Source organism: Streptomyces sp. YIM S03343 (assembly GCF_054729195.1).
The window spans coordinates 6,067,854-6,124,267 of sequence record NZ_JBPUKX010000001.1 but is presented as its reverse complement, the minus strand read 5'-3'; the positions used below and the strand labels follow the sequence as shown (position 1 = coordinate 6,124,267).

55 protein-coding genes, 2 tRNA genes and 1 pseudogene (2 of these 58 cut by a window edge) are annotated in these 56,414 nt (G+C 70.1%); 26 read left to right on the top strand and 32 right to left on the bottom strand.

Annotation, left to right across the window (positions count from 1 at the left end; translation table 11 throughout):
• The 3 genes from ACSYGN_RS26750 to ACSYGN_RS26740 all read right to left on the bottom strand — a co-directional run.
• Window positions 1-582 carry the 5' portion of an ATP-dependent Clp protease proteolytic subunit gene (locus ACSYGN_RS26750; protein ID WP_460403767.1) on the bottom strand. It extends 27 nt beyond the left edge of the window, so only the first 582 of its 609 coding nucleotides appear in the window; its start codon is at window positions 580-582; its stop codon lies off the left edge, out of view.
• Between the two features lie 451 nt (window positions 583-1,033).
• Entirely contained in the window at window positions 1,034-2,434 is a 1,401-nt protein-coding gene (tig, locus tag ACSYGN_RS26745) for a trigger factor (RefSeq protein ID WP_460399889.1), read from the bottom strand.
• Window positions 2,435-2,618: 184 nt separating this feature from the next.
• A tRNA-Pro gene (locus tag ACSYGN_RS26740) sits at window positions 2,619-2,695 on the bottom strand.
• Window positions 2,696-2,980: 285 nt separating this feature from the next.
• Between ACSYGN_RS26740 and ACSYGN_RS26735 the strand changes: the two genes are divergently transcribed.
• Window positions 2,981-3,051: transfer RNA gene (locus tag ACSYGN_RS26735), tRNA-Gly, on the top strand.
• A 91-nt stretch (window positions 3,052-3,142) separates the two neighbouring features.
• Here ACSYGN_RS26735 and ACSYGN_RS26730 read toward each other — a convergent pair.
• Window positions 3,143-3,337, bottom strand: a complete 195-nt coding sequence (locus tag ACSYGN_RS26730) for a hypothetical protein (protein WP_404177807.1) — start codon at window positions 3,335-3,337, stop codon at window positions 3,143-3,145.
• 361 nt (window positions 3,338-3,698) lie between these two features.
• Between ACSYGN_RS26730 and ACSYGN_RS26725 the strand changes: the two are divergent.
• Window positions 3,699-3,872: pseudogene (locus ACSYGN_RS26725) on the top strand (acyltransferase family protein); the annotation flags it as partial.
• Between the two features lie 102 nt (window positions 3,873-3,974).
• On the opposite strand, the gene ACSYGN_RS26720 reads toward ACSYGN_RS26725, so the two are convergent.
• Together ACSYGN_RS26720 and ACSYGN_RS26715 are read right to left on the bottom strand one after the other, a co-directional pair.
• Window positions 3,975-4,436 carry an HD domain-containing protein gene (locus tag ACSYGN_RS26720; RefSeq protein WP_460399887.1) on the bottom strand — a complete coding sequence of 154 codons (462 nt, stop codon included), beginning with the start codon at window positions 4,434-4,436 and terminating at the stop codon, window positions 3,975-3,977.
• A gap of 89 nt (window positions 4,437-4,525) precedes the next feature.
• Window positions 4,526-5,701 carry a SpoIIE family protein phosphatase gene (locus tag ACSYGN_RS26715; protein ID WP_460399885.1) on the bottom strand — a complete coding sequence of 392 codons (1,176 nt, stop codon included), beginning with the start codon at window positions 5,699-5,701 and terminating at the stop codon, window positions 4,526-4,528.
• A gap of 220 nt (window positions 5,702-5,921) precedes the next feature.
• Here ACSYGN_RS26715 and ACSYGN_RS26710 point away from each other — a divergent pair, with 220 nt between their 5' ends.
• Window positions 5,922-7,199, top strand: a complete 1,278-nt coding sequence (locus ACSYGN_RS26710; protein ID WP_460399883.1) for a GNAT family N-acetyltransferase — start codon at window positions 5,922-5,924, stop codon at window positions 7,197-7,199.
• Window positions 7,200-7,424: 225 nt separating this feature from the next.
• On the opposite strand, the gene ACSYGN_RS26705 is transcribed toward ACSYGN_RS26710, so the two are convergent.
• The 3 genes from ACSYGN_RS26705 to ACSYGN_RS26695 form a co-directional block, all read right to left on the bottom strand.
• Window positions 7,425-8,252 (bottom strand): Fpg/Nei family DNA glycosylase, encoded by an 828-nt coding sequence (locus tag ACSYGN_RS26705; RefSeq protein WP_460399881.1) that lies wholly within the window; start codon window positions 8,250-8,252, stop codon window positions 7,425-7,427.
• A 239-nt stretch (window positions 8,253-8,491) separates the two neighbouring features.
• Window positions 8,492-8,977 (bottom strand): ribose-5-phosphate isomerase, encoded by a 486-nt coding sequence (locus ACSYGN_RS26700; protein ID WP_460399879.1) that lies wholly within the window; start codon window positions 8,975-8,977, stop codon window positions 8,492-8,494.
• A gap of 52 nt (window positions 8,978-9,029) precedes the next feature.
• Window positions 9,030-10,586, bottom strand: a complete 1,557-nt coding sequence (locus tag ACSYGN_RS26695) for a serine/threonine-protein kinase (protein WP_460403765.1) — start codon at window positions 10,584-10,586, stop codon at window positions 9,030-9,032.
• A 290-nt stretch (window positions 10,587-10,876) separates the two neighbouring features.
• Between ACSYGN_RS26695 and ACSYGN_RS26690 the strand changes: the two genes are divergently transcribed.
• On the top strand, window positions 10,877-11,617 hold the full coding sequence (locus ACSYGN_RS26690; RefSeq protein ID WP_460399877.1) for a hypothetical protein: 741 nt from the start codon (window positions 10,877-10,879) through the stop codon (window positions 11,615-11,617).
• A gap of 220 nt (window positions 11,618-11,837) precedes the next feature.
• Here ACSYGN_RS26690 and ACSYGN_RS26685 read toward each other — a convergent pair whose 3' ends face one another.
• On the bottom strand, window positions 11,838-12,431 hold the full coding sequence (locus tag ACSYGN_RS26685) for a biotin transporter BioY (RefSeq protein ID WP_460399875.1): 594 nt from the start codon (window positions 12,429-12,431) through the stop codon (window positions 11,838-11,840).
• A gap of 334 nt (window positions 12,432-12,765) precedes the next feature.
• Window positions 12,766-13,443, bottom strand: a complete 678-nt coding sequence (locus tag ACSYGN_RS26680; RefSeq protein ID WP_460399873.1) for a mycothiol-dependent nitroreductase Rv2466c family protein — start codon at window positions 13,441-13,443, stop codon at window positions 12,766-12,768.
• Window positions 13,444-13,661: 218 nt separating this feature from the next.
• On the opposite strand from ACSYGN_RS26680, the gene pepN (ACSYGN_RS26675) reads away from it, so the two are divergent.
• Both pepN (ACSYGN_RS26675) and ACSYGN_RS26670 read left to right on the top strand, forming a co-directional pair.
• Complete coding sequence (pepN, locus tag ACSYGN_RS26675) at window positions 13,662-16,256, top strand: aminopeptidase N (protein ID WP_460399871.1); 2,595 nt, start codon at window positions 13,662-13,664, stop codon at window positions 16,254-16,256.
• A 387-nt stretch (window positions 16,257-16,643) separates the two neighbouring features.
• A complete protein-coding gene (locus ACSYGN_RS26670; protein ID WP_460399869.1) occupies window positions 16,644-17,690 on the top strand; it encodes a hypothetical protein in 1,047 nt (348 codons plus the stop codon).
• Window positions 17,691-17,779: 89 nt separating this feature from the next.
• Here the strand turns inward: ACSYGN_RS26670 and ACSYGN_RS26665 are convergent, their stop codons facing one another.
• The 5 genes from ACSYGN_RS26665 to ACSYGN_RS26645 form a co-directional block, all read right to left on the bottom strand.
• The gene (locus tag ACSYGN_RS26665) at window positions 17,780-18,970 is read right to left on the bottom strand and encodes a glycosyltransferase (protein ID WP_460403763.1); all 1,191 of its coding nucleotides are present in this window, start codon (window positions 18,968-18,970) and stop codon (window positions 17,780-17,782) included.
• Window positions 18,971-19,153: 183 nt separating this feature from the next.
• Entirely contained in the window at window positions 19,154-20,920 is a 1,767-nt protein-coding gene (locus tag ACSYGN_RS26660; protein ID WP_460399867.1) for a TIGR03767 family metallophosphoesterase, read from the bottom strand.
• Between the two features lie 443 nt (window positions 20,921-21,363).
• Window positions 21,364-21,549 (bottom strand): hypothetical protein, encoded by a 186-nt coding sequence (locus ACSYGN_RS26655; RefSeq protein WP_460399865.1) that lies wholly within the window; start codon window positions 21,547-21,549, stop codon window positions 21,364-21,366.
• Window positions 21,546-21,923, bottom strand: a complete 378-nt coding sequence (locus ACSYGN_RS26650; RefSeq protein ID WP_460399863.1) for a DUF6415 family natural product biosynthesis protein — start codon at window positions 21,921-21,923, stop codon at window positions 21,546-21,548. The genes ACSYGN_RS26655 and ACSYGN_RS26650 overlap by 4 nt, the downstream gene beginning before the upstream one ends.
• A complete protein-coding gene (locus ACSYGN_RS26645; protein WP_460399861.1) occupies window positions 21,920-22,123 on the bottom strand; it encodes a hypothetical protein in 204 nt (67 codons plus the stop codon). Before ACSYGN_RS26645 ends, ACSYGN_RS26650 begins: the two co-directional genes overlap by 4 nt.
• Window positions 22,124-22,431: 308 nt before the next feature.
• On the opposite strand from ACSYGN_RS26645, the gene ACSYGN_RS26640 reads away from it, so the two are divergent.
• Window positions 22,432-23,910 carry an XRE family transcriptional regulator gene (locus tag ACSYGN_RS26640; protein ID WP_460399859.1) on the top strand — a complete coding sequence of 493 codons (1,479 nt, stop codon included), beginning with the start codon at window positions 22,432-22,434 and terminating at the stop codon, window positions 23,908-23,910.
• A gap of 14 nt (window positions 23,911-23,924) precedes the next feature.
• Window positions 23,925-24,548 (top strand): 2'-5' RNA ligase family protein, encoded by a 624-nt coding sequence (locus ACSYGN_RS26635; RefSeq protein ID WP_460399857.1) that lies wholly within the window; start codon window positions 23,925-23,927, stop codon window positions 24,546-24,548.
• A 247-nt stretch (window positions 24,549-24,795) separates the two neighbouring features.
• Here ACSYGN_RS26635 and ACSYGN_RS26630 read toward each other — a convergent pair whose 3' ends face one another.
• The 3 genes from ACSYGN_RS26630 to ACSYGN_RS26620 form a co-directional block, all read right to left on the bottom strand.
• Window positions 24,796-25,374, bottom strand: coding sequence for a hypothetical protein (locus ACSYGN_RS26630; protein WP_460399855.1), 579 nt, complete (start codon window positions 25,372-25,374; stop codon window positions 24,796-24,798).
• A gap of 19 nt (window positions 25,375-25,393) precedes the next feature.
• Entirely contained in the window at window positions 25,394-25,813 is a 420-nt protein-coding gene (locus ACSYGN_RS26625; protein ID WP_460399853.1) for a hypothetical protein, read from the bottom strand.
• A gap of 121 nt (window positions 25,814-25,934) precedes the next feature.
• Window positions 25,935-26,414 (bottom strand): hypothetical protein, encoded by a 480-nt coding sequence (locus ACSYGN_RS26620; protein ID WP_460399851.1) that lies wholly within the window; start codon window positions 26,412-26,414, stop codon window positions 25,935-25,937.
• A 717-nt stretch (window positions 26,415-27,131) separates the two neighbouring features.
• Between ACSYGN_RS26620 and ACSYGN_RS26615 the strand changes: the two genes are divergently transcribed.
• Entirely contained in the window at window positions 27,132-27,545 is a 414-nt protein-coding gene (locus tag ACSYGN_RS26615; protein WP_460399850.1) for a hypothetical protein, read from the top strand.
• Window positions 27,546-28,142: 597 nt separating this feature from the next.
• On the opposite strand, the gene ACSYGN_RS26610 is transcribed toward ACSYGN_RS26615, so the two are convergent.
• The 3 genes from ACSYGN_RS26610 to ACSYGN_RS26600 all read right to left on the bottom strand — a co-directional run bounded on the left by ACSYGN_RS26610 (window position 28,143) and on the right by ACSYGN_RS26600 (window position 29,775).
• A complete protein-coding gene (locus tag ACSYGN_RS26610) occupies window positions 28,143-28,613 on the bottom strand; it encodes a transposase family protein (RefSeq protein WP_460399848.1) in 471 nt (156 codons plus the stop codon).
• A 9-nt stretch (window positions 28,614-28,622) separates the two neighbouring features.
• Entirely contained in the window at window positions 28,623-29,108 is a 486-nt protein-coding gene (locus ACSYGN_RS26605) for a hypothetical protein (RefSeq protein ID WP_460399846.1), read from the bottom strand.
• 148 nt (window positions 29,109-29,256) lie between these two features.
• Entirely contained in the window at window positions 29,257-29,775 is a 519-nt protein-coding gene (locus ACSYGN_RS26600; protein ID WP_460399844.1) for an NUDIX hydrolase, read from the bottom strand.
• Between the two features lie 225 nt (window positions 29,776-30,000).
• On the opposite strand from ACSYGN_RS26600, the gene ACSYGN_RS26595 reads away from it, so the two are divergent.
• On the top strand, window positions 30,001-33,309 hold the full coding sequence (locus tag ACSYGN_RS26595) for a S8 family serine peptidase (RefSeq protein WP_460399842.1): 3,309 nt from the start codon (window positions 30,001-30,003) through the stop codon (window positions 33,307-33,309).
• Window positions 33,310-33,411: 102 nt separating this feature from the next.
• Here ACSYGN_RS26595 and ACSYGN_RS26590 read toward each other — a convergent pair whose 3' ends face one another.
• Window positions 33,412-34,227, bottom strand: coding sequence for a hypothetical protein (locus ACSYGN_RS26590; RefSeq protein WP_460399840.1), 816 nt, complete (start codon window positions 34,225-34,227; stop codon window positions 33,412-33,414).
• A gap of 1 nt (window position 34,228) precedes the next feature.
• Entirely contained in the window at window positions 34,229-34,768 is a 540-nt protein-coding gene (locus tag ACSYGN_RS26585; protein ID WP_460399838.1) for a sigma-70 family RNA polymerase sigma factor, read from the bottom strand.
• Between the two features lie 258 nt (window positions 34,769-35,026).
• On the opposite strand from ACSYGN_RS26585, the gene ACSYGN_RS26580 reads away from it, so the two are divergent.
• Both ACSYGN_RS26580 and pepN (ACSYGN_RS26575) read left to right on the top strand, forming a co-directional pair.
• Complete coding sequence (locus tag ACSYGN_RS26580) at window positions 35,027-36,043, top strand: aspartate-semialdehyde dehydrogenase (RefSeq protein WP_460399836.1); 1,017 nt, start codon at window positions 35,027-35,029, stop codon at window positions 36,041-36,043.
• A 208-nt stretch (window positions 36,044-36,251) separates the two neighbouring features.
• The gene (gene pepN, locus ACSYGN_RS26575; protein WP_460399834.1) at window positions 36,252-38,876 is read left to right on the top strand and encodes an aminopeptidase N; all 2,625 of its coding nucleotides are present in this window, start codon (window positions 36,252-36,254) and stop codon (window positions 38,874-38,876) included.
• Window positions 38,877-39,119: 243 nt separating this feature from the next.
• On the opposite strand, the gene ACSYGN_RS26570 is transcribed toward pepN (ACSYGN_RS26575), so the two are convergent.
• From ACSYGN_RS26570 to ACSYGN_RS26545, 6 genes are all read right to left on the bottom strand, one after another.
• Window positions 39,120-39,362 (bottom strand): hypothetical protein, encoded by a 243-nt coding sequence (locus ACSYGN_RS26570; protein ID WP_460399832.1) that lies wholly within the window; start codon window positions 39,360-39,362, stop codon window positions 39,120-39,122.
• A gap of 68 nt (window positions 39,363-39,430) precedes the next feature.
• Entirely contained in the window at window positions 39,431-41,509 is a 2,079-nt protein-coding gene (gene malQ / locus ACSYGN_RS26565; RefSeq protein ID WP_460399830.1) for a 4-alpha-glucanotransferase, read from the bottom strand.
• Entirely contained in the window at window positions 41,510-41,713 is a 204-nt protein-coding gene (locus ACSYGN_RS26560; RefSeq protein ID WP_460403961.1) for a hypothetical protein, read from the bottom strand.
• Between the two features lie 127 nt (window positions 41,714-41,840).
• Window positions 41,841-42,011, bottom strand: a complete 171-nt coding sequence (locus ACSYGN_RS26555; RefSeq protein WP_460399828.1) for a DUF397 domain-containing protein — start codon at window positions 42,009-42,011, stop codon at window positions 41,841-41,843.
• Between the two features lie 73 nt (window positions 42,012-42,084).
• Complete coding sequence (locus ACSYGN_RS26550; protein WP_460399826.1) at window positions 42,085-42,258, bottom strand: DUF397 domain-containing protein; 174 nt, start codon at window positions 42,256-42,258, stop codon at window positions 42,085-42,087.
• A 3-nt stretch (window positions 42,259-42,261) separates the two neighbouring features.
• Window positions 42,262-42,498 (bottom strand): Scr1 family TA system antitoxin-like transcriptional regulator, encoded by a 237-nt coding sequence (locus tag ACSYGN_RS26545; RefSeq protein ID WP_460399824.1) that lies wholly within the window; start codon window positions 42,496-42,498, stop codon window positions 42,262-42,264.
• Window positions 42,499-42,578: 80 nt separating this feature from the next.
• Here ACSYGN_RS26545 and ACSYGN_RS26540 point away from each other — a divergent pair, with 80 nt between their 5' ends.
• The 8 genes from ACSYGN_RS26540 to ACSYGN_RS26505 are packed head-to-tail and all read left to right on the top strand — an operon-like array spanning window position 42,579 to window position 47,942.
• Window positions 42,579-42,887 carry an ATP-binding protein gene (locus tag ACSYGN_RS26540; protein ID WP_460399822.1) on the top strand — a complete coding sequence of 103 codons (309 nt, stop codon included), beginning with the start codon at window positions 42,579-42,581 and terminating at the stop codon, window positions 42,885-42,887.
• Window positions 42,888-42,934: 47 nt separating this feature from the next.
• Window positions 42,935-43,288 (top strand): hypothetical protein, encoded by a 354-nt coding sequence (locus ACSYGN_RS26535; RefSeq protein ID WP_460399820.1) that lies wholly within the window; start codon window positions 42,935-42,937, stop codon window positions 43,286-43,288.
• The gene (locus tag ACSYGN_RS26530) at window positions 43,281-43,532 is read left to right on the top strand and encodes a hypothetical protein (RefSeq protein ID WP_460399818.1); all 252 of its coding nucleotides are present in this window, start codon (window positions 43,281-43,283) and stop codon (window positions 43,530-43,532) included. The genes ACSYGN_RS26535 and ACSYGN_RS26530 overlap by 8 nt, the downstream gene beginning before the upstream one ends.
• 49 nt (window positions 43,533-43,581) lie before the next feature.
• The gene (locus ACSYGN_RS26525; protein WP_460399816.1) at window positions 43,582-44,214 is read left to right on the top strand and encodes an RNA polymerase sigma factor; all 633 of its coding nucleotides are present in this window, start codon (window positions 43,582-43,584) and stop codon (window positions 44,212-44,214) included.
• The gene (locus ACSYGN_RS26520) at window positions 44,211-45,113 is read left to right on the top strand and encodes a zf-HC2 domain-containing protein (RefSeq protein WP_460399814.1); all 903 of its coding nucleotides are present in this window, start codon (window positions 44,211-44,213) and stop codon (window positions 45,111-45,113) included. The genes ACSYGN_RS26525 and ACSYGN_RS26520 overlap by 4 nt, the downstream gene beginning before the upstream one ends.
• 44 nt (window positions 45,114-45,157) lie before the next feature.
• Window positions 45,158-45,958, top strand: a complete 801-nt coding sequence (locus tag ACSYGN_RS26515) for an ABC transporter ATP-binding protein (RefSeq protein ID WP_460399812.1) — start codon at window positions 45,158-45,160, stop codon at window positions 45,956-45,958.
• Complete coding sequence (locus ACSYGN_RS26510) at window positions 45,955-47,334, top strand: hypothetical protein (RefSeq protein WP_460399810.1); 1,380 nt, start codon at window positions 45,955-45,957, stop codon at window positions 47,332-47,334. The genes ACSYGN_RS26515 and ACSYGN_RS26510 overlap by 4 nt, the downstream gene beginning before the upstream one ends.
• Window positions 47,331-47,942, top strand: a complete 612-nt coding sequence (locus ACSYGN_RS26505) for a hypothetical protein (RefSeq protein ID WP_460399808.1) — start codon at window positions 47,331-47,333, stop codon at window positions 47,940-47,942. The genes ACSYGN_RS26510 and ACSYGN_RS26505 overlap by 4 nt, the downstream gene beginning before the upstream one ends.
• A gap of 117 nt (window positions 47,943-48,059) precedes the next feature.
• Here the strand turns inward: ACSYGN_RS26505 and ACSYGN_RS26500 are convergent, their stop codons facing one another.
• Window positions 48,060-48,596, bottom strand: coding sequence for an HNH endonuclease (locus tag ACSYGN_RS26500; RefSeq protein ID WP_460399806.1), 537 nt, complete (start codon window positions 48,594-48,596; stop codon window positions 48,060-48,062).
• A gap of 310 nt (window positions 48,597-48,906) precedes the next feature.
• Here ACSYGN_RS26500 and ACSYGN_RS26495 point away from each other — a divergent pair, with 310 nt between their 5' ends.
• Window positions 48,907-50,013 (top strand): mechanosensitive ion channel family protein, encoded by a 1,107-nt coding sequence (locus ACSYGN_RS26495; RefSeq protein WP_460403761.1) that lies wholly within the window; start codon window positions 48,907-48,909, stop codon window positions 50,011-50,013.
• 233 nt (window positions 50,014-50,246) lie between these two features.
• A complete protein-coding gene (locus tag ACSYGN_RS26490; protein WP_460399804.1) occupies window positions 50,247-50,870 on the top strand; it encodes a Uma2 family endonuclease in 624 nt (207 codons plus the stop codon).
• 36 nt (window positions 50,871-50,906) lie between these two features.
• On the opposite strand, the gene ACSYGN_RS26485 is transcribed toward ACSYGN_RS26490, so the two are convergent.
• Entirely contained in the window at window positions 50,907-51,476 is a 570-nt protein-coding gene (locus ACSYGN_RS26485) for a hypothetical protein (protein ID WP_460399802.1), read from the bottom strand.
• A gap of 320 nt (window positions 51,477-51,796) precedes the next feature.
• Between ACSYGN_RS26485 and ACSYGN_RS26480 the strand changes: the two genes are divergently transcribed.
• The 4 genes from ACSYGN_RS26480 to ACSYGN_RS26465 all read left to right on the top strand — a co-directional run.
• Window positions 51,797-52,627: a hypothetical protein gene (locus tag ACSYGN_RS26480; RefSeq protein WP_460399800.1), complete on the top strand. Its 831-nt coding sequence runs from the start codon at window positions 51,797-51,799 to the stop codon at window positions 52,625-52,627.
• A 259-nt stretch (window positions 52,628-52,886) separates the two neighbouring features.
• Window positions 52,887-54,107 carry an ROK family transcriptional regulator gene (locus tag ACSYGN_RS26475; RefSeq protein WP_460399798.1) on the top strand — a complete coding sequence of 407 codons (1,221 nt, stop codon included), beginning with the start codon at window positions 52,887-52,889 and terminating at the stop codon, window positions 54,105-54,107.
• A gap of 72 nt (window positions 54,108-54,179) precedes the next feature.
• A complete protein-coding gene (locus tag ACSYGN_RS26470; protein ID WP_460399796.1) occupies window positions 54,180-55,526 on the top strand; it encodes an ABC transporter substrate-binding protein in 1,347 nt (448 codons plus the stop codon).
• A 2-nt stretch (window positions 55,527-55,528) separates the two neighbouring features.
• Window positions 55,529-56,414 carry the 5' portion of a carbohydrate ABC transporter permease gene (locus ACSYGN_RS26465; protein ID WP_460399794.1) on the top strand. The gene runs 56 nt beyond the window's last position, so the window shows 886 of its 942 coding nt (coding positions 1-886); the start codon lies at window positions 55,529-55,531; its stop codon lies beyond the right edge, outside the window.

Below are 56,414 nucleotides of genomic sequence, written 5' to 3'. Positions count from 1 at the left end.
CGGCATGCCCGCCGCCGTGGGAATGACGTCGTCGATGAGGCCGTACTCCTTGGCCTCGAACGCGTCGAACCAGCGGTCGCGGTCCGAGTCGTGGGTGACCTGCTCCACCGTCTGGCCGGTGTGCTGGGCGGTGAGCTCGGCCATGCGCTTCTTGGTGTGCAGCAGCCGCTCGGCGTGGATCTTGATGTCCGAGGCCGAGCCCGCGAGGCCCGCGGAGGGCTGGTGGATCAGGATCTCGGCGTTCGGCAGGGCGAAACGCTTGCCCGGGGTGCCGGCGCTGAGCAGGAACTGGCCCATGGAGGCGGCCAGGCCCATGGCGATGGTCACCACGTCGTTCTTGATGAACTGCATGGTGTCGTAGATCGCCATACCGGCCGTGATGGAGCCGCCGGGGCTGTTGATGTAGAGGTAGATGTCCTTGTCCGGGTCCGCGGCAAGGAGCAGCAGCTGTGCGGTGATCTTGTTGGCGATGTCGTCGTCCACCGGCTGGCCGAGGAAGATGATCCGCTCGTTGAGCAGCCGGTTGTAGACCTGGTCGCCGAGGCCGCCACCGATGGAAGGCTCGCCGGCGGCGGAGGGCATCAGATTCGTCACGTATCCACCTGCTCGTCTTACGACGGCGCCGGGCCGTCTCACGTGTTCTGCCTGGGCGTGGGGACGTCCGGCGATTTCAGCGACTCCCCTGCCCTCGTATTCATGGACCCTAACGCGCGGGTCCCTTCGGGGAATCCCGCGGGCGGGGGTGTTCGCCCGGGGCGTAGCCGCTCCGCTGGGGTTCGGCCGGATACGGTGCGTGGAGGGGCGGTACCTGTCCGGTTCTGGCCACGGGCCGGTGGGGGTGTTCGCGCAGTACCCCGCGCCCCTTGGGTGGGGAACTGCGCGAACAACCCCCACCGGCCCGCACACGACCTCAGGGGCGCGGGGAACTGCGCGAACGGCGCCCACCGGCCGCACCGGTGTCCGGGTACGGGTACGGAAACGGGAACGGGCCCCGGGGAAGCCCCGGGGCCCGTACACGGGACGTTCCGACGGGCTACGCCTCCGGCTCGGCCGGGGTCTCCTCGGCGGCAGCGTCGGCGTCGGTCGCCTCCGCGGCGGTCTCGGTGGCCGTCTCCGTCTCGTCCTCGTCGTCCAGGTCGACGATCTCGCCGTTGGTGTCCTTCACCGTGGCCGCCTCGACCACGACCGCCAGGGCCTTGCCGCGGGCGACCTCGCCGACCAGCAGCGGGACCTGGTTGTTCTGGACGACCGCCTGGGCGAACTGGTCGGGGGACATGCCGGAAGAGGCGGCGCGCCGCATGAGGTGCTCGGTGAGCTCCTCCTGGCTGACGTTGAGCTTCTCCCGCTTGACCAGCTCGTCGAGGACGAACTGGGTCTTGATGCCCTTGACCGCGGCCTCGTTCGTCTCGGCGTCGAACTCCTCGGGCGTCTTGCCCTGGATCTCCAGGTACTGCTCGAGGGTGAGGCCCATCTGGCCGAGCTGGTGGTGCTCCAGGTTGTGCTTGCGGGTCTCGATCTCGTCCTTGAGCAGCTTCTCCGGGACGGGAACCTCGACCAGCTCCAGCAGCTTCTCCAGGACGCGCTCCTGGGCCTGGGTGGCCTGGTCGTACTGCTTCATGTTCTCGAGGCGCTTGCGGCTGTCCGCCTTCAGCTCCTCGAGGGTGTCGAACTCGGAGGCGAGCTGCGCGAACTCGTCGTCCAGCTCGGGCAGCTCGCGGGAGGCGACCTGGGTGACCTTGACGGTGACCTCGGCCTCCTTGCCGGCCGCGGAGCCGCCCTTGAGCTCGGAGGTGAAGGTGGCCTCGCCACCGGCCTCCAGGCCCTTCACGGCGTCGTCGATGCCGTCCAGCAGCTCGCCGGAGCCGATGGTGTAGGAGACGCCCTCGGCGACGCCGTCCTCCAGCACCTCGCCGTCGACCTTGGCGGCCAGGTCCACCGTGACGACGTCGCCGTCCTCGGCGGCCCGCTCGACCGGGGTGGTGGACGCGAAGCGCTCACGGAGCTGGTCGACCGACTTCTCGATCTCCTCGTCGCCGACCTCGACGACGTCGACCTCGACCTCGATGCCGGAGTAGTCCGGGATCTCGATGGCCGGGCGGATGTCGACCTCGGCGGTGAAGTTCAGCGTCTCGCCGTCCTTCAGCTCCGTGATGTCGACCTCGGGCTGGCCCAGCGGGTCGAGCTCGGCCTCGTTGACCGCGTCGGTGTAGAACCTCGGGAGCGCGTCGTTGACGGCCTCCTCCAGGACAGCACCACGACCGAACCGCTGGTCGATGACACGGGCCGGGACCTTGCCCTTGCGGAAGCCCTTCACCGTGACCTGCTGGTTGATCTTCTTGTACGCCGCGTCGAGGCTGTCCTTGAGCTCCTCGAAGGGCACCTCGACAGTGAGCCGAACCCGGGTCGGGTTCAGGGTCTCCACGGCGCTCTTCACGGTTCGGTCTCCTTGTGGCTGACTGCTTGGTTTCTGCCGGGGCCTGACAGGCCCGGCGGATTTCGCCTGCTCGGAGGAGTTCGCAGGCCATCACGGACCGGGACACACGAGGCGGGCAGCTTGCATAGTAACCGCAGCCGGTGAGCACCCCAAAAGGCGATCACAAGAGCGTGACTCCACGCGGTGGTCGGGGTGGCGGGATTTGAACCCACGGCCTTCCGCTCCCAAAGCGGACGCGCTACCAAGCTGCGCCACACCCCGTCTGGTGCGACACGTAGGGTACATGCCCGCAGGCAGTGCGGCTCCCGCATTCCGGGAGCGTTTTCGAAGCGGATCCATCCGCATGGGTGCGAGCGGAGGATCGGGGGCGCGGATCGGAGGATCGGGGGTGCGGGCCGGGGCGCGTGTCCGCCTCCGCACTCCGGTCGCTCGGTCGCGCTCCGCTACCGGAAGATGACCGGGAGATCCGATTCGGGTGTGCACCAGGGTCGTACGACCCGCTACGATGCCTCGTGTGCCGCGGTCACCGACCTGCGGCGTGCTCGTGCGGGCGTAGCTCAATGGTAGAGCCCTAGTCTTCCAAACTAGCTACGCGGGTTCGATTCCCGTCGCCCGCTCTTCGTCACTCAGGGCCGGGCCGGAGGATCATTCCTCCGGCCCGGCCCTGGTGGTTTCCGGGGGCGTCAGAAGCTGATCGATCATGATCGATCAGAAGCTGATCGAGTTGATCGTCTGGGCTATCGAGTCGAGGAACCGCTGGATCGAGGGGGCCATGCCGGTCGAGGCGAGGAAGAAGCCGAAGAGGATGGCCACGACGGCCGGCCCCGCCTTGATGTTCCCGCCTCTGATCAACACCACCAGGATGATCGCCAACAGCAGCACCACGGACAATGAAATGGCCACAACTGATCACACCCTCGGTCGGTCCGCTCTCCCGGCCCGGTGACGCAACCCCGCACGCCCCCGCCGTAACCATCGTGCCACCAACCCGGCCGCCCTATGCGGCGCGTGACGTAACGTCCGGGACGGGATTGTCCGCGCCGACGCCCCGCACCGCGATTCGTGCGCACAACCCGACTGCATTCAAAGGGAATTGACGGGACTCGTTTCGCCTCCGCACATCTCGTCCGCAGGTAATTCGAATTGTTGGCACAGGTCCGGCCGCCTGTCCCCATAGATAGGCATTAATCAGGACATCATGGGTGAACTTTGCCCTACAGTGCGCCGATCGTCACATGGACATCCGAGGCGCGATGGATGCGCGGTGGATTCGCGATCTGAAAATACGAGGGCACCCGCGGGCCCATGTCGAGGAAGAACACCGGGAGTTTTACGGAGCCTCACAGGCAACGCCAAGTATCTGGCGATCGTGCTGGTGGCCGTGGCCCACGCCTGGGAGCCGTTGAAGGACAACAGCCGCGTCCTCGAAGGCGTCTACAACCGGGAACTCTCCCGGGAGCAGGCTGGGGTCTGCGTCTGATTCGTTCCGCTCCTCCCGGTTCCGCCCGATCCTCTCCGATCCGCTCCGGTACACCCCGGTTCAGCCCTTCAGGCCCAGAAGTGCGCGCATCCTCGCGTACTTCTCGGTCAGGCGTGTGCGGGTCGGGGTGTCCAGGGCCGCCAGGCGGGCCGGGTCGGCGTTGTGGGCCAGGTCCGCCTCCTTCACCAGCAGGGCGCCGGGGGTGGCCAGGATGCGCCGGGCGTACGACTCCGGGGGCTCGCCCGCGCGCTTGGTGACCGCCAGGACGATCGCCCTGGTGCGCTCGGGCAGTGCCGCGGCGCGCAGCCACTCCTCCGTCAGCGCGTCGTCCTCCACGGCGTCGTGCAGCCAGCCCGCGGCGATCTGCGCCTCGTCGCCGCCACGGGCCCGTACGCCCTCCGCGACGGCCCGCAGATGCTCGGCGTAGGGCCGCCCGGCCTTGTCGGTCTGACCGGCGTGCGCGGCGCGGGCGGCCGACTCGACCTCGGCAAGGGTCAGCGGCGGCGTGGGTTGCTCTGTCACCCCGCCAGTGTGCCCGGCGGCGCGGCCCGTGCTCACCGGCAAGGCGGCCCGCGGCGGGCCCGTGCTCAGCGGCGCGGTGGGCCCGCGTGTCAGTGTGCCGTCGGCTGGACGCCCTCGCGGCAGATCAGCAGCAGCGCCCGGTCGTCGTTGACGTCCTTGGCCACCGCCTCGATGAGGTGCCAGGCGGCACCGCGGAAGCCGCCGGGGACATAGCGGTCGGCCTCGCCGGTGAGGCGGTCGATGCCTTCCATGATGTCCCGGTCGGACGTCTCCACCAGACCGTCCGTGAACAGCATCAGCACGTCACCGTGGCGCAGCGAGCCCTTCACGGGGTCGAACTGGGCGCCGTCGTACACGCCGAGCAGCGGGCCCTCGGCGGCCTTCTCCTCCCAGCGGCCGCTGCCCGCGCTGAGCTGGAGTCCCGGCGGATGGCCCGCGGAGTAGAGCTCGAAGTCGCCGGAGTCGAGGTCCAGGACGAGATGGATGGAGGTCGCGAAGCCCTCCTCCCAGTCCTGGCGCAGCAGATAGCCGTTGGCCGCGGGCAGGAAGGCGTGCGGCGGGAGCGAGCCGAGCAGTCCTCCGAACGCCCCCGACAGCAGCAGAGCCCGCGATGCCGCGTCCATGCCCTTGCCGGAGACGTCGGTGAGGACGACCTCCAGGGTGCGTCCGCCGTTGGTGCGCGCGGCGACCACGAAGTCGCCGGAGAAGGACTGGCCGCCCGCGGGCCGCAGCGCCATCTCGCGGTGCCAGCCCTCCGGCAGCTTGGGCAGCTTGCTCTGTACCCGGATGCGTTCGCGCAGGTCGAACAGCATGGTGCCGCCGCGCCGCCAGGGCACGCCGACCCGGCTGCGGAACTGTGCCGTCAGCAGCCCGAAGAAGCCGCAGGCGGCCACTACCAGGACGATGCCCGGGGTGACCCTGGAGGGGCCCTCGGTGTACGGGCCCAGATGCACGGACTCCACGATCAGCGCGGAGGCCGCGGCGGCGTACAGGCCGAGCAGGCTGGCCGGGCGCAGCACCAGGCCGCCCGTGACGATCGGCAGGACCAGGGCGGCGGGCGAGAACCACACCGAGTTGGCGAGGGTCATCGAGGCGAGCACGGGCACGGTGAGCAGCAGGCCGACGAGTGCGATCCAGTCCGAGCCATTGCCACGGAAGTAGTCGACAGCGCTTCTGCGCACGCCGACGCGGGCCCGGTGCCATTGCATTTTCAACCGGGCCGTGGGCGTCTCGGCCTTGGCGCGCCGCTCTCGTCCTGCTGCCATCAGTTCGGGACCCTATCCATCGGAGCAGCCGCTTGGCACGGGAGGTGGCACTTGTCCCCCGTCCGAGGCTCAACTTCACAGTGAACTTCACCGGAAGCCGCCGCGCTGCCTTCAGGGCAAAACTGGTGGCGAAAGCGGTGCCCGGACAGGTAGTGATATTCGTGACAGGGCATGGGGAAATTCAGTCGCTCGTCCCGCATTGCCCTGATATGCAGGGTTCATGACGACGGAGAGCGCGGGCGGCCCCGGACAGCCACGGATTACGGCGGCGGCGACGGAACTACGGCCGCTGGAACGGGACGAATGGGACGTCTGGTACGGAACCTTGATCCGTGCGTTCGGCGGAGTCCCTGAATCCGCCGAGGAGTTGGAGACGTGGCGGTCCCTCACGCCGTACGACCGCTCGATCGGCGTGTGGGACGGGGAGCGCTGTGTGGGGAGCGCGGGGGCGTTCCCCTTCCGGCTGACGCTGCCCGGCGGGGCGGCGGTCCGGGCGGCGGGTGTGACGATGGTCTCGGTCGCCGCCACGCACCGGCGGCGCTCCATCCTGACCTCGATGATGCGCCGCCAGCTCGACGACGTGCGCGCCTGGGGCGAGCCGCTGGCGGTGCTGACCGCCTCCGAGCCCGCGATCTACGGCCGCTTCGGGTACGGCTGCGCCACCTTCAACATCGCGGCGGAGATCGACACCGTACGGACACGGCTGTCGGTGCCGCCGGGCACGGACGCCGTACGGCTGCGGTACGCGGAGCCCGCGGACGTCCTCGGGGAGTGCGAGGCGGTGTACGCGGCGCTGGTGCCCGGCCGTGCGGGAATGGTGGCGCGGCTGCCGGGCTGGGACCGGCTGTGGCTGATCGACCCGGAGAGCGAGCGGGACGGGGCGTCACCGCTCCAGTGCGTGGTCGCCGAGCGGGACGGGGAGGTCACCGGGTACGCCCGCTTCCGGGTCAAGCCCAGTTGGGGGCCCGCCGGGCCGAAGGGTGAGGTGCGGCTGAGCGATCTCGCCGCGCTCGACCCCGCTTCGGACGCGGCGCTGTGGCGTTTTCTCTTCGACATCGATCTGACGTCCACCCTGACCGTGCGGACGCGGCCGGTCGACGACGCCTGGCAGTTCATGGTGTCCGACATCCGCCGCTGCCAGGTCCGGCAGAAGGACTCGCTGTACGTACGTCTCGTGGACGTCGGGGCGGCGCTGGCGGCGCGGACCTACCAGACGCCGGTGGACGTCGTGTTCGAGGTCGAGGACGCCTTCTGCCCCTGGAACACGGGACGTTGGCGGCTGTCCGGCGATCCCAAGGGAGCCTCCTGCTCCCGGACCACCGACCCGGCCGAACTCGCCCTCTCCGTACGGGAGCTGGGGGCAGCGTACCTCGGCGGCGTGTCCCTCGCGGCGCTGGCGGGCGCCGGGCGGGTGCGGGAACTGCGGCACGGGGCGCTGGCGGAGGCGGCGACGGCGTTCGCGGCCGCGGTGCCGCCCTGGCTGCCGCACGGGTTCTAGGGCGTGTTTCGAAAGTCCCGCCTGCCCTGCGACGCCTGGCACGCACTCCCCCAAGCTCTGACGAGCAGGGGTGCCCCCGGCTGTGTTGTCGGGATCGCCCACGTACGCCCAGTACGAGGGCGACCCTCCGCCTTGCGATCGCACGCACCAGACGCCGCAGGGCCCGCCCTTCGGGCGGCCGGCGCTACTTTCGAAACACGCCCTAGGAGGGACGGTTTCGCCGGGTCAGGTCTGCTGGCAGGCCGGGCACCAGAAGAGGTTGCGGGCGGCGAGTTCGGCGGTGCGGATCTCGCCTCCGCAGATGTGGCAGGCCAGCCGGGCCCGGCGGTACACATAGACCTCGCCGCCGTGGTCGTCCACGCGGGGCGGGCGGTTCATCGCCTCGGGGGTGTGCTCGGGCCGTACGGTGTCGATGCGGTTGTTGCGTACGCCCTCGTGCATCAGCGCCACCAGGTCCGCCCACATCGCCTCCCACTCGCGCGGGGTGATGTCCTTCCCGAGGCGGTACGGGTCGATGCCGTGCCGGAACAGCACCTCGGCGCGGTAGACGTTGCCGACGCCAGCGATGATCTTCTGGTCCATCAGCAGGGCGGCGATCGTCGTACGGCTGCGGCTTATCCGGGCGTAGGCGGTGGCCGGGTCGGCCTCCGTGCGCAGCGGGTCGGGGCCGAGGCGGGCGTGGATCGCGGCCTTCTCGGTGCCGGTGATCAGGGCGCAGGTCGTCGGGCCGCGCAGATCGACGTACGAGGTCGCGTTGGCGAGGCGGAGGCGGACGGTGTCCGTGGGCGGGGGCGCGGGGGCGTCGCCGAAACGGACCTTGCCGAAGAGGCCGAGATGGATGTGGACCCAGTCGGTGTCCTCGGGGTCGCGGAAGCCGAGGAAGAGGTGTTTGCCGTGGGCCTCGGCAGTGATCATCTCGGTGCGGTCGATCAGGGCGGCGGCGTCACTGAACTTGCCCTGCGGGCTGGTGGCCCGGACCGGCCCGTGGTCCTCGCCGGTGAAGCGGCCGGCGTAGTCCTGGGCCAGCCGGTGGATCGTGTGCCCTTCTGGCACGGTGGGGTTCCTTTCGCCCGGGTATGCCCACCCGTCCGGTTCGTTCGGCCGGGAACCCGGTTCGGTCGGCCGGGAGGTGGACGCCCCAAGTCTCCTCCCCTGCCCCGGCGCCGCCCCCGGCGGGGGCCTGCACCCCCGCGCATCCTGCCGGGGGCTTCAGGCCTCGCCGTTCCTGCCGTTCGTGCCTACTGCTGTGTTCGGGCCTGCGGCTGTGTTCGGGCCGACTGCTGTGTTCGTGCCTACTGCTGGGGGTGGTGGGCCGGGATCGGGGGGAGGTCGCCCGTCGTCTCGTAGTCCGCCAGCATCTCGATCCGGCGCATATGGCGTTCGTCGCCCGAGAACGGGGTGTTCAGGAACGTCTCGACGAACTTCGTCGACTCCTCCGTGGAGTGCATGCGTCCGCCGACGGCGACCACGTTGGCGTTGTTGTGCTGGCGGCCCAGCGACGCCGTCTCCACGCTCCACGCGAGCGCCGCGCGCACGCCCTTCACCTTGTTCGCCGCGATCTGCTCGCCGTTGCCCGAGCCGCCGATCACGACGCCCAGCGAGTCCGGGTCCGCCGCCGTACGCTCCGCGGCACGGAGGCAGAACGGGGGGTAGTCGTCCTGGGCGTCGTAGATGTGGGGGCCGCAGTCGACGGGGTCGTGACCCGCCGCCGCCAGCCATTCGACGAGGTGGTTCTTGAGTTCGTAGCCCGCATGGTCCGAGCCGATATACACGCGCATGCCCCGAGTGTGACATGCGATGTTCCAGGTCACCCACTCGGCGCAGCCAGCCTCACAGCACGCTGAACCCCCTCTTGACCTTGTCGTACACCGTCAGTGCCTGCTGCTCCGCGTCCGGCCGGTACCACGTGTTCAGCTGGTACGACCGGAATCCCGCCGTGAATCCCAGCAGCCTCGCGTGCCACGGTTCGCCCTTCAGCGTGTACGTGTACTCCCACACCACCGCCGGATGGCCCTGGTACGTGGTCCGCCCCAGACGGATCGTGTGGAAGCTCGGGCTGTTGTCGTAGTAGGTGCGCTCCGACGCCTTCCATGTCGTCAGCAGGTCGTCCTGGGCCGCCGAGCCCTTCGCCACGAGCTGCTGGTCGCCGTCCGGCGCGATGTAGTACACCTCCGCGCCCCGGTCGTCCCTGCGCCAGCCCTCCGGGGGGACCCAGGCGAATCCCGCCGCCTCCTTCCTGGCCCCCGGGGCCAGGCTCGGCGACGGGGTGGAGCGGGTGGGGCTGCGCGGGGTCTTGTCGTCGGCTGCCGTGGTGGAAGTAGTGTCCGACGTCGTGGTGGAAGTGGTGTCCGACGTCGTGGTGGATGTCGTGGAGGCGGAGGCCTTTCCGGCGTCGTCGGCCGTCTGCCGCGTCGCCAGGACCACCCCCGTCACCGCTCCCGCGGTCAGCACCGTGGCCGCCGTAGCCGCCGCGGCCAGCGCGACCACTCTGCGCCGGGAGGTCTTCCCGGGCGCGGGCGGTTCGGGTACGGGTCGGGGAACCGTACCCGCCACCCGGGTCGGCGCCGCCGTCGCCACCGTCGGGGTCGGCTGCGGGAACGCCACCTCGCCGAGGGCCCTCTCCAGGTCCGTGAGCGGCGGGCGGACCGCCGGGTCCTTCTCCAGGACCGCCGTCAGGATGTCCCGCAACGGGCCCGCCGCCGCGGGGAGTCCGGGCTCCTCGTACAGGACCGCGTGCAGCGTCGCCAGCGTGGTGTCCCGGGCGAACGGGGAACGGCCGCCCAGGGCCGCGCACAGCGTGGCGCCGAGGGACCACACATCGGACGGCGGGCCCTGCGGGCGGCCGGAGACCCGCTCGGGCGCCATGTAATCGGGAGAACCGACGATCATCCCGGCCATGGTGAGCGCCTTGGCGTCCTCCATCGCCGCGATGCCGAAGTCGGTGAGGACCACGCGCCCTCCGGCGTTCTCGATCAGCACGTTGCCCGGCTTGATGTCCCGGTGCAGCACTCCGACGGCGTGCACCTGACGCAGCGCGGCCACCAGGCCCAGTCCGACGCGCGCCACCTCGGGCGGGCTCAGCGGGCCGTCCGTCCGCACGATCTGCTCCAGGGAGCGGCCCTCGACCAGCTCCATCACGATCCACAGGCGTTCGCCCTGGTCCACGACGTCATAGACCCGCACCACGTTGGGGTGGTCGATCCGTGCCGTGGCCCTCGCCTCGCGCAGGGTGCGTTCGCGGCGGGTGCGGGTGTCCTCCGTGTCCATGCCGTCTATCCGCATTTCCTTCACCGCGACCGGACGGTCCAGCATTTCGTCGATCGCCCGCCACACCCGCCCCATTCCCCCCTGGCCTATGGCCGCGGCCAATCGGTAGCGCCCGGTCACCAGCAACCCGGCGGTTTCCTTGCTTGCTCTGTTCCTCGGGTCACCCCCGTTCCCCGGATTTCCCGCGTCTCCCTTTACACCCCTGTTTCCCGGCAAGCCGCCGCACCCCCTCCACGAGCGTCCCGGCACGTTCCGGCAGGATCCCAAAAGATCCGACGGCATCCGGCAGGATCCGTCAGGAACACAATGGTCACACTTGGAGCCGTATCAGCATAGTGTGGAAATCTTGTGGTACCTCTTCAAGTACTGCGCATTCAAACGCAGTCCAGGGGGAGGCAAGGGGGACGGACATGAGTTCTCGTCGGACGACGGCCGTCGCGGTGTCACTGGTCACGGCAGGTTTCACCGCCGTGCTGGTGCTGCCGTGCCAGGCCACCGCGGACGGCCAGGGACCCGGCAGTGACAAGGGGGGAAAGGCCGTCGACAAGGCACCGGCGGGGGTCGAGGTGACCACGCTGCTGCCGTCGAAGATATCGGTGGACAACAGTTCTCAGAAGACTTCCCTCACCGCCACGGTGAAGAATGGGGGAACAAAGGACAGCGGTGACATCCGGCTTCTCGTCGTCGGGTTCGACGGGTTGAAGGTCCATTCCGTCAAGGGTGGCGGTGGCGACTGCTCGGCGATCGCCAAGAAGGATCTCCCGGCGGGTTCCAACAGCGCTTTCAGCTGCGCCGTAGGAAGCCTTTCCGCCGGGAAGTCGATGTCGTACGACGTCTCCGCCACATTCGATCTCGGAAAGACCGGGAAGATCTGTCTGCCGGTCAAGACGGCCGACGGGAAGAAGACGTACTGGCAGCAGGGGCCGGTGCCGTTCGGTACGACGAACCCGTCGCCGAACGCCCCGTCCACCCCGCTCCTCCTCGGCACCGACAACAAGCCCGTGGGGCCGAGCGGCGACCAGTTGCCCAAGACCGGTGCCGGGCGGGACCTGCTTCCGCTGGGCGCGGCCGGGGCGGCGCTGGTCACCGCCGGGGCGGCCGGGCTGTGGTGGTCGGCCGTACGGCGACCGCGGCGGCAGCCGCAGGGCTGAGCGGGTGCGGTAACGCTGCGCTGAGCGGTGCGGGAGTACTGCGGGGCGCGTGCCCAGCCCCACGGCCGAGCAGTGCCGCAACGCCGCCGCTGAGCACTGCGCTGGTGCCGCCGGACACCTGCCCAGCCCCACGGCCGAGCGGTGAGGTGGCTCGGACCGCGGAAAAGCCGGGGCGCCCCCGTGGGGTGCCCCGGCCTCCGTGTCAGGGAGAGCGCCGCGTTCAGCGCCTGCCCGCGAACTTCCACGCCGTGGGCAGCGCACCCATGGCCAGGGCCGCCTTCAGCGCGTCGCCGAGCAGGAACGGCGTCAGGCCCGCCGCGACCGCGGCCGAGGCGGACATCCCGGCGGCGTAGGCGAGATACGGGACGCCGATCGCGTAGATGATCGCCTCGCCCAGGATCATCGTGCCCGCCATCCGCAGCACACCCCGGTCACCGCCGCGCCGGGCCAGGGCGCCCACCGCGGCGGAGGCCAGCACCATGCCGATCACGTACCCGAAGGAGACGCCCGCCGCGCCCGACGCGCCGCCCGCGAACCACGGCACCCCCACGACACCCGCCAGGGCGTACAGCGCGAGGGACAGGAAGCCGCGGCCGGCGCCCAGGGTCGTGCCGACGAGCAGCGCGGCGAAGGTCTGGCCGGTCACCGGCACCGGGGAGCCGGGCACCGGTACGGAGAGCTGGGCCGCGAGGCCGGTGAGCACGGCGCCGCCGAGCACGAGGGCGACGTCACGCACCCGTGACGCGGGCAGAAGGTCGGCGAGGACTGCGCCGGGGCGTACGTGGGTGGTGGCAGTGGCGCTGGCGGTGCTCATGGGGTCTCCGCGGAGGGTGGGCAGGTCGGGACACCGTGACGCTATCCCGGGCCCCTCGGGCCGGACACCGTCAGCGCTCGACAAAGGGGGGAACAGGGGTTTGGTGGGCTCCGCACAAAAGATGGCCGCTACACCCGGCAGGACGTGATGCCTGTCACTGCGGTGGCGTGGTTCTCGGTACGGCGACGAGGGCGGCCGGGTCTGTGGGGATCCGCCAATCAGCCGTCGTGGGTCGCCGGGCGGCGACGGGTGGCTGGCACTCGGCATCCGGCCGAGCGCCGAGCGCCGAGTACCGAGTGCCAAGTACCGACCGGCGACCCATCGTGCGTCGCGGCTAGAGGTTGCTGAAGTCCGGGCCCGCCGTGCGGGTGCGCTTGATCTCGTAGAAGCCCGGGATCGAGGCGACAGCGATCGTGCCGTCCCAGAGGCGGCCCGCCTGCTCGCCCTGGGGCGCGGGCGTGACGACCGGGCCGAAGAACGCGATCTGCTCGCCGTCTGCGCCGGGAAGGGCGATGACGGGGGTGCCGACCTCCTGGCCGACCTTCTCGATGCCCTCCTTGTGGGAGGCGCGCAGCTCGGCGTCGAACTCGAAGTCCTGCTGCTCGGCGTAGTCCATCAGGTCGGCGGGCAGGCCCACGTCGGCGAGGGCACCGGCGACGGCTTCGAGGGTCGGGCCCTCACCCCGGTTGTGGATGTGGGTGCCGAGCGCGGTGTAGAGCGGGCCGAGCACCTCGGCGCCGTGCTTCTGCCACGCCGCGGTCACCACGCGCACCGGCTGCCACGCCTTGTTCTCCAGGAAGTCGCGGTACTCGGCGGGCAACTCGTCCAGCTTGTCCTCGTTGAGCACGCCCAGGCTCATGATGTGCCAGCGGACCTCGATGTCGCGCACCTTCTCCACCTCGAGGACCCAACGGGAGGTCATCCAGGCCCAGGGACAGGACGGGTCGAACCAGAAGTCGACGGGGGTCCTGACGGGGGTCTGGGCGGTGGAAGCGGTCGCGGTGTCGGACATGGCTCTCCTATGAATCTGCTGACTTCTGCTGACTTCTGCCGGCTTCTGCCGTGGAAGCGAAACATGGCTGTTCGTTCAACTTGCAACGACGGTCACGGGGATACCATTCCCGGCCGTTTCCCGGATGACCTCGGTCAGGGGCGCGTGGCAGGATCGGTCCTGTTCATCGCTGGTCCCGTGATGTCCGTAGAGCGATCCGCCCCGAGGGAGTGCCGCCCGTGCCCGGTGAGAATCTGTCCCGCGACGAGGCCCGGGAGCGGGCCGCCCTGCTGTCCGTCGACGGGTACGAGGTGTCCCTCGACCTGCGGTCGGCGGTGGGCGACGAGGGCGTCGAGGGGCCGCGGACGTTCCGCTCGGTCACCACGATCCGCTTCCGCTGCGCCGAGCCTGGCGCGGCCGGCTTCGCGGACCTGATCGCGCCGAGCGTGACCGCCGTCTCCCTCAACGGCAAGGATCTCGACCCCGGCGAGGTCTTCGACGGCTCGCGGATCGCCCTGGAGGACCTGGCGGCGGACAACGAGCTGATCGTCGACGCGCAGTGCGCCTACTCCCGTACCGGTGAGGGCCTGCACCGCTTCGTCGACCCGGAGGACGGCGAGGTCTACCTCTACACCCAGTACGAACCGGCCGACTCCCGGCGGGTGTTCGCCAACTTCGAGCAGCCCGACCTCAAGGCGCCGTTCCGTTTCGAGGTGCGGGCGCCCGAGGGCTGGACGGTGTGGAGCAACGGCGCCGGGGAGCGCAGCGGCGGCGACGGGGTGTGGCGGTTCGCGGAGACGAAGCCGATCTCGACGTACATCACCTGTGTGGTGGCGGGGCCGTACCACTACGTCACCGACTCCTACGAGCGGACCTTCGCGGACGGCACCCGGCTGGAGATCCCGCTCGGCGCGCTGTGCCGCAAGGGGCTTGCGCCCTACTTCGACGCCGATGACGTCTTCCTCGTCACCAAGCAGGGCCTGGACTTCTTCCACGACCACTTCGACTACCCGTACCCGTTCGGGAAGTACGACCAGGCGTTCGTGCCGGAGTACAACCTCGGCGCGATGGAGAACCCCGGACTGGTCACCTTCCGGGAGGAGTTCATCTTCCGCGGCAAGGTGACGCAGGCGTCGTACGAGGGCCGCGCCAATGTGGTGCTGCACGAGATGGCGCACATGTGGTTCGGCGATCTGGTCACCATGGAGTGGTGGGACGACCTGTGGCTGAAGGAGTCCTTCGCGGACTTCATGGGCGCGTTCGCCCTGGTCGGTGCGACGCGGTTCACCGACGGCTGGATCACCTTCGCCAACCGCCGCAAGGCGTGGGCCTACCGGGCCGACCAACTGCCTTCCACCCACCCCGTCACCGCCGACATCCGCGACCTCCAGGACGCCAAGCTCAACTTCGACGGCATCACGTACGCCAAGGGCGCGAGCGTCCTCAAGCAGCTTGTGGCGTATGTCGGCCAGGACGCCTTCCTGGAGGGCGCCCGCCGCTACTTCAAGCGCAACGCCTACGGCAACACACGCCTCGGCGACCTGCTGTCGGTGCTGGAGGAGACCAGCGGGCGGGACATGAGCGCCTGGGCGCGCTCCTGGCTGCAGACCGCCGGGGTCAACTCCCTCACCCCGCAGGTGCTGCTGGGCCCCGACGGGCGGGTGAGCGAGCTGGCGGTACTGCAGGAGGCGGCCGAGTCGCATCCCGAACTGCGCCCGCACCGGGTGGCGTTGGGGCTGTACCGACGTACGGCCGAGGGGGCGCTGGAGCGGTACGCGCGCACCGAGGCCGATGTGTCCGGGCCGCGTACGGTCGTGGCGGAACTGGTGGGCGCCGAGGCGCCGGAGCTGGTGCTGGTCAACGACGACGACCTCACGTACTGCAAGATCCGCTTCGACGACACCTCGCTCGCCACGCTGCGGGAGCAACTGGGCGACATGACCGACCCGCTGGCGCGGGCGCTGTGCTGGTCGGCGCTGTGGAATCTGACCCGGGACGCGCTGCTGCCCGCGCGGGAGTTCGTGGGGCTGGTGCTGCGGTTCGCGGGGCGGGAGTCCGACATCGGGGTGCTGCAGATGCTGCACGCCTGGGCGGAGTCGGCGCTGGTGCACTACGTGGCGCCCGAGTGGCGGGAGACCGGTGAACGGTTGCTGGCGGACGGGGCGTTGAAGGAGCTGCGGGCCGCCGAGCCGGGGAGCCAGCAGCAGTTGGCCTGGGCGCGGTTCTTCGCCTCCGTGGCCTCGGGGGCGGACGGACTGCGGCTGCTGCAAGGGCTGTTGGACGGCTCGGAGACGGTCGAGGGACTGGACGTCGACCAGGAGCTGCGGTGGGCGTTCCTGGAGCCGCTCGCTGCGCGGGGGGCCGCGGACGAGGCCGCGCTGGCCGCCGAGCTCGCCCGCGACGACACCGCGTCCGGCAAGCGGCATCAGGTGCGGTGTCTCGCGGCCCGGCCGTCCGCGGCGGTCAAGGCGCAGGCGTGGGCGCAGGTCGTGGAGTCGGACGCGCTGTCCAACGCGCTGGTGGGGGCGATGATCTCGGGATTCTCGCAGCCGTCGCAGCGTCCGCTGCTTTCGCCGTATGTGTCTCGGTACTTCGATGCGATCGAGCGGGTGTGGGAGACGCGGTCGATCCAGATCGGGATGGATGTGGTGGGGGGGCTGTTCCCGGGGTTGCAGGACTCCTCGGAGACCTTGGCTGCTGCGGATGCGTGGCTTGCTGCGCATGCGGGGGCTGCGCCTGCGTTGCGGCGGCTGGTGGTCGAGGCGCGGGATGATCTGGCGCGGTCCTTGCGGGGGCAGGCATGCGATGTGGCCTCCGGCGGGGGTGGTGAGTGAGGCCGCGGGCCGTCTTGGGCTTGTCGCGCAGTTCCCCGCGCCCCTGGGGGGTGACTGTCGTTCGTCGACCGCGGGCCGGTGGGGGTTGCTCGCGCCCACGCGGCGGAGCCGCATGTCGATACAGCCCCGCGCCCCTTCGTGAGGCGCCCGGGGTCGCCTGGAAACGTCAACTTTCGTGGTCTCCGTAGGGCACCCCGGGTGAGAAACGGCTGTTGCGGAATTCGTTCAGCGTGAGCCGTAACCTTCCGCAAGAGCTGGTCTGACCTGGGGTTTTGTTGGTGGGCGGGGATCCGAACTGGTGTCCTTTAGTTCTGGGTTGTCCAGGTTTGTCGACAGGTTTGTAACAGGGGTTCAGGTGGGGAGGGCGGGCGGGGGAGTCTGCGGGGCATGAAACGCAATCCCCCGCTTCAGTCCGGGTCCGACGGTCGGCTCGGTGAGGACGGACGGCGTGTCCGGTCCGCGGCTCAGCTCCGGGCGCAGGGTTTCTCCGCCACGGAGCTGAGCGCCCGCTGTCGGCCCGGCGGTGTGTGGCAGCTCGTACTGCCCGGTGTCTATCTGCTGCACCCCGGGCCGCCCAGCGGCGAGGAGCGGCTGCACGCCGTGCTGATGTACGCGGCACGCAGCCGTGCGGTGCGCGGGGTGCCGTCCCAGCCGGGCCCGGAGGCCCGCACGCAGCGACCGCCGGTGTACGCGGACGCCGTCCTCACCGGGGCCGCCGCGCTCGCGCTGTACGGCTTCGCCTGTGTGCCGCCGCCGGCATCGCTCGGGCGGATCGACGTGCTGGTGCGCAGACAGCGCAGGATCCGGTCGGCGGGCTGTGCGCATGTGATCCGCACCGCCGACCTCCCCGAGCCCCGCGAGGTCGGCGGGTTCCCCCTCGCCCCGGTGCCGCGGGCCCTGGCCGACGCGGTGGCAGGGCTCGGTGCCGCCGGGTCCGTACGGCTGCTGCTCACCGAGGCGGTGCGCGACGGGCACTGTGAACCGGCGGCCGTGGTACGGGAGCTGACCCGGGCGAAGCTGCTGGACCGACCGCATGTGGTGGACGCGGTGGACTCGCTGATGGCCGAGAGCCGGGCGCTCGCGGAGGGGCGGCTGTACCGGATGGTGCGCGACCATCATCTTCCGGCGCCCTTGTGGAACGTAGAGCTGCGGCTGCCCGGCGGGCCGTACCTGGGCGGGCTGGACGCCTACTGGCCCGACGAGGCGGTGGCCCTGGAGCTGGACACCCGCCCGCCGCACCGGGAGGACGACGCGCCCTGGCCGGAGTACACCCGCAAGCGGGAGCATCTGGAGCGCCTCGGCATCACCGTCGTACGGGTGACACCGAGGAAGCTCCGGGAGGCACCCCAGCACCAGGCGGCGGTGGTGCGCACGGCGCTGATGGCATCGGCGGACCGGCCTCCGGCGGCGCGGGTGGTGCTGCTGCCGCGGTAGGTCCCGTCGGCCCCGCCACGCCGCGGTCGACGGCAGGCGTCCGCACCGCCCCGCGCCGCGGACGCCGCCTGATCAGGGCGCCGCCGCGCTCACAGCGGGTCCGGCAGCGGTGGGAGCGTCGCCTCGGCGTGGACGCGGTCGATCAGGTCGGCGTACGCCGCGATCATTCGCGTACGGCTGAAGCGCTCGCGGCTGCGCAGCAGGGCGGGGCCGAAGTCGGCGCGTCCGGCGAGGGCGCCGGTCCAGGCGAGGGCGATGGAGCCGGCGTCCGGCGGGGTGAGGATGCCGTGCCCGGAGACGATCGCCGCGGTGTCCCCGACGTCGGTGGCGACGGGCACCGCGCCGCACATCATGCCCTCGATCAGGCACAGCGGGGCCGCCTCGCCCCAGGCGGAGGTGAGCGCGACGACGTCGGACCCGGCGTAGACGCTCTCCATGTCGCGCCGTACCCCCAGCGGGTGGAAGCGGGGCGCCAGCCGGGTGAGGTCCGCGCCGAATGCGGCGCCGGCGTCGGCCATCAGGCCGGGGTTGGCCGCGGTCATACCCGCCCCGCACATCAGGACGTGGCCCTCGGGCTCGCGGGCCAGCCAGGCGCGGGCGGCACGCAGGAACAGGGGCACGTTCTTCATACCGTCGTAGCGGGCGGCGAAGACCACGACGGGCGCGGTCGCCGGGATGCCGAGGCTGCCGCGCAGGGCGATGCGCCGGGCGGCGTCCGGACGGAAGCGCAGCAGGTCGACCCCGTTGGGGATGACGTGCAGCAGTTCGCCGGGGATGCCCGCGGCCCGGTAGGCCTCGCGGGTCGACTCGGCGCAGCAGACACAGCCGACGACCGTACCGTCGGCGATGGCGGCCCTGAGGTCGTCGAGGGCACTGCCCTGGTGCTCAGGGTCGGAGCGGTGCAGGCACACCACGACCGGTCTGCGCGGCAGCCCGCGCTGGTTGAGCAGGGCGAGCGGCTGTTCCTTGAGGGACAGCACGACATCGGCGCCCGCCATCGCCCGAGCGGTGTCGGCCAGTTCCGGCCCGGTGAAGGGGAGGCGGCCGGGGCCGCCCGGGCCGAAGCTGCGGCCCAGGGCGGTGACCGGGACACCGGCGGCGGTCAGCGCCCGGTAGCAGGCGTCGTCCTCCATCCGCTGCCGGGTCGCCTCCCGGTGCACCTCCGCATGGACGCTCAGGACCTGCTGGCGGTGTCTGCCGCCCTCCTGGAGTCCCATCACCACATCACTGTGAACGATCCGGGCCCCTCCGGAGAAGAAGCCCTCGTAGACCGACAGCACGCGCAGCCCACGCACACGACCACCCGCCTTGCACACCTCGAACCGTCCCCGTGAACCCAGCGGGTTAGCGATATGAGGCGGCATGGAGGTTTCATCCGAATGAACTCGGCGTCTCGTGTCCGGGTCACGTGGGTTACACCATGCCGGTCCACTTAACAGCTTTACGAAGCTTTACGCCTTGCTTTATGCCTTCTTGAGCAGCAGCTCCGTGTTCCGGTCCGCGGACGTGCCCGCGAGGACCTTGCTGGCGCCCGGGGCGTTGAAGGCGATCTCCCGGTAGAGAGCGGCCAGACCGGTCTGGGAGAGGTCCGCGAAGTCCGTGCGGTGCGGGGCGGCAGACTCGATCAGGGTGGTGAAGACGGACAGCGTGCCGTCCTTGTTGTCCACCAGCTCGATGACACGGGCGAGGTGCGGATGGTCGACATGGGAGGCGGTGGAGATCTCCCAGAAGGGACGGCCGCCGGACGTCTTGTGCGGGGTGATGACATTGCGGTGGATGTGGCCGTTCACCCAGGCGAGCACATTGCTGTGCCTGGCCAGCGTGCTCACGACCTCCTCGCCGGAGTGGCGGCGCTCGGTGGGGTGCGCCGGGTCGGGGCGGGTGTTGGTCATGGTCTTGCTGGTGTGGTGGCTGAAGACGACGGCGTAGGAGTCCTTGTTCTCCTTCAGTGTCCTGTCCAGCCACTTCAGCTGCGCGGTGCCGATGGAGCCCTCGTAGTGGCCGCCCGCGTCGGTGGTGTCGAGGCTGATGCCGATGACGTCGTCGGAGATGCGGAAGGCGTAGTACTGGGTGCCGGCGGCGAGATTCGCGGTGGAGTAACCGTGGCCGACGGGACCGAGGCCCCGGTACGCCGGGTCCAAGTGCGCCTTGAGGTAGTCGGCGGGGGTGTACGGGGCGCGCTTCTCGTCCGGAGTGACCGAGCGCATGTCACGGGCGTGGGCCTTGAGCAGATCACGGTAGGCGCTGCCCTTGGGATCGCCAGCCGCCTTGATCTGGTTCTGAAGCTTGGCGGCCTCGGTGGCCGACAGGCTCATCAGCTTCTTGCCGCCCACGGCGAGTTCGGCGAGGTAGGGGTCGCCGTGGGAGCCGTAGCAGCCGAGCGGCAGGGCGTCGTGGTTGCCGACGGTGGAGTACCAGGGCAGGTTGAGACCGGGGCTGCGGACCTCGCGGATCGCGGCGGCGAGGAAGCCGGACAGCCGGGGGAAGCCGAGCGCTTTGTCGGCGTCGCGCAGGACCGCGTCGGGCTGCCAGTACAGCTTCAGACCGCTGTTCATGACGCCCTCGTAGTGCTTCGGGTCCCCGGAGTTGGGGGCGAAGCGGCCGCCGCTCATGATCTTCATGTACCACTCGAGCTCGGACGTCGCGTTGTTGTCCGTGTTGTCGCCGGTGGTCATCACGAAGTGCAGCGGGGAGCCGGTGACCGGGGCGCCGCGTAGCGCGTTGACGCGCTCCACGAGCGCGATCGCACCGTGCGCGCTGAGGGCCTCCTGGGGGCGCCAGGCGTGCCGGTCGGTGGAGCGCAGGAACTCCAGGCGCAGCGGGTGCTGGGCGTCCATCAGATGCAGATCGGTGAACTGCACGAACGCGGCGAGCGCGGTACGGCGGCCCGCGCGGCCGGACTTGGGGGCGGCCAGCTCGGAGCGCACGACACGCGCCCAGCCCGGGCCGTCGCCCAGGCGCCGGTAGCCGGACGAAGTACGCGGGGCGGAGACGCCCGCGAGCGTGGTGCCCTTGGTGTACGGGGCCAGCGGCGCCGCCTCGGCCTGGCGGCCGTTGGCCACCACGGCCCGGCCCGCGTCGGCGGCTTCGGTGGCGGGTGCGGCCTGGCTGTCGGTGGGCCGCAGGGCGTAGCCGACGCCCGCGGAGACGGTGGCCGCGGCGGTGGCGGCGAGGACGGTACGGCGGTTGACTCCAGGAACGGAGTCGGCGACAGAGCGTATGCGCGACATGGCGCGATCTCCCCGAGTGCGAACGCGTCGGCAGTGGTCGCGGGCGGTCGCTGTCGCGAACATCCCGCTCGCTCTGGATGCTTGGCACCGGGAATGACCTGCGCGTGAACGAGACGGCAACGTGTGCCGCCGATCGCCGTACGTGGATCTTGACCCCCCTGACCCGCCCACGACCGCTCGCCGGACGGCCTGGGGGCGGTTGCTCTGCGTTCATCTTCCGGGGTAGGGGAGGCAGTCCACGGGTACGGCGACCGGTTGGCGCATGCGGTGCGGTGAACCGTAAGGAGCCGTCAGGTCGATCGCCGTCGGCGTGCTGATCGGTGTCGGACGGTTGATCGGTGTCGGTCAGCCGCAGGCGCCCCGTGGGCGGGCGCTCCAGTCCTGTTGCGAGACGACCGGAATCAGCCGCAGCACGCTCCACACGAGCAGACCCACCGTTGCCGTCACGCGGCACGCGCCGCGCTCGCGTGGCAACGGCAGCCGCAACGAGGTACCAGCACGATGCCGTCGGAGTGCGGCAGCGGAATGTCCCGGGTCTGGCGGCAGTCGGCGTGCAGGCCGCCGTAGCCGAACCGGGAGGCCAGGGCGCAGTGCTCCGACAGGACCACCGGGGCGGTCGGCGCGGTCACGAGCCGCCGCCGAGGGCCTCGTACTGGTCGCACAGGCAGACCAGGACGCGTGCCATGCGGCGGTCTTGGGCGGCGGCCCCGCCGGTCCTCTTGCTGGGCTCGGCGTCGATCCGGCTGCGCGCCTCCCACACGCACCCGAGCGCCGTGTGGCGCGGGCCGCTGTCCTCAGGGAGCTGCTTCGCTGCCGTCTCGACCTCCTGGACGAGGAGGGCCAGGTGCCCGCGGATCGTGGCGATCAGCACGGCAGGTTCGCGGGCGGCGGGCGGCAGAGTGCCAGGTGCCGCAGCCGGTTCCAGCAGCAGATCCGCCGTCTCCCGCATCACCGTCAGGTCCAGCGGGTGGACGGCCCTGTCGTGGCTGGTCGCCGGGCTCACCGCACATCCAGCCCGGCCCGGCACCGCTGGCACTCGCACGGCGGGATGAGCGGCATGATCGGCGGCAGGTCCGTGCCGTACGGCACACTCACCGTGCCGCGGTCCTCCCGCAGCACGCCCGCACTGTCCACGATGTAGACGCGCATCGTCATCTTCGAGCCCGGCGGGCAGTCGCTGCCCGAAGTTGCAATGTTCGTCATGTCGACGCTCCCTTGCTGGTTTGAGCGTTGGCCGCGCCCGCGGTCGGTCGTGCGGTCGCCGGGGCCGGTTTGGGACCGTTACCCGATGTGGCCGTTGTTCGCCCTCCTACCGTTCCAGCTGCGATATTTGGAGTCACGGGCGGTCGTGACCAACTTTTCTGGACGTCCAGTACGCGTCTGAGCAGGCACAACGCCGAATTGTGGACGTCATCTTGGGCGCTTCGTCCTCTCATTCCCTGGGCATCGGGGTCTGTTTCAGTTACAGCGCCGCTACGGTGAGTACACCGACATGTGCAGGGAGCTCGCCCATGAACGCCCGCCTCAAGCCCGGGTCCAAGGCGGACCGGAACGCCCTCCGCCACACCATGACGGCCGCCGGATGCGCAATCGCGGACATCGCCGTCGAGATGCGCGCCCGCTATCGGATGCGGCCCCGGGAAGCGTGGCGGCACGCCCATGGCTGGACCCTTCAGGACGCGGCAGACCACATCACTCAGGCCGGCAATCAGCATCCCGCCGAGGCCGTTGCCGCCGACGCCTCCCTTGTGGGCAAGTGGGAGAAGTGGCCCGGCCCGTCTTCGCGCCGTCCAAGCCTGCCTGTTCTTTCTGCCATGGCGGCCGCCTACGGCTGCCGTCCTGAGGACCTGCTGGACCTCGACGACCGGCAGGCATTGCCCAAAGGCGAACTGCGCCTGCTCTGCCGCCGCGAGCCCGCCTCCGAACCGGCGTTGCCCGTCTCTCCTGCATTCCCTTCCGCACCACCGGAGCCGAATGGAAACGAGTTGGTGCGGCTCGCTGCCGACGAGTCCGCGACCTGGGCGCAGTGGGCCGAAGCGTCGAATGTCGGCGACATCGCGCTCGAACAGCTGATGGCCGAGACCCGTGCCCTCGCCGAGGACTATCTCACCTCCGATCCGGTCCCCCTCTTCACCCGCACACGGGCGCTGCGCGATCGTGTCTTCGCGCTCCTGGAGGGCCATCAGTACCCGCGGCAGTCCGCGGACCTCTACGTGGCCGCTGGCTACCTGTGCGGGCTGCTCGCATGGATGTCCTCCGACCTTGGACAGCTACGCGACGCGGACTCCCAGGGCCGGACAGCATGGCTGTGCGCCGAGTTGGCCGGGCACAATGATCTGCGGGCCTGGGTACTGTCCACCCGCTCCAAGGTCGCGTTCTGGGACGGGCGTCTGCGGGACGCCATCAACTACGCACGGCACGGCATCACATACCGCCCCTCCGGCACGGTTGCGGTCCTGCTGCCCTGTCAAGAAGCTGATGCCTGGTCTCAGCTCGGTGCGGAAGACGAAGCGCTGGGAGCACTCGCACGGGCCAGGGAAGCCCGGGATTCGTTGAGGGACGAGGACGACATCGGCGGCATCTTCGCCTGCAATCCCGCCCGCCAGGAGAACTACGCCGCAGGTGTGCAGCTCCGCGTCGGCCGGACGGTCGACGCACTGCGCGCTGCGGACCACGCCCTCGCTCTCCTGTCCGCGCAGCCGGTCCGGGCCTATGGCACTGAGGCTCAAATCCACATCAGCAAGGCGGCGGCACATCTTTCCACTGGCGAGGCGGAAGGCGCGCTCGAATCCCTCGCGCCGGTGCTGGCACTACCTCCGGATCACCGACTCGCCCCCGTCATCAGACGCTTGGGCGAACTGCCTGTCGACGCCGGCCGCACGTACATGGCCGCCAGGGCAGCCGTCGGGCTGCGGACGGCCATCGAAGAGTTCTGCCTGGACTCTGCTCCCCGGCGCCTCGCCCTCTCGCCAGGAGATGCACCTGCCTGATTTGATCTCGGGCTATGAAGACTCAACCCGAGACCATGGGAAACCATTGGTGGTGGCGGCCTGGCTGGAACGTCGGACGCCGCTTCTACACCTGGCATCTGACCTTCGAGGGCCAGACGGATGTACACCGCGTCGCGACTGAGTACCGGACCGCGCTCGCCCCACTCGGCGACGTGCTCACCCTGATCCCCGACCAGTGGCTGCACCTGACCATGCAGGGCATCGGCTTTGTGGGAGAGGTGGAGGAAGACGACGTGCGCGCGATCGCCAAAGCCGCCAGTAGCCAATTGGCTGCCGTCCCAGCCTTCGACCTTCAGATCGGGCCAGCCGTCCTTGACCCTGAGGCCATTCTGCTGCACGTCCAGCCGGACGGGCCGGTCCGGGCCATTCGCAACGCCATCCGGCAGGCGATCGTCGACATTCTCGGACAAGCCCCGGAGAGCGCCGAAGGCTTCACCCCGCACATGTCCGTCGCTTACAGCGCAAGCAACGGCCCCGCCGAGCCGATCGCGCAGATCCTGGCCGGACTCCACGTGGCCCCCGCCAAGGCTCGCATCTCCTGTGCAGAACTCATCGTGATCCACCGCGACAACGAGATGTACGAATGGGAGCCCTTCGCCACCGTGCCACTCGGCTGACCCGCCTCAGGGCGTCCTCGCCAGGCGAGCCGGATGGCGTGCAGCCACCCCGGCTCGCGGACCATGCGGACCGTGACGTCCTTCTCCTCGATCTCCGCAGCGCACGCCCCGGCGCCTCAGCCTCGTCGGCGTCCTCGGAGGCAACCGCGTCCTCGGCGACGTCGCCGTGCAGGCTGGCGCCCTCATCACGGCGTCCACGCGCTCGGCGACGGCCCGCAGCGCCAGTTGCCCGGCCTAGCTTCAAGGATCACGCGAGCTTGGCGACGATCCCGATGTACAGGGAAGCTGAGATCGTCAACGAGAGAAAGACGGTCACGGTGTGAACTATGCGATGCCGTACATCCCCGAGACCGAGATGGGCGCGGGCGGCTGCGGTGACGTGCGGCCCGCCCCGCGCTTCACCGCCCGCGACTTGCAGGGCGCGCACCAAGGCCCGTTGGCTCTTGGCCGAGGTGAGACCGAGGCGCACACCGTCACTGTCGCGCACCACGACCGCGCGAGAAGGGCCGGTGTAGGCGAAGGACGTAAGCAAGCGGACATCTTTGATGCGCTTGAGATCCACCGACCGCTCACCGGTCAGCGTCCGGGCGGTCACGCGGGACATCGAACAGCGGACCAGGCTGGTTTCCTGACACGGCACCGATATCAGCAAGAAACCAACCGGTCCGCCGATCAGGGCGCAGATCAGGGATGCGCCAGCCGGAATCAGACTCGCCAGCGCCAGCAGCCGCGCCACGAAGGGCGAAAGGATGAGGATGACGGCCGCAGAGGCCGTGATCCGCGCGCGTTTCCGGACCACGGCCGTGGTTGTCTCGGTGGAGTTCACGGAAATAGACTAAAGCGATTCAGATCCTGGTCCGCCGTGAGCCCCCTGCCCGATTCGCCTTGCGGGCCGCTATCACCCCTAGGTCGGAACGCATATGCGGCGGTACGACGAATTTCGGGGCGTTGAAGAGGACGACACTCACTTCGCACGGCAGGCAGAGAAGCAGGGTGACCAGCGCTACGGCGAAGAGGACAGTCACTGGGCCGGACATGTCGACATCCAGGAGGCCCATGAAGAGAAGGATCGTGGCCCCCCAGAGGGAGGCGACAGTGAGGGCAAGGGACCGTATTTCTCCTCGCTTGACCTCCTTGCCGAACGGCATGAAGGAAAAGGTCACCATGAACTCCTCGACCAGGTCGGCGTTGCGCCACAGTTGGGTGACCTTCCAGGTCATGAACGCGGACCCGACCAGGAAGAAGAGTCCGATGAAGTACTGCATTGCACAATCCTTCCAAGTGTCGCTGAGGCTCAGCTCCCCCGCTGAGAGGGAGCCGCCGGGCGGGCTCCGAGGTCACGTCCTCGTCCTCCCCGCCCGACGCCTGCTTACTCCGGTCCAGCGGTCAGCTGAACCAGCCCTTCACACTCTTCCAGCCCCTCGACATGACGTTGTTGAGCGGGCCCGATGCCAGGATGCCGCCGACGGCTCCCGCACCCGCCCCGATGGCTCCGCCGATGAACGTGCCCGGGCCGGGCGCGATGGACGTGCCGACCCACATCCCGAGCGTGGCACCCAACTTGGTCGCACCCACGACCACGGTCGTGTCGGCCACGGTCTCGGCTGCCGCGAGGGGGATGTCACCATGGGTGGACTGGTAGTTGGACCAGAGGGTGAACACGGCACCAACCCCCAGCAGCCCCCAGCCAGCGCGCCCCATCCACTTGTTGCTCCCAATGGCTGCCACGCGCGCGAGACCGGGATTGTCCCGCATCGCTTGCAGGATCTGGGAGGACTGTCTGGTGGACCGCATCGCAGCTTTGGCGCCGGTGGCCATACTGCCCGCCTGGCTGAAGATCGACTGGAGGTAGGAGCCCGAGGTCATTAGTCCGTTGCCCGAGTTACAGACGCCGTTCCACACCTTCTCTTGGTCCGCCCGGGGACTGACCGTCCAGCAGCCTTCGGAGGCCGTCCCACCCCGCGGCTATCAGCCCAAGATCCGCTGCCACGCACTCGATCTGCTGGTCTCCGGCGGTAAGGTCGCCGAGGTGGCGACGCTCCGCGGCATCAGCGATGCGGACCATCTACGTCTGGCATCGCCACCATCTGATCGACACCGGGCAGGTGCCCGGTGTCCCTACCCGCGAACAGGCCAAACTCACCGCGGCCCGCAAACAGATCGCTGAGCGGGAGGCCGAGTTGGCCGTCCCACGACCGCGCCGCCGAACTGCTGGGCGAGGTGACCTCCCCCCAAAAGGCGGTTTGAAGCCAGCCGCGTGATGGCCAGCCGAGGGGGCATCACTGACGATCGCGCCAGTCCGCCCACGCACGGCACCACGTACCGACCGCGGGGGGCTCCCGATACCGGCCGTGTCGTCGGGCAGCGCGGGGCCGCGCGGCACGGACGACCCGGTGCCACCCACCAAGGCGCTGCACGCGCCGGAAAACTCTCAAAGTAGCGTATTTTCAACTCGGTGCGTTGAAACGTGACTTCGCAGACACCCGACAGGCGTGACAATGGGGCATGCCACTGAAAACATCCGGGCGGTAGCGGACTTTGGGCGGGGCCGTTTCGAGCGTGCAGGCAAGAAAGGGACGCCGGATGCAGCAGACAGAGGAAGAGCTCCTAGCGGAAGCCCTCGGTCAAATCACCAGGGGGAAATTCGTCTCCCGGTTCCTCAAGCATGACATCGGCGAGTTCGACCGCGAACTGCCGCTGAGTTTCGATCTTGCCGTTGAGCGCACCCGTTCTGTGCTCGCTCAGCTAACCGGTGGTGCCGACCCAGAGTTGGCGGAAGCACGATCGGAGCAAGTGACGCTTCGCGTGGTCGCCGGAGGCGGATACCTCAACATGAACCCGGTGGTGGTCACCGTCGTTGCAACTCGCAGCGGAGAGCGGACCACCATCCTGCATGTGCGGGCGATCGCGAAGGAAGGTCTGGTCAAGCAGCGTGCAGGTCAGAAGACGGCTGAACGCATCGCGAGGCTGCTGGACAGAGCCAGCACGAGTCCATGAGCAGCCGGGCGATGGCGGAGCGCTGTCGCCTGCACCAGCAGGGTGTGCACGGCGGCGTGCAGCCGGGTGTGCGGGCCGCGGTCCGGCCACCCGGCACCCGGGCCGCCGCCTCCGGTCCGAGGTCGGGCAGGCAGCCTCGGTGGGCCGCGACGATCATAGAACCTTGCGGCCGAGCCCCTGCCACGGATGGAAGTGGTCACTGACCTGAACGGCCCGGGCGCTCCGGCGGTGATAGCGCCGCGGTAAGTGGCCGAGTCATCCCGGCAGACCACCTCGACGCCCTGGTGCGCGCGCAGCCAGGCGGCCAGCGGCTCCGCCTCCCGTGAGTCCGACATATCGATCGGCAGCTGGCTCTCCTCGTCGGCCACGACGTCCCGTAGCGGCGGGAGCAACATAGCTCGAAGTCGTCCACAGCCAGCACGCGCAGTGCCGGGACCGGCGGATCGGGGACCCTCATCAGCAAGTTGGGCACGTTGGCCCAGCTCAGGGACTGGCGGAGGTGGAGCAGCGACCGGGTTCCAGCCTTCCCGGCCAGCGCCGTCGCCACCGCTACCACGATCGCCTGCAGGCCCGGGGTGTGGCACTGGTAGCACACCGTCAGCCCGTCGGCCTGCTCTGCGAACGTGGCCTCGGGCAGTCGGGGTTCTCGCAGTACAGACGTCGCACCGACAGGTCGATGACGACCGCCCGGGCGCCCACTACCTCGTCCGCGACATGCCGCATGTACCGGGAGTGCACCCAGTCCAACTCCGTCCCGCACCCCGGGCAGACCGCCGAGGCGTCGTCCCGGGTCCGGGCCGCGATCCGCAGTAGACCACCGCCGACCTCCGCCTTCTCGACCCGTACCGCGACCAGCTGCAGCAGCAGGTCTTTCCTGCCTACTTCCTCTGCGGGAAAGGGGTGAGCTGGCAGAACGCTGATCGGGGGGTGTGGGCAGGTAGAGGTCCTTCTGCCGTAGCGGTAGAGGGGCGTCGATGGGCTCGTCGTTCGAGAAGTTGGAGTAGCGTCGGCGGCCCGCGAGAGACAGCCGTCCGCGAAGCGCGGGTGGCTGCTGGCAATTTGGTGCAAGGCTGGTGCCTAGGGCACGGGATCGCCCTGGCCCATGTCCAGCCACCACACGTCATCGTGGTCGCGGGTGAGTTCCATCATCTGCTTCTGCCCGTCGCTGAAGCGGAGCTCGACCTGAGCCAGGTACGGCACCAGGGGGTCCTGGACGATCGCCTTGACCGGTTCGCCGGCGTGAGCGCTGTACCGGGTGATCAGCTGCTGTGCCGCCTTCTCCCGGCCGGTGTACCACGGGGGACCTATGCGCGCCAGGTCGGCGGCGTCGCCGGCCTCAAGACGCTGGACATACACCTTGACCAGCAGAGCGACATCGTCGGCCATTTTTTGGGGATCCGAGGTATCGCCTTTCACGGCGCTGATGGTGACCTTCACCGTCGGCGTCTTGTGCAAGGAGTACGGCGTCGGGTCTCGCAGCAGCCACCAGGTGGTGATGGCCGCGCCCACGACGGCAAGAACCACTGCCGCCACCCACCGGCGTTCCTTGTATGACTCGGGCATGCCACACCTTCGTGTGGCTGGGAGCCTGGATGAAAGTGCTTGAAGGCCCCAAGGGCGAGACCTTCGACGGTGAACCTGCTATGCCGGGGTAGGGCGGGGGCAGCCCACGGGCACGGCGGTACCCCGGAACATGTGGCGCGGCGAACGGTCAGGAACCGTCCGGCTGTTCGCCGTCGGACGCCTGATCAGTGCCGGACGGTTGATCGGTGTCCGTCAGCCGGAGGCGGCCCGTGGGTGGGCGGTCCAGCCACAGCAGCAGGCCCGCGTCGACGAGCGGGACGCGGGTCAGGGCCGGTACGGCGGCGAGGTCGTGCCAGGCCGCCATGTCCGTTGATCCGCCGACCTCGTTGCGCAGTTCGCCGCCGGTGATCCGCACCTCGTAGACGAGGCGTACGGCGTGATGGTCCCGGGCGGAGCGCAGGCCGCGCCGGGGGATGCGGTGACGTACCGAGTCCACGCCGAGGAGTGCGGTGACCTCGGCGCGATAGCCGGTCTCCTCCTCCACCTCCCTCACCACGGTGTCGTGGGGATGCTCGCCGTGGTCCATCCCGCCGCCGGGCAGGGTCCATTCGGGCGCCCCGTCCTCGCGCCGGATCCAGCGGGCCAGCAGGACACGGTCGTCGCGCACGCAGACGGCGTAGGCCGCCACTCTCAAGGTCTCTCGCACACCCGGACGGTAACCCGCCGGAAGTCGGCACAACACCCCGCAAACAAGGAGCCATCCGCTCAATCGGCACCGGGGGTTTTCCCCATCGGTCCATATCGATTCCGTCAACGCCTCCCAAAAATCCCGCACTTGGGTAAAGCTGTGCGATCGTCCGGCTTTCGATTTCCCGGACGGTACCGATCCATCCGATGACCTTCGCTCGTTCTTTACCTGCAAGGGATGCCGATGACCTTCACCCCCCAGCGTGAACCGATACCGGGTGCCAGACGCGTGGTCCGTACGGCCCTGGCCGTGGGCGTGGTGGCCGCGCTCTCGGCGGCCGGGCCCGTGCCCATGGCCTGGTCCGCCGACGCGCCGCCCGCCACGACTGCCGACACCGACGTCAAGTCGGCCGACAAGAAGCTCGGTTCGGACGACGCCGACCTGCTCGCCGAGGCCAAGGCCGACGGCGCCAAGAACGTCACGATGATGATCGCGACGGCGCCGGGTGCCACCGAGCAGGTCGCGCAGGAGCTGGACGCCGTCAAGGGCGGCTCGGTGGGCCGTTCCTACGACAAGCTCGGCTACGTCCGCGCCACGGTCCCCACCGGCAAGGCCGACGCGGCCATCGCGGCCGCCGCGAAGCTGTCCTCCGTGCAGGCGATCGACCTGCGGCAGGAGATCCAGCTGGACGACCCGACGCCGAGCGCCACCGGTACCAGCGGCAAGTCTGCGGCTGCATCGGTCACTTACAGCGGGCCCGACAAGAACACCCCCGCTGAGAACCCGTACAACCCGTCCTTCGAGACGGGCGCCGTCGACTTCGTGAAGCAGCACCCCAAGGCGGACGGCCGCGGCATCACCATCGGCATCCTCGACTCCGGCGTCGACCTCGGCCATCCGGCGCTGCAGAAGACCACCACCGGCGAGCGGAAGATCACCGACTGGGTCACCTCGACCGACCCGATCGTCGACAGCGACCAGACCTGGCGTCCGATGGTGACGTCCGTGTCCGGGCCCACCTTCACCTACGGCGGCAAGACCTGGACGGCGCCCGCGGGTTCGTACCAGATCAGCACGTTCAAGGAGTCGTACACCACGGGCGGTGACGCGGCGGGTGACGCGAACCGCGACGGCGACACCACCGACTCCTGGGGTGTCCTGTACGACGCGACGGCCGGCACGGTCACCGTCGACCTGAACAACAACAACGACTTCTCCGACGACACGCCGATGAAGCCGTACAAGGACGGCTACCAGATCGGCTACTTCGGCACCGACGACCCGACCACCGACGTGGTCGAGCGGCAGCCGTTCGTCGTGCAGATCCGCAAGGACGTGCCGATGGACCCCTACGGCGGGTCCTGGGTCGGCAAGAAGGCCGACTTCGTCAACATCGGCGTCATCGAGTCCGAGCACGGCACCCACGTCGCCGGCATCACCGCCGCCAACGGCCTGTTCGGCGGGAAGATGAACGGCGCCGCGCCCGGCGCGAAGATCGTCTCCTCCCGGGCCTGCACCTGGACCGGCGGATGCACCAACGTCGCGCTCACCGAGGGCATGATCGACCTCGTCGTCAACCGCGGCGTGGACATCGTCAACATGTCCATCGGCGGTCTCCCGGCGCTCAACGACGGCAACAACGCGCGCGCCGCGCTGTACACCCGCCTCATCGACACCTACGGCGTCCAACTGGTGATCTCCGCGGGCAACTCCGGCCCCGGCGCCAACACCATCGGCGACCCCGGTCTCGCCGACAAGGTGATCTCGGTCGGCGCGGCCATCTCCAAGGAGACCTGGGCGGCCAACTACGGCTCCGCGGTGACCAAGCGGTACGCGATGATGCCGTTCTCCTCCCGCGGCCCGCGCGAGGACGGCGGCTTCACGCCGACCATCACCGCGCCCGGCGCCTCGATCAACAGCACCGAGACCTGGCTGCCGGGCTCCCCGGTGCCCGAGGCGGGCTACTCCCTGCCGGCCGGCTACTCCATGCTCCAGGGCACCTCGATGGCCTCCCCCCAGGCCGCGGGCGCGAGCGCGCTCCTGCTCAGCGCCGCCAAGCAGAAGGGCATCGCCCTCACTCCGGCAACCCTGCGCACCGCCCTCACCTCGACGGCCGACCACATCAAGGGCGTCCAGGCCTACGAAGAGGGCGCGGGCCTCATCAACATCGTGGACGCGTGGGACGCCATCCGTGACGGCGCCTCAGCCCACGACTACACCGTCAAGGCCCCGGTCGACACCGCGCTGGACCAGGCGCTGAAGACCCCGGGCTACGGCACCGGCCTCTACGACCGCGAGGGCGGCCTCAAGGCGGGTCAGAAGAAGACCTACGACATCACGGTCACCCGGACCTCCGGCCCGGACAAGGCCCTGTGGCACGAGCTGTCCTTCGAGAACAACGCCGAGGGCACCTTCCGGATCGTCGGGGACGACGTGGTGAAGCTGCCGCTGAACCAGCCGGTCACCGTGAAGGTCCAGGCCAAGCCGCGCTCGGCGGGCCTCAAGAGCGCGATCCTGGAGGTCGACGACCCGCGCACCGAGGGCGTCGACAAGCAGATCCTCTCCACGGTCGTGGTCTCCACCCCCGCCGCGTACACCGTCTCCGCGTCGGACTCGGTGCAGCGCAACAGCACCCGCTCGTACTTCGTGACCGTGCCGGCGGGCGCCAAGTCCCTGGAGGTCGCCATCGGCGGGCTCAAGGACAAGAGCCAGACCCGGTTCATCGCGATCCACCCGTACGGTGTCCCTCTGGACAACACCAGCACGCCGTACTGCTACAACAACTACCTCGACGGCAACGGCTGCAAGCCGGACGTGCGGTCGTACGCCGACCCGCAGGCCGGGGTCTGGGAGATCGAGGTCGAGTCGCGCCGTACGTCGCCGCTGCTCGACAACCCGTACACGCTGGACGTCACCGTCCTCGGCGCGGCCTTCGACCCGGAGACCGTGACCGTGCCGGAGGCCAAGGTCGGCGTCCCGGCCACCGCCTCCTGGAAGGTGACCAACAAGTACGCCGCCCTGGACGGCAAGCTGGTCGGCGGCCCGCTCGGGTCGTCGAAGTCGGCGCGGCCGAACATCAAGCAGGGCGAGACGCAGACCACGACGGTCGTCGTGCCCGAGGGCGCCGAGTCGCTGGACGTGGCCATCGGCAACGTCTCCGACGCCTCCGCCGACCTCGACCTCACGGTCAAGAACGCCGCCGGGACCGTCGTCGGGCAGTCCGCCGACGGCGACTCCGAGGAGGCCGTCTCCCTGAGCAAGCCCGCCGCGGGTACGTACACCATCGAGGTCGCCGGTTACTCGGTGCCGGCCGGCACGACGGACTACGACTACCGGGACGTCTTCTTCTCCCCCACCCTCGGCACGGTCACCGTCGACGGCTCCGCCGCGGTGAAGCTCGGCACCGGCGCCACGGCCACCGTGTCCGGCCAGGTCACGGCCGCCGCGGAGGCGCCCGAGGGGCGGGAGTTCTTCGGACGGGTCCAGCTGGTCGATGGGCACGGCGCGGTCGCGGGCACGGGCAGTGTGAAGATCGAGAAGGTCACGCCGTAGCGGAAGCAGTTGGGGTTGTGGCTTCGGCCGCAGCTCTGCGGCGATCGGGGCGGGCGTCCATGAGGGCGCCCGCCCTTCTCGTATGTACGAGCCGTGTACCGGTCACGAGCAGCCGGGCGCGGGAGTGGGAGTAGGCGTACGGCTCGACTCCCGCTGGAACGCAGCCCGTTGCTCTGCGATCCGCTGCTCGCCGGTGACCCAGAGATCCGGGGCGGCGGTGGCGGAACGGCCGGTGACGCCGACCAGGACGTGCAGGCCGATGGCGGGCCGGGGCGCGGCGGAGGCGTCGGTGACGACGGTGACCTGGTCGGGGACCTCGGCGGGCTTGTAGGCCCGGGTGACGTGAAGCGTCACCTTGTACCGGCCGCTCGCACCCTTCTCCGGCCGTACGGCGGTGACGTCACCCTCTACGACGAGGCGGGCGCAGGCCAGGTACGAGGACGCACTGCCGTACCCGGCGCCGCCGTGCTGCTCCTTGGCACCGGCCGCGCTGTCGGCGCTCGCGGTGGAGCTGTCGCTGCCGCCGCCGGCCTGGGCCAGCAGCCACGCCATCCCGGACAGCACGGTGGCCACGGCCGTCACGACGAGGACACCGAAGGCGAAGGAGCGGCGGCGCCTGGGCGCTACGTAGCGCAGACGGGGCGGCTGAGGCTGCTGCGACGACTGACGCTGCTGCGGCTGCTGCTGCGCGGGCTCCTCGGCTGGCGCGGGCCCGGTCAACACGTCGGCGATGAGCCCGAGTTGCTCCCGCAGGGCGGCGACATCGGCGGCGGCCTCCCGGTGCCTGGCCATGAAGGCGGGATCGGCGAGCTGGGCGTCACTGAGTGGCTCCCCCGTGACCACGGCCATGAGCGGATCGACGGGCAGGCCACCGCCGTGACGGCCGTGACTGTCATGACGCTCGTGTGGGGCGGTCATCTCACACCACCTCGTCCTCGTGCAGCCGGGCGCGCAGCGCCCGTACCGCCGTGTGCAGCCGGCTCTTGACGGTGCCCTCCGGCACGCCGAGCTCGTCGGCGATGGAGCGCACGGGCAGATCGGCGTAGAAGCGCAGGACGAGGATCTGGCGCTGGGCGTCGGGCAGTTCGTCCAGGCCCTGGGCGACGGTCATGGAGAGCAGGCGGTTGTCCTCGCCGGAAGGGTGGTGGTCGGGCTGGCGCAGCGCGGCGAGCCGCTCGCCGATCCGTTCCTGGCGGCGTTTGGCCCGGTGCCAGTCCATCGCGAGCCGGGAGGCGACGACCGCTGACCACGCCGAGACGTCGCGCGGCGCCTCCTCGCCCTTGGCCGCCCGTTCCAGCAGCCGCAGCCGGACCTGCTGCACCCCGTCCGGCAGGTCCGACTGCGGCACGCCACCGAGCGCGAGCACCGCCCGCACCCGGCGTTCCTGGTCGGCGTCGAGCGGATCGGCGCCGCCGCCGGTGTCCGCCTTCGGGCCGCGCCGGATTCTTCCGCGCAGCACGAGCCACCCCCTCCCGCGTTTCCTCTACGACGTGGGAGGGGCCGGAAACGTTCGCGGGAGCGCGGCGCGGCGGACCGAGGCGTACGTCACACTCCCGGGTGCGGTGGATGGCGCCGGGCGGGGGCTGTGGCCGTGCGGGGCGTCCCACCCTTCGGGCAGGGAGGGCAAAGAATTGGACAGCCGGGCCGGGGTGGACCGCATGATGGAAAGGCCCCCGCCAGGCAACGGACACGTAATGCGAGACAAAAGGGAGTCGCCGTGAGGGTCGGAATCGTCGGAGCCACCGGTCAGGTCGGCACGGTCATGCGCAGGATCCTCGTGGAACGCGACTTCCCGATGGACGAGTTGCGGCTGTTCGCGTCGGCGCGCTCGGCGGGGAGGGTGATCGACGGGGTGACGGTGGAGGACGCGTCGACCGCGGACTACACCGGGCTGGACATCGTGCTGTTCTCGGCGGGGGGCGCGACGTCGAAGGCGCTGGCCGGGAAGGTCGCCTCGCAGGGCGCGGTCGTGATCGACAACTCGTCGGCGTGGCGTATGGACCCGGAGGTGCCGCTGGTGGTCTCCGAGGTGAACCCGCACGCGGTGGCGAACCGCCCCAAGGGCATCATCGCCAACCCGAACTGCACCACGATGGCCGCGATGCCGGTGCTGAAGCCGCTGCATCTGGAGGCGGGCCTGGAGGCGCTGATCGTCGCCACCTACCAGGCGGTGTCGGGCTCGGGCCTGGCGGGCGTGGCGGAGCTGCACGGGCAGGCGCAGAAGGTCGTGGCCGACGCGGACAAGCTGACGCACGACGGCCAGGCGGTCGACTACCCGGAGCCGCAGGTCTACAAGCGCCCGATCGCCTTCAATGTGGTCCCGCTGGCCGGCTCGCTCGTGGACGACGGTCTGAACGAGACGGACGAGGAGCAGAAGCTCCGCAACGAGTCCCGCAAGATCCTGGAGATCCCGGAGCTGAAGGTCTCCGGCACCTGTGTCCGCGTCCCGGTCTTCTCGGGCCACTCCCTCCAGGTGAACGCCCGCTTCTCCCGCCCGATCAGCGTCGCGCGCGCCACGGAGCTGCTGTCCGACGCCCCGGGCGTGGTCCTCACCGACATCCCGACCCCCCTCCAGGCGGCCGGGCAGGACCCGTCGTACGTCGGCCGCATCCGCGAGGACGAGACCGTCGAGCACGGCCTGGCCCTGTTCCTCTCCAACGACAACCTCCGCAAGGGCGCCGCGCTGAACGCGGTGCAGATCGCGGAGCTGGTGGCGGAGGAGCTGAGCAAGTAGGCAGACGGCAGTGTGGGTGAGGGGCGCCCGGCGCGAGCGGGGCGCCCCTCACCCGCGTATCCACCGTCTCCGGCCTCTCCCCCCGGTGGCCTCGGCGGCCTTTCCGGCGGTCTACGACGCCGCCGGACCCCGCTGGTCCGCACTCTCGGGCGAACGCGACGCGGCATGGAAGGATGTCCGGATCCACCCATGACGAGGAGATGACCGCGTGCCTGGCACAAACCTGACTCGCGAAGAGGCGCAGCAGCGGGCGAAGCTGCTCACCGTTGACTCGTACGAGATCGATCTAGACCTCTCCGGCGCGCAGGGTGGGGGTGAGGGCGCCTCCCGCTCGTCGAGTGCGAGCGAAGCCGAGAGCGGGGGAGGCACCTACCGTTCCGTGACCACGGTGCGTTTCGACGTCACGGACGGGGGAGGCGCCGAGACGTTCATCGACCTGGTGGCCCCCGCGGTGCACGAGGTCGTGCTGAACGGTGATCCGCTCGACCCGGCCGTCGTCTTCCAGGACTCGCGGATCGCGCTCCCCGGACTGCTGGAGGGCCCCAACATCCTGCGGGTCGTCGCCGACTGCGCCTACACCAACACCGGTGAGGGGCTGCACCGCTTCGTCGACCCGGTCGACGGGCAGGCCTACCTCTACACCCAGTTCGAGGTGCCCGACGCACGCCGGGTGTTCGCGTCGTTCGAGCAGCCGGATCTGAAGGCGACCTTCCAGTTCACCGTGAAGGCGCCGAGCGGCTGGACAGTGGTCTCCAACTCCCCCACGCCCGAGCCCAAGGACGACGTCTGGGTCTTCGAGCCGACGCCACGCATCTCGTCGTACATCACGGCGCTGATCGTCGGCCCGTACCACTCCGTGCACAGCGTGTACGAGAAGGACGGGCAGAGCGTGCCGCTCGGCATCTACTGCCGTCCCTCGCTCGCCCAGTATCTCGACTCGGACGCGATCTTCGAGGTCACCCGGCAGGGCTTCGACTGGTTCCAGGAGAAGTTCGACTACGCGTACCCCTTCGCCAAGTACGACCAGCTCTTCGTGCCGGAGTTCAACGCGGGCGCGATGGAGAACGCGGGTGCGGTGACCATCCGCGACCAGTACGTCTTCCGGTCCAAGGTGACCGACGCGGCGTACGAGGTGCGGGCGGAGACGATCCTGCACGAGCTGGCGCACATGTGGTTCGGCGACCTGGTCACCATGGAGTGGTGGAACGACCTGTGGCTGAACGAGTCGTTCGCCACCTACACCTCCATCGCCTGCCAGGCGTACGCCCCCGGCTCGCGCTGGCCGCACTCGTGGACCACGTTCGCCAACTCCATGAAGACCTGGGCGTACCGGCAGGACCAGCTGCCGTCCACGCACCCGATCATGGCCGAGATCCGCGACCTGGACGATGTGCTCGTCAACTTCGACGGCATCACGTACGCCAAGGGCGCCAGCGTGCTCAAGCAGTTGGTCGCGTACGTCGGCATGGACGAGTTCTTCCGCGGTGTGCAGGCGTACTTCAGGCGCCACGCCTACGGCAACACCCGCCTGTCCGACCTGCTGGGCGCCCTGGAGGAGACCTCGGGCCGCGATCTGAAGACCTGGTCGGGCAAGTGGCTGGAGACGGCGGGCATCAACATCCTCCGCCCCGAGATCGGGGCGGACTCCGACGGCGTCATCACCTCCTTCGCGGTCCGCCAGGAGGCCCCGGCCCTGCCCACAGGCGCCAAGGGCGAGCCGACTCTCCGTCCGCACCGCATCGCGATCGGCCTCTACGACCTCGACCAGGCGACCGGCAAGCTGGTGCGCGCCGACCGGATCGAGCTGGACGTGGACGGCGAGCTGACGGCTGTACCGCAGCTCGCGGGCCGCCCCCGCCCGGCGGTGATCCTCCTCAACGACGACGACCTGTCGTACGCGAAGGTCCGCCTGGACGAGGAGTCGCTGGCCGTCGTCACCGACCACCTCGGCGACTTCGATTCCTCCCTCCCCCGGGCCCTGTGCTGGGCGTCGGCCTGGGACATGACCCGCGACGCCGAGCTCCCGACCCGGGACTACCTCTCCCTGGCCCTGTCCGGCATCGCCAAGGAGACCGACATCGGGGTCGTCCAGTCCCTGCACCGCCAGGTGAAGCTGGCGATCGAGCTGTACGCCGACCCGACAGCCCGCGATGCCCTGCTGACCCGCTGGACCGACGCCACGCTGGCCCACCTCCGGGCCGCGGAGCCGGGCAGCGACCACCAACTGGCCTGGGCCCGAGCCTTCGCGGCCACGGCGCGTACGCCCGAGCAGCTGGACCTCCTGGAGGGCCTGCTGGACGGCACGCACACCGTCGACGGCCTGGTGGTGGACACGGAGCTGCGCTGGGCGTTCGTGCAGCGGCTGGCGGCGGTGGGCGTCTTCGACGAGACGGAGATCGCGGGCGAGTACGAGCGCGACAAGACAGCCGCGGGCGAGCGCCACGCGGCGATGGCCCGCGCCGCCCGCCCGACGGCCGAGGCCAAGGCCGAGGCATGGGCATCGGTCATCGAGTCCGACAAGCTGCCCAACGCCGTCCAGGAGGCGGTCATCGCCGGCTTCGTCCAGACGGACCAGCGCGAGCTGCTGGCGCCGTACACGGAGAAGTACTTCGAGGTCCTGAAGGGAATCTGGGACTCCCGCTCCCACGAGATCGCCCAGCAGATCGCGGTGGGCCTCTACCCGACGATCCAGGTCTCCGAGTCCACCCTGACCAGGACAGACACCTGGCTGTCCGCGGCCGACCCCAACGCGGCCCTGCGCCGCCTGGTCTCGGAGTCCCGGGCAGGCGTGGAACGGGCCCTGCGGGCGCAGGCGGCGGACGCGGAGGCGTGAACACGTGAGGGGAGGTGGGGTGCGGCGGCCGAAACCGCACCCATCTCTCCGCCCCCGCCGCCCCTTCCCGTTCCCGTCCCTGGGGGCTGCGCCCCCAGACCCCCCTATCGGCCCTTCGGGCCTCGTCCTCAAACGCCGGACGGGCTAAAAATTAGCCCCTCCGGCGTTTGAGGAGCGGGGGTACGGGGGCGGAGCCCCCGTGACGGGACGGGAAGGGGCGGCGGGGGCGAAAACCCCAGCCGGCTACGCCTTCGTCGCACCCTTGGTACGGGACTTGTCCGCCAGAATCACCAGTCCAGCAATGATCACGAACAGCGCGATCGGCGTAGCGACATACAGCCCGAGCGTCTGGGCAACACTGAGACCCTGCCCGGGATCGTCACCGTCATGGCGCGTGAGCGCAAGCGCAGGGGACGACATGAGCAGCATCATCAGCGTCGTACCGGCAGCCAGAACCCCGGCGCGCAGAGCGTTCTTCTTGTCCACGGTGCAAAAGTAGCGAACGCCCGAACCCCCCGCGCGCCCGGGGTTCCCGTACAACGGCCTACGACGACCTACGCCGTACCCGGCCCCCCGAATCCCCCTTCCCGCAGCACGCCGAACAGCGCACGCGCCCGCCCCGAAGAGGCGACCTCCTCCAAGGTCACAGGCCGCCCCTCCGCATCAGCGACCGGCAGCCGCCAGTTCGGATACTCGTCCCAGGTCCCCGGCAGATTCTGCGGCCGCCGGTCCCCGACCGCATCCGGCAGCCAGACCCCCACCATCCGGGCCGGAGTCCGCAACAGGAACCGATGCACGGCCTGCACCTGGGCCTCCTCGGATTCCGACTCCGAAGCGCTCTCCAGCAGCCCGAGCCGCCTCAGCACCCCCAGCCACTCCCCGGCATCGGCGGCAGCCTCCGCCCGCTCCTCCTCCACCGGCCGGGTGAGCAGCCCAAGCCGGTCACGCAGGGAGACGTACTCACCGGTGAGCCGCGAAGCGGTGGGCGGCAGATCATGAGTCGTAGCCGTGGCAAGACACTCGGACCGCCAGCTCTCCGGCGGCAGGGGCTGCCCGTCCCCGTCCCAGTCCCGCTCGAACCACAACACGGACGTCCCCAGCACCCCCCGCTCCTGAAGGCTCTCCCGCACCCCCGGCTCAACGGTGCCGAGATCCTCACCGATCACCAGCGCCCCGGTACGCGACGCCTCCAGCGCGAGGATGGCAAGCATGGCCTCGGCGTCGTACCGGACATACGTACCCTCGGTCGGCGGACGCCCCTCCGGCACCCACCACAACCGGAACAGCCCCATGACGTGATCGATCCGAAGCGCACCGGCGTAGCGAAAAAGACCACGCAGCAGACGGCGATAAGGGGCATACCCAGAGCCCGCGAGCCGGTCCGGACGCCACGGAGGCAGCCCCCAGTCCTGCCCCCGGGCATTGAAGGCGTCGGGCGGGGCGCCCACAGACATGCCCACGGCGAAGTGGTCCTGCTGCGCCCAGGCATCGGCACCGCCGGGATGCACGCCGACGGCGAGGTCGTGGACGATCCCGACCGCCATGCCCGCCTCACGGGCGGCCCGCTGGGCGGCGGTGAGCTGCTCGTCGGTGAGCCAGGCGAGCCGGGAGTGGAAGTCGACGCGGTCTCTGAGGGCGTCGCGCGCAAGGGCGGTCTCGGCGGAACGGGGGTCGCGCAGGCCCACGGGCCAGGTGTGCCAGTCGGCGCCGTGCCGCTCGGCGAGCGCGTACCAGGTGGCGTGGTCCTCCAGGGCCCGTCCCTGTTCGGCGAGGAAGTCGTCGTAGGCGGCACGCCGCCCGGGCCCGAGCGGTACGGCGACGACGAGCTCCAGCGCCTCACGCTTGAGCTCCCACACGGCGTCCCGGTCGATGAGGGCGCCCTTGTCCAGCACGGCGTCGCGCAGCCGCCCACCCCGCTCCAGGAGCCCTCTCAACCGCTCCTGATCCTCGACGTACGCGAACTCGGGAATGTCCTCGACGCGCAGATGCACCGGATCGGGGAACCGGCGGGAGGAGGGCCGGTAGGGGGACGGATCGATGGGCGGCCCGGGTACGGCGGCGTGCAACGGGTTGACCTGCACAAACCCGGCACCCAGCACCCGCCCCGCCCACCCGGCCAACTCACCGAGATCACCGAGATCACCGATGCCCCAGGAGCGCCGAGAGAGCAGGGAGTAGATCTGAACGAGAAGCCCGTAGGAACGGACCGTAGGGGTGGGCAGCCGCGCAGGCGCCACCACAAGATGCACCCACGCGGTACGCCCGTCGGGCGCGCCGACGGTCAGCCGATGCACACCGGGCGGCACCCCCTCCACCCCGGCCCGACGCTCACCCTGCTCGGTCTCGACCGAGAGCAGGGTGCCGGCGGGCAGCGCCTCGACCGCGGCAGGCACGGCACCGTGCTGACACACGAGGGTGGGCGGCAGCAGCCGAACAGCCAGTTCCTCCTCCCGCGCGGCAAGGGCGGCACGGACGGCCTCGGGCGTGTCGGCATCGACCCCGAGCGCGGCAAGCGCGGCGGTCACGGCACCGACGGAGGCGGCGACGGTACGCCCCGGGGAGGGGCTGTAGGAGGTGGCGACACCGTGCAACTCGGCAAGCCGGGAGAGTTCGCCGCCTGGACGCTCGGTCATCTATGGCCTCGCTGTGCTGGACGCGTCGGTGAGCGGAGGCTCACTGGTGAGAGGCTCGGCCTCGGGCAGCGGCGGCTCGCTGGTCAGCGGCACCTCGGCCACGGCCGGCTCCACGCCGAGCGGGTACGGCACCTCTTCCCGGGGCTCGGCGGACCGCACCGCCGGAGGTTTGGAGCGGGCCGGAAACGTGAGATGTGCGGCCACGGGGCCTCCTTGGTCGAGTACGGCACCTGCCAGATCACCGCAGCCCTACCCAACGGGCGGAGAGACAGACGTCCCCGTCTCAAACTGCCACATCCTTGACAGCCATGCCGGAGAAGCAGAAGACCGCTCAGCTCAGCGACACGGTGAACTCCTTCCACGTGTCCGGGGTCAGGCGGACCATGGGGCCGTCGGGCGACTTGGAGTCGCGGACAGCGATGTGGGCGATGTTGCGGGCCACCTCGACACACTCGCCTGCGGTGCTGCTGTGGCTGGACTTCACGAAGTCGAACTCGCACATGATCAGATCTCCTGACGAATCGCATCGGCGTACAGACCCAAGCCCTGCCGGGTGAGAACAGGACAGACCGAGGTCAGTCGAGTGATGCAGTGAACTCCGCCCATGCCTCGGGAGCCAGGCGGACTATGGGGCCGTCGGGCGACTTGGAGTCGCGGACAGCGACAGTGTGGGCGATGTTGCGGGCCACCTCGACACACTGGCCGCCGGTGTTGCTGTAGCTGGACTTCATAAAGGCGAACTCGGACATGGATCAGACCTCCTGGCGAATGGTGTCGATCAACAGGACCGAGTCCCGCTGGGCGAGGCTCAGCCGGGCCGTGCGGTCGAAGAAGGCACTGTACGCCGCGCTCTCGACGCCGTTCTCAGCCCACACGGTTGACATGATGGTGTCCGCGTGGACCACGTCCATGGCCTCGCTCTCGGCGAACGAGATGATCGTGAACGGGCCCGTGATGCAAGGGTGTCCGCCCGCGCGGAACGGCAGCACCTGGAGGCGGACGTTCGGGAGTTCGGCGACCTCCAGCAGGTGCCCGCGCCGATGACATCGCCGTCGTCACCTCCGAGTTGATGACCAACGCGCTGCTGCACGGCAGCCTGCGGGACAGGTTGATCCGCGTACGCCTGACCGTCGACGCCGCAGGCCTCCGTATCGAGGTGAGCGATCCTCGCGGGGAGCGGCTGCCGACGGCCCGGGACGCGCGTGGCGAGGAGCAGTTCGGGCGGGGGCTGGTGATCGTCGGGATGCTGGCCGACAAGTGGGGTGTGTGCCCACGTCCAGCGGTCGGCAAGACGGTCTGGGCGGAGTGGGGACCGATCCTCATGCCCTGCCAGGCTGATTCATCGGCGCTCGCGGAGGAGCCGATGGAATGGCGCTAGCGTGGGCACATGCCGGAAGAGCACATGACGAACGGAAGGGGCGGCTGGTGACCATGCCGCACGCGGACTCGAACACTCCGCTCATTCCGCGGCCCGAGCTGACGCTCCCCGCTCTCCGGCAGGCGGTGGCCTCGGTCGTCCCGTCTCGTCTCCCCGAGTTCTTCGAGGACCTGCAAAGGGCGTTCGTGCGAGCCGGGGACGAGGACAGCGTCGTACCGATCAGGATGTTCTACCGGCAGTGGGGCGTGGTCGTCGAGATCGAGCGGTTCCCCGAGACCGCGCGCCGACTGCATGCGGCCGAGCGGGCCGTCGATGATCCCGACTCCGACGTACGGGAGCGCGCGATCCAGGAAGCTGCGGAGATCGTCCGGGCGGCGCACCGTGAGGTCGCAGGTGGCTGACTGGCACTGGGAGCCGTTCGGAGACGACCTGTTGGACGGGCTTCCGGACCCGGCCCGGATCGAGACCGAGCGGCTCGCCAACGAAATCGCCGTGCGCGAGTCCATGGTCTTCCTCGAAGGGTCCGCCTACACCGGGCCGGGACCGGGCGTCCGCACCGAGAGCCGAGGGCTGCTCATGCTCACCTACCTGGCGGATGTGAGGGGTGAGCGGATCGTGGTGATTCAGGTGACCCGGTTCGGCTGACCGTACCCGGCCGTGAACCGCTCCGGCGGAACCCGTCGACAGACAAGGTGTGAGACTGTTCCGGCCCGTGCGGTGCCACGGGGAGAGTGAGACGGACGCGGACCTGCTGCGGGCCGTGGTGGACGGGGACGCGGTGGCCCTGGGCACGTTGTACGACCGGCATGCCGGGTGGTTGTACGCGCGCCTCGCTCGCCGTTGCGCCGATCCCGAACTGGTGCGGGAGGTCCTTCAGGACACGTTCGTAGCGGTGTGGCGGTCGGCAGGCACGCACAACGGTGGGGAGGCCGGGGGCTGGCTGTGGACCATCGCCGCCCGCCGTCTGATCGACGCCCAGCGGGCACAGGAGCGGGCCGCCCGGATCAAGGTCTCGCCCATGGACACCGCCCGCGTCGATCACGCGTCGGCCGCTGCCCTGCCGTCCGCCGAGGAGCGGGTCCTGGCGGGACTGGAGTACGGCGATGTCGGGGCCGCCCTCGACCGGATCTCGCCCGAGCTGCGGGACGTGCTGCGCGCGACCGTCGTCGACGGGCTGACCACCCGTGAGGCCGCCCGGCTGCTCGGCATCCCCGAAGGCACCGTCAAGACCCGCGCGATGCGCGCCCGCGCCGAACTGCGCGCCGCACTCGCCCACTTGAACCCGAACCCGACCCCGACCCCGAACCCGGCGGGAGGCCCGGCATGACCACCACCCCCTGGCACGTGTCCGAAGCCCTGGCCGCCCGCTACGCCGACGGCTCGCTGCCGGAGCCGGACGCCTGGTCCCTGGAGCAGCATCTGGAGCAGTGCGGCACCTGTGCCTCGCGCGTCTCGCACGCGGTGCGGGCGGGAACCGCGGGAGCGGTCCTGGGAGAGGTAAGGGCAGCGGTGCTGAGAGAAGTCCGGGACAGCGAAGGCCACGTGGCCGCGCCACGCGGCGTACTGCCTGCCGCCCAGCACCCGGTTCCCGTCCTCACCCGCGTCCTCTGGGCCGTCGGTCCCGCCGTGCGCGGTGCCTGGTCGCTGGCCGTGCTGCTCGTCGCCGCGGGGGCCCTGGCGCTGGCCTACGGGGCCGGGGTGACGGGGGCCCGGCCGCTGCTGCTCGCCGTCGCGCCGGTCGTCCCCGTGCTCGGTGTCGCCCTGTCCTACGGGCCGTACGCCGACCCGCTGTACGAGATCACGGCGTCCACGCCCTCCGGCGGGCTGCGGCTGCTGCTGACGCGGACGGCCGCCGTCCTCGCCGTCAGCCTGCCGCCGCTGACCCTCGCGGGCCTGCTGCTGCCCTGCTCCGACGGGCCGGGGGCGGCGGCGTGGCTGCTGCCGGGGCTCGCTCTGACACTCGTCTCGCTGGCCCTGGCGGGATACGTCGGCTGCCGGACCGGTACAGCCGTGGCGGGCGGCGGCTGGCTGTGCGCCGTACTCCTCCCCGGCCCGGACCCGTCCCCTGACCTGTCCGGTGCAGCACCGCTCACCCAGCTCGCCGAGCGGCTCTCCGCCCTTCTCGGCGGGCCGCTCGCCCAGGGCGCCTGGGCCGCCGCAGTCGTGCTGTGCGCCGTCGCGCTGGCCGCCCGCCGTTCCGCCTACGACCGGCTGCCGCAGCGGTGAACCCGCCGTCTGCCGAAGCCCCATTCCGCATCTCTGGAGACCCTTTGAGCACGATACGCGTGACCGGCCTGCACGTCCGGCACCGCAGAACCGTCGCCCTCGACTCGGTGGACCTCACCCTCGGCCACGGTGTGCACGGCCTGCTCGGCCCGAATGGCGCGGGCAAGACCTCCCTGATCCGTGTCCTGGCCACCGTCGCCCAACCGGACGGCGGGCACGTGGAGATCCTCGGCGAGGACGTCGCCGAGCCACGGCGGCGCGGTCCCGTCCGGCGTCGGCTCGGCTATCTCCCCCAGGAGTTCGGCTACTACCCGGGTTTCACGGTCCGCGAGTTCGTGGCGTACATGGCCTGGCTGAAGGAACTGCCGGCCGCCCGTGTTCCGGACGCCGTCGAACGCGCCGTCGAACGAGTCGGACTCGGCGACCGCATCGAAGCCAAGGTCAAGACGCTGTCCGGCGGTATGGTCCGCCGCGTCGGCATCGCGCAGGCCATCGTCAACGACCCCGACGTCCTGCTGCTGGACGAGCCCACCGCGGGCCTCGACCCCGAGCAGCGCGTGGAGTTCCGCGCCCTGCTGCGCGAGCTGGGCACCTCCGCCACCGTGATCGTTTCCACCCACCTGGTGGAGGACGTGGCCGCCGCCTGCACGGAGGTCACCCTCCTCGACGCGGGCCGGGTCGCCTACCGCGGCACCCCGGACGCGCTCAGTGCGCTGGGTGACGACGAAACAGCGGACGGCGTCGGCGACAACCCGACCGAGCGCGGATACACGGCCGCGCTGCGGGCCCACCGCAGGAACGTGGAAGCGGCGGGCTCCCCGGCCGTCATGGGGGCGACGCGATGACCCTCATAGAAGAGAAGGACGACGCTACGGCCGCGGTACGGGAGAGGACGGGGCGGCGGCCGGTCGCCGTCCACCCCCTGCGCGCCGAGACCGTCCGCACATTCGCACCCTGGGCCGGGGCCGCCGTCCTGCTGACGACGGCAGTGACGATGGCCGAATCGGCCGACCGTTGGCAGGGCGGCTGGGCGGAAACGCGCTCGATGCTGCACACCGCCCTCCTGATCCTGCTGCCGCTCGCGTCGGCCGCGGGCTGCTGGCAGGGCGGCCGGGAGCGCCGACGCGGTACGCGGGAGCTGTGGAAGACGGCGGCGCGCGGCCCCCTGGTCAGGTTCCTCGTCGCGTCGCTGCCGCTCGCGCTCTGGGTGGTCGCCGGATACCTGGTCGCGGCGGCGGCTGCGCTGCTCGCGACCTGGCCGTATGCCGGTGGCGGCAGCCCCTGGCTGGACCTTCTGCCGGTGGACGCGGTGACGCTCGCGGCAGCGGCGATGACGGGCCAGGTCGTGGGACGGCTGACGGCGTGGCGGCCGACCGCGCCGCTGCTGGCGATGGCGTGGTACGTCGTCCTGGTCCTGTCGACAGACGGCGAGCGAGGCTGGGACCGCTTCGTGAACCCGGTGTTCCCGGTCGACGACACCGTGGTCCCGGACGGCGTGCAGCCGGTGGCGATGGCGGTGTGGGTGGCCGGTCTCGCGGCGGCCGCGGTGCTGGCGTACGCGGCCCGGCGCCGGTACACGGCCCTGCTGCCGCTCGCGGCAGCGGCTGCGGCAGGCGCGCTGCTTCTGCAGAGCGGGTCCGGGCTGTGGCACACGGCCCCTGTCGCCGAGCACCAGGTCTGCGACACCTCCACCACCCCCCAGATCTGCGTCAACGCCCGCTACGCTGGACTGTTGCCGCAGGTCACGAAGGCTCTGAGGGGCATCACCGGCCGTCTGGAGGGCGTGCAGAATCTGCCGCTCCGGTTCGAGGACCGGCCCGGTGCGTCGCGCCGCGACGAGGTGGAGCTGCCGATGCTGACGCCCATCGGCTGGTCGGTGGTGCGGGGGCGGCTGACGGACTCGCAGCAGTACGCGTGGGAGGCGGCGGCAGCGCTCCAGTCGAGCTCGCGCTGCGAACGCCTGGAGCTGCACCGGGATCGGTATGCACGCCTGAACCAGGCGGAGGACGCCGTGACGCGCTACCTGGCACCACTCCCGTCGGACGGCCGCTTCGACGCGATCGACGCTCGCGGCGACAAGGCCGAGCGGGCCGAACTGCGGCGGCGGCAGGCCGCCCGTGCCCGTCTCGCGTCGATGACCGCGGACGAGCGTCGCACCTGGCTGTCGGCGTACTTCGCCGCCGTACGCACCTGCGACCCGAGCGGGGTGCCAGCCCTGTGACCGCAGCCCACGGTGTCCTCCTCTACGCCCGTTCCCGCGCCCTGCCCCTGACCCTCGCCGCACTCGCCGGGACCGTCGCCTGCGCCGTGTGGGCGGCCGGTGTGATGGACGCCGACCTGGACATGAACCGGCGGACGGCGATCGTGGCCCTGACGCCCCTGCTGGCCGCCGCGGTGATCGGCGTCGGCCTGCACAGCCCGAGCGACGAACTGGACCGTACGGCCGCGCTGCCCTGGTGGCCGCGGCGGCTGGCGCATCTACTGGCGCTGACCATTCTCGCGGCGGCGCTACTGCCGCTCGCCGTACCCGGGGACGCGCTCGAGTTCGGGCCCCCGGCCATGGTCCGCAATCTGCTCGGGTGTGTCGGCGTCACGGCCGCCGCGGCGGCCCTGCTGAGCGCGCGGCTGAGCTGGCTGCCCGCCGCCGGCTACGTCGGCGCGGTGTACATGGCGTCGAACGGGGCGCGCGGGTGGGCGGTCGCCGTGTTGGCGTGGCCGATGCAGCCGGGCGGGCAGCCGGGGGCATGGCTGGCGGCGGGCACGGTGTTCGTGCTGGGCACTGTCCTGTACGCGGTGCGCGGGGCGCGTCCGGAGGGGGCGCGCTGCTGAGGGCACCGCCGGGGTCACGCGCGGCCGGAACGGGCAGGCCGTACGGCCGCGGTGTCGCACCCCACCCATCACGGTAGGGCGCGGCACCGTGGCCGTACGCATACGAAGGCCCGGACGTCAGGCTGATATGCCGTCGATCCGGGCCAGGGCGTCGTCCGCGCCGTACGGCTGCAAGTACGGCATCCAGCGCGGGTCCCTATGGCCCGTGCCGATGATGCGCCAGGCGAGGCCGGTGGGCGGGGCGGGTTTGTGGCGCAGGCGCCAGCCGAGTTCGACGAGATGACGGTCGGCCTTCACGTGGTTGCAGCGGCGGCACGAGGCCACCACGTTGTCCCAGACGTGTTTGCCCCCGCGACTGCGCGGGATGACGTGGTCGACGCTGGTTGCGACGCCACCGCAGTACATGCACCGGCCCCCGTCGCGTGCGAACAGCGCCCGCCGGGTGAGAGGAACGGGCCCCCGATAGGGAACCCGGACGAATCGCTTGAGCCGGACCACGCTGGGTGCGGGGACTGAGACGGTTGCGCTGTGCATATAGGCGCCGGACTCCTCGAGGCTGACTGCCTTGTTCTCGAGGACGAGGATGAGCGCGCGGCGGAGCGGTACGACGCCGAGCGGCTCGTACGACGCATTGAGAACCAGGACATGCGGCACAGATGGCCTCCTTGTACGCCGGCGGCGCGTGGCTCGCGCCGGGACGATCTGCAGTCAGTCTCCCCTCATGCCTGGTGGACGCGCCACCATCTGCCGGTAACGGGCCGGGAGTGTTTTCGACCACACCCGCAATACATCCCCAGGACCATGGCCTGTTCAAGCCCCGGTGCGCCGGGTGCGTGCTTCACACCACGGTCCGGCGCACCCACAATGCCCCGTTAGTGTGGTGGTCCTGCCCCTACCCGGTGACCTTTTCGTGACCTTGCCCACTCGCACCGGCGGGGCGGCGCAACGCCTGGAGGTACCCGTAGTGTCCTTGTCCGCCGTCCTCACGGCCGCCGGTTCGTCGCCGTCACCGTCGCCGACGCCGACCCCCTCCGGGTCGACGGCTCCGGTGGTGCCCACGCTCCAGGACGCTCAGGAGAGCGCGAACCACGCTGCGAGCTGGGTCGAGCAGAACTGGTCCACCTGGCTCGCCATCGGTCTCAGGGTGCTGCTCATCCTGGTGATCGCGCTGGTGCTGAGAACGGTGGTGCGACGGTCGATCACCAAGCTGATCGACCGGATGAGCCGGACGGTCCAGGCGGTCGACGGGACGTCCCTGGGCGGGCTGCTGGTCAACGCGGAGCGGCGGCGCCAGCGCTCGCAAGCGATCGGCTCGGTGCTCAGGTCGGTCGCGTCGTTCCTGATCCTCGGCACGGCCGCGCTGATGATCCTGTCCACGTTCGAGATCAATCTGGCACCGCTGCTGGCGTCCGCCGGTGTCGCGGGCGTCGCCATCGGCTTCGGCGCCCGCAATCTCGTCACGGACTTCCTGTCCGGTGTGTTCATGATCCTGGAGGACCAGTACGGCGTCGGCGACCAGATCGACGCGGGTGTCGCCACCGGCGAGGTCATCGAGGTCGGTCTGAGGGTGACCAAGCTGCGCGGCGCCAACGGCGAGATCTGGTACGTCCGCAACGGCGAGGTCAAGCGCGTCGGCAACCTCTCCCAGGGCTGGGCGACGGCGGGCGTCGATGTGACCGTGAAGGCGTCGGAGGACCTCGACAAGGTCAAGGGGACCCTGAACGAGGTCGCGGAGCACATGGCCAAGTCGGAGCCCTGGAACGAGCTGCTCTGGGGCCCGATCGAGGTCCTCGGCCTGGACAGCGTGCTGCTGGACTCGATGGTCGTGCACATCTCGGCGAAGACCATGCCGGGCAAGTCGGTGTCGGTGGAGCGCGAGCTGCGCTGGCGCATCAAGCACGCCTTCAGGGCCGCCGACATCCCGATCGTGGGCGGTCCGGCGGTCCCGGTGGAGGAGGAACCGGACGACCCGAGCGCCGCGGTCGCCGCCCCGTCCGTCTTCTCCAACGCCGAGTCCCCGCAGACGCAGGCGGCCACCCCGATAGGGCCGCAGCGGCCGCCGACACGGTAGGGGCCGACCAGGAGTACGGCCGTACGTTTTACAAGAAGCGGCGTCCTGCCGGTACGGGCAGGACGCCGCTTCTTCGCGCGCACGTCACACGAACGCCGAGCGGAACGGTTCTGCACACTCATTCGAGTGATCAAGCACCATTGCCCGGCGGGGTGAGCGCGTCGCCCGCCATTGTTCTGCCGGGGCACCCGGCGCGGGCTTAGCCTGGCACCAGCATGACGAGGAGAACCGCGATGAGCGCCGAACCGATCATGGAGCCGGTCATGACGCAGGTGGACCCCATCGACCTGTTGAGCGCGATCGAAGAGGCATCCCCCGTGCCGATTCGACCCGAGTACGTCGAGGGGACGGTCATCGTGCCGCCGCAACCGGATGACAACCACAACGACGGGGCTTTCGAACTCGGCTACCAGTTCCGTGCAGCCGGATTCCGCCTCGTGGGCATGGGCAACGGCTACCGGGCCGCCAAGAAGGACGGCGGCACCATGGCGCTGATCATCCCGGACTTCTACGTCCGCCGCCGCAGGGCGTCCGAACTCGACGAGTCGTACCGCAAAGCTCACAAGGGCTGGTACCCCGTCGACATGATCGGCCTGGTCGGTGAGGTCACTTCGTCGAACCACTGGACCGACACCGGCCCCAAGCTCCGCACCTATGCCGCCGCGGGGATCCCGGTATACGTCCTGATCAACCGCAGGACCAGGACGGCGCACTGCTACTCCAGCCCGATCCTCCCCGGCGACGACCCCACCGAGGCGTACTACGACGACGAGACCAAAGTGGACCTCGGCCAGCCCCTCGACCTCCCGGACCCGTACCCCACCCTGGACACGGCGCCCTTCCTCGAAGAGCTCTGACGGACGCGCACCGGGCGCCTTACCGGACGGCTCGTTTCACTTCGCGGCTCTCCCCGCCCCGTCCGCTGGCGTGACCGACCGCACGATCTGGCACAGCGCGACGAAGGCGGCACCCCGGCGCAGCAGGGGCGTTCGGTTCGGTCCCTCGGTCGCGGTCACCTGCATCCGGGCCTCCCCCGAGGGCTCGTCGAAGATCACCGAGACCCGGACCGTCGTCTTGGTGCGGAACGGGCGCCAGCGCAGCAGCACCCGGTTTCCGTCGTTCGCCCCCGCGACAGCGAATCCCCGCTTCCCGCTGCCCAGTTCGGCCCGTATGTGCGGGAACGGCACCCCCTGGAGGGCGTGTGTCTGGGTGACGTTCAAGGCATCGGCGGTGAGGGGGATGCCTGTATCACGCGCCCGGCGGGCCAGGGCGGCGGCCCGGCAGACGGCGAGGACGAGCGACAGCAGCGCGAAGATCGGCAGGAAGACAGCGGCATCGGCCATCGTCGACCAGGAGACCCCGTCGTCGACGAAGGTCAGCAGGGCCGGCCCCGCCAGCCCCGGCGCCATGTCCACGAAGGCGATCAGTGCGAGCGCCGACAGGAGCCGTAGCCGCTGGGCCATGCGTCACCGTTCCACTCGTTCCGTACCGGACCCGTCCGTCCATCCGTCCGAGGGAGCGGACCAGAGCGGAGGGTCAGACTGTATGCCCCCGACCAGCGGAAATGAAGATCGCGACGCAGTTGCGACACATCGGTACGGCGTAGGCCGAAGTGGCTCTGAACGGCCCAAGGGGATCAAGCGGATCCAGGTCCGGATTCAAACGGTATTCACAGCGCGGACGCCTGATCTTGCGCATCTTGATCATCTAGTGTCGGCCTCGCAAACAGGCCTTGTTCTGGAGCGCGACGTCGCCCGGGGTCTGTTATCGAAGGTGGGGATCCATGAGAAAGCTCGCCACAGGCGCCGTCGTGTGCGGCGCCCTGGCTCTGGCCGGTCTGGCAGCGCCCGCCGCCTCGGCGGCCACACCGAACCTGGTCTTCTCCGACGTGACCGTCAACCACGGGAAGGCGATCGTCGTCGGCACCACCAAGACGGTGACCGTGCCGGTGACGTACACCATGACCCGGCCCGCCGACCTGGTCATCGACAACAAGAAGACGTTCGCCGCGGTGATCCTCTACCGCGGCACGCTGAAGTCGCTCAGCAACGAACTGGACCCGGCCGTCATGCCCACCTGCACGACGACCGCCACCACGGACACCACGGTCACCGAGAGCTGCTCCGAGAAGATCACGATCGACCCGGACGGCGATCTGTACGAGGCCGCGGACGCCACCACGTGGAAGGCGGGGGGCCTGTACGTCCACGGCGAGAGCACTGTCTCGGACGACTTCCTCAGCTCCGAGTCCAACGCGGCGATCTGGGGCAATCTGACCACCGCGAAGGTGCAGCGCGCCGCCAGGCTGACCGTCAACGCCACCCCCGAGCCCGCGGTCCAGGGCAAGACGATCACCGTCAAGGGCGCCCTGACCCGCGCCAGCTGGGCCAGCGGCAAGTACGTCGGATACGTGGGGCAGAAGGCCGTCCTGCAGTTCCGGACCGACGGCACCAGCACCTACAAGGACGTCAAGACCGTGACGTCCGGCACTGCGGGGGCCCTGTCCACCACGGTGAAGACATCGAAGAGCGGCTACTACCGCTATGTCTTCGCGGGCACCACGACCACCGGCGCCGCGAAGGCCGCCGGTGACCATGTCGTGGTGGAGTCGTAGGAGTCGTAGGAGTCGTAGGAGTTCAAGGTCTGACCTTCTGACCTTCTGACCGGCGGTCCTGCCGCCATCACCCGCCGCCCTCCAGGTAACGAGTCTGTTGCCTGGGGGGCGGTTTCCCTTGACGCCCCCTTCACGGCGGCCTACCTTCCTCGCATCCGATAGGAAACTTTCCTAACAGTGATCAAGGGCTGATCATCGGGTGGACAGCCCTTCCCTGTCGCTGGGAGGGTAGGCCACTGGAAGGCGGGTGTCGTACAACATGGCAGGAACGGCCGGTACGCCGGGCACCCCGCGTGTCCTGCGGGCCATGAACGACCGCGCCGCCCTCGGTCTCCTTCTGGAGCACGGGCCCCTGTCGCGCACCCGGCTCGGCAAGCTCACCGGGCTCTCCAAGCCGACCGCCTCCCAGCTGCTCGCCCGGCTGGAGTCGGCCGGTCTGGTGGTCGCCACCGGCACCAGCGAGGGGCGCCCCGGACCCAGCGCCCAGCTCTACTCGGTCAACCCGGCCGCCGCATACGCCGCCGGGCTCGACGTCAACCCGGTGCGCATCCGCGCCGCCGTCGCCGACATCACCGGCCGCACGGTCGGCGAATACAAGTTGCCGACCCCCGGGCGGCGGTCCGCGCAGAGCGTCGTACAGCAGGTGACCGACGCCCTCGACGGCGCCGTGAAGGCGGCGGGGCTGGCCCGCGCCGACCTCCACCGGCTCGTCATCGGCACCCCCGGCGCCTTCGACCCCGGCACCGGCCGCCTGCGCTACGCCTCCCATCTGCCCGGCTGGCACTCCCCCGCACTGCTCGACGAACTCGCCGCCGCCCTGCCCATCCCGGTGGAGTACGAGAACGACGTCAACCTCGTGGCCCTCGCCGAGCAGCGGCTCGGTGTCGCCCGCGGGCACGGCGACTTCGTACTGCTGTGGAACCAGGAGGGCCTCGGTGCCGCCCTGGTGCTCGGCGGGCGGCTGCACCGCGGCTGGACCGGCGGCGCGGGCGAGGTCGGGTTCCTGCCGGTGCCGGGCGCCCCGCTGGTGCGCCAGGTGACCAGGGCCAACAGCGGCGGCTACCAGGAACTCGCCGGCTCCCAGGCCCTCCCGGGGCTCGCCCGGGACCTCGGCGTCACCGGCGTCCCGGCGGGCCCGTACGCCGAGGCCGCCGCCGCCCTCGTGGCCTCGGCCGCGGACCGCACCGACGAACCGTACCGGCGGTTCCTGCACACCTACGCGACCCGGCTGGCCACCGGTCTCGCCTCGCTCGTGTCCGTCCTCGACCCCGAACTCGTCGTCCTCAGCGGCGCCTCCCTCACTGCCGGGGGCGAGGTGCTGCGCGCCCTCGTCCAGGCCGAGCTGGAGGAGCTGGCCGCTTCCCGGCCCCGGCTGGTGGTGGGCGACGTCCGTGAACATCCCGTGCTGCGGGGCGCGCTGGAACGCGCTCTCGCCGCCACCCGCGACGAGGTCTTCGACACCTCCCGAACCTCCCACTGACGCCCCACCGGCCTTCAGACCCCCCTTCGCAAGCCCACCCACCTCACCGTCCCGCCCCAGGGAGACCCAGCCATGCCCGACGCCATACCTCACGCGGTCCGAAAGACGGCTTTCGCCCTGTCTGTCTCCGTCGTGCTGCTCGCCGCCTCCGCCTGCACCGGTCAGTCCTCCTCCGGTGCCGACGACGACGCCTCCAAGGAGACGACCATCAACTTCTGGCACGCCTGGAGCGCCCCCTCCGAGGTGAAGGCCGTGAAGACGCTGGTCGCCGGGTTCGAGAAGGCGCACCCCAACATCCATGTGAACGTCGTCGGCAACATGACCGACGACAAGATGAACCAGTCGCTGCGAACCGGCGGCAGCAAGGCCCCGGACGTCATCTCCTCCTTCACCACCAACAACGTGGGCAAGTTCTGTTCGTCGGGCGCGCTGGTCGACCTGAACCCCTTCTTCAAGAAGGCGAAGATCAACCCCGGGATGACGTTCCCGAGAGCGATGAACGAGTACACCCAGTACGACGGCAACCGCTGCGCTGCCCCGCTGCTCGGCGACGCGTACGGGCTCTACTACAACAAGACCGCCTTCAAGAAGGCCGGCATCACCAGCCCGCCCCGCACCTGGTCCGAATTCCTCGCCGACGCGAAGAAACTGACGATTACTCAGGGCGACAGCTACAAGCAGCTGGGGTTCATGCCGGACTACCACGGCTGGGAGTCCACCACCGAGCACTACTTCGCGCAGTTCTCCCCGACGTACTTCGACTCGAACGGCAAGTCCGCCCTCGCCAAGGACCCCGCGTTCAAGGCCGGTTTCACCCTCCAGAAGAAGCTCGTCGACGGACTCGGCGGCTTCCAGAAGCTGGAGAAGTTCCGCTCCACCCTCGGCGACGAGTGGGGCGAGAAGCACCCCTTCCACACCGGCCAGGTCGCCATGCAGCTCGACGGTGAGTGGCGGCTCGGCATGGCGACGGCGGCCAAGACGAACTTCGAGATCGGCGTCGCCCCGCTGCCCGTGCCCGACGACCAGGCGAACCAGTACGGCAAGGGCTACATCACCGGCACCATCACCGGTATCGCCGCCACCAGCCACAAGCAGAACGCGGCCTGGGAGTTCGTCAAGTACATCACCACGGACACCGACGCGGTGGTGAACTTCTCCAACGGCATCCACAACGTGCCCTCCACCCTCGCCGCCCTCAAGTCCCCGAAGCTGAAGTACGACCCGCGCTTCAAGACGTTCCTGGACGTCGCGGCGAACCCGAACTCCACCACCACCCCCGCGTCCGTCAACGGCGGCGTGTACCTCGTCACGATCCAGAACCTCGGGTACGACTACGAGAGCGGCAAGGCCAAGGACCTGGACGCAGGTCTGGCCGCCACGGCCAAGCAGATCGACACGGACATCGCACAGGCCAAGTAGCGATGAGCACGGTCACGCTCGCGTCGAAGCGCCGCAGGGCGGCGCTTCGCACGGCCGCCTTCATGTCGCCCTGGCTCATCGGCTTCGCGGTGTTCTTCGCGTATCCGCTGATCTCGACGGTCTACTTCTCCTTCATGCACTACGACGGCTTCCGGGCGCCGACGTGGAGCGGGACGAAGAACTGGACGTACGTCTTCGAGAACTACCCGTACTTCTGGCCCGCGTTGCGCAACACCCTGTGGCTGGTCCTGGTGATGGTCACGCTCCGGGTGCTGTTCGGGCTCGGCGTCGGGCTCCTCATCACGAAGATCAAGACCGGCACGGGAGTCTTCCGCACCCTGTTCTATCTGCCCTACCTGGCCCCGCCGGTCGCCGCGACCATGGCCTTCGCCTTCCTCCTCAACCCCGGTACGGGCCCGGTCAACTCCCTTCTGGAGAAGGCCGGCATTCCCGCCCCGGCCTGGTTCAACGACCCGGCCTGGTCCAAGCCCGCCCTCACCCTGCTCGCCCTGTGGGGCGTCGGCGACCTGATGGTCATCTTCATGGCCGCACTGCTCGACGTGCCCAAGGAACAGTACGAGGCCGCCGAGTTGGACGGCGCGTCCCCCTGGCAGCGGTTCCGCTATGTCACGCTGCCGAACATCTCGCCGATCGTGATGTTCGCCGTCGTCACCGGGGTCATCCAGACCATGCAGTACTACACCCAGCCGCTGATCGCCGGGAAGGTCGCCTCGGGCGTGATCCAGGGCGCCGGCCAGCAGTTCGAGCCGGGCTACCCGGAGAAGTCGACGCTCACCCTTCCCCAACTGGTGTACAACCTCGGCTTCCAGCGCTTCGACTACGGCTCCGCCTGCGTGGTGGCCCTCGTCCTCTTCGCCCTGTCGATGG

Excerpts from the sequence above, each read along its gene's own strand:
- ACSYGN_RS26625 (WP_460399853.1), bottom strand. The coding sequence starts at position 25,813 with ATGCAGTACTTCATCGGACTCTTCTTCCTGGTCGGGTCCGCGTTCATG.
- ACSYGN_RS26480 (WP_460399800.1), top strand. The coding sequence starts at position 51,797 with ATGAGAAAGCTCGCCACAGGCGCCGTCGTGTGCGGCGCCCTGGCTCTG.
- ACSYGN_RS26670 (WP_460399869.1), top strand. The coding sequence starts at position 16,644 with ATGAAACGCAATCCCCCGCTTCAGTCCGGGTCCGACGGTCGGCTCGGT.
- ACSYGN_RS26520 (WP_460399814.1), top strand. The coding sequence starts at position 44,211 with ATGACCACCACCCCCTGGCACGTGTCCGAAGCCCTGGCCGCCCGCTAC.
- ACSYGN_RS26615 (WP_460399850.1), top strand. The coding sequence starts at position 27,132 with ATGCAGCAGACAGAGGAAGAGCTCCTAGCGGAAGCCCTCGGTCAAATC.
- ACSYGN_RS26620 (WP_460399851.1), bottom strand. The coding sequence starts at position 26,414 with ATGACCTCGGGCTCCTACCTCCAGTCGATCTTCAGCCAGGCGGGCAGT.
- ACSYGN_RS26540 (WP_460399822.1), top strand. The coding sequence starts at position 42,579 with ATGACCAACGCGCTGCTGCACGGCAGCCTGCGGGACAGGTTGATCCGC.
- ACSYGN_RS26660 (WP_460399867.1), bottom strand. The coding sequence starts at position 20,920 with ATGTCGCGCATACGCTCTGTCGCCGACTCCGTTCCTGGAGTCAACCGC.
- ACSYGN_RS26510 (WP_460399810.1), top strand. The coding sequence starts at position 45,955 with ATGACCCTCATAGAAGAGAAGGACGACGCTACGGCCGCGGTACGGGAG.
- ACSYGN_RS26550 (WP_460399826.1), bottom strand. The coding sequence starts at position 42,258 with ATGTCCGAGTTCGCCTTTATGAAGTCCAGCTACAGCAACACCGGCGGC.
- ACSYGN_RS26490 (WP_460399804.1), top strand. The coding sequence starts at position 50,247 with ATGAGCGCCGAACCGATCATGGAGCCGGTCATGACGCAGGTGGACCCC.
- ACSYGN_RS26485 (WP_460399802.1), bottom strand. The coding sequence starts at position 51,476 with ATGGCCCAGCGGCTACGGCTCCTGTCGGCGCTCGCACTGATCGCCTTC.
- ACSYGN_RS26605 (WP_460399846.1), bottom strand. The coding sequence starts at position 29,108 with ATGCCCGAGTCATACAAGGAACGCCGGTGGGTGGCGGCAGTGGTTCTT.
- ACSYGN_RS26595 (WP_460399842.1), top strand. The coding sequence starts at position 30,001 with ATGACCTTCACCCCCCAGCGTGAACCGATACCGGGTGCCAGACGCGTG.
- ACSYGN_RS26680 (WP_460399873.1), bottom strand. The coding sequence starts at position 13,443 with ATGTCCGACACCGCGACCGCTTCCACCGCCCAGACCCCCGTCAGGACC.
- ACSYGN_RS26690 (WP_460399877.1), top strand. The coding sequence starts at position 10,877 with ATGAGTTCTCGTCGGACGACGGCCGTCGCGGTGTCACTGGTCACGGCA.
- ACSYGN_RS26685 (WP_460399875.1), bottom strand. The coding sequence starts at position 12,431 with ATGAGCACCGCCAGCGCCACTGCCACCACCCACGTACGCCCCGGCGCA.
- ACSYGN_RS26715 (WP_460399885.1), bottom strand. The coding sequence starts at position 5,701 with ATGGCAGCAGGACGAGAGCGGCGCGCCAAGGCCGAGACGCCCACGGCC.
- ACSYGN_RS26645 (WP_460399861.1), bottom strand. The coding sequence starts at position 22,123 with ATGACGAACATTGCAACTTCGGGCAGCGACTGCCCGCCGGGCTCGAAG.
- ACSYGN_RS26555 (WP_460399828.1), bottom strand. The coding sequence starts at position 42,011 with ATGTGCGAGTTCGACTTCGTGAAGTCCAGCCACAGCAGCACCGCAGGC.
- ACSYGN_RS26475 (WP_460399798.1), top strand. The coding sequence starts at position 52,887 with ATGGCAGGAACGGCCGGTACGCCGGGCACCCCGCGTGTCCTGCGGGCC.
- ACSYGN_RS26640 (WP_460399859.1), top strand. The coding sequence starts at position 22,432 with ATGAACGCCCGCCTCAAGCCCGGGTCCAAGGCGGACCGGAACGCCCTC.
- ACSYGN_RS26590 (WP_460399840.1), bottom strand. The coding sequence starts at position 34,227 with ATGACCGCCCCACACGAGCGTCATGACAGTCACGGCCGTCACGGCGGT.
- ACSYGN_RS26700 (WP_460399879.1), bottom strand. The coding sequence starts at position 8,977 with ATGCGCGTGTATATCGGCTCGGACCATGCGGGCTACGAACTCAAGAAC.
- ACSYGN_RS26710 (WP_460399883.1), top strand. The coding sequence starts at position 5,922 with ATGACGACGGAGAGCGCGGGCGGCCCCGGACAGCCACGGATTACGGCG.
- ACSYGN_RS26470 (WP_460399796.1), top strand. The coding sequence starts at position 54,180 with ATGCCCGACGCCATACCTCACGCGGTCCGAAAGACGGCTTTCGCCCTG.
- ACSYGN_RS26635 (WP_460399857.1), top strand. The coding sequence starts at position 23,925 with ATGAAGACTCAACCCGAGACCATGGGAAACCATTGGTGGTGGCGGCCT.
- malQ (WP_460399830.1), bottom strand. The coding sequence starts at position 41,509 with ATGACCGAGCGTCCAGGCGGCGAACTCTCCCGGCTTGCCGAGTTGCAC.